Raw genomic sequence first — 55594 nt, 5'->3', positions numbered from 1 at the left:
ACCTGCTGGAGCCGGAGGACCTCGCGATCCGGGACACCGTGCGCGCCTGGGCCGCGGACCGGGTGCTGCCCCATGTCGCCGAGTGGTACGAGAAGGGGGAGCTGCCCGGTGTGCGGGAGCTCGCCCGCGAACTCGGCGCGCTCGGCGCGCTCGGGATGCCGCTGAGCGGATACGGCTGCGCCGGGGCCACCGCCGTCCAGTACGGGCTGGCCTGCCTGGAGCTGGAGGCCGCCGACTCCGGGATCCGGTCCCTGGTCTCCGTGCAGGGCTCGCTCGCCATGTACGCCATCCACCGGTTCGGCAGCGAGGAGCAGAAGCGGACGTGGCTGCCGCGCATGGCCGCCGGCGAGGTGATCGGCTGCTTCGGGCTGACCGAGCCCGACCACGGCTCCGACCCCGCCTCCATGCGGACGTACGCCAAGCGCGACGGCTCCGACTGGGTCCTCGACGGACGCAAGATGTGGATCACCAACGGGTCCGTCGCCGGGGTCGCCGTGGTGTGGGCGCGGACCGACGAGGGGATCCGCGGGTTCGTCGTGCCGGCCGACAGCGCCGGATTCTCCGCGCCGGAGATCAAGCACAAGTGGTCGCTGCGGGCCTCCGTCACCAGCGAGCTGGTGCTCGACGGCGTCCGGCTGCCCGCCGACGCGGTGCTGCCGGGAGCGACCGGGCTGCGCGGGCCGCTCAGCTGTCTCACCCACGCCCGGTACGGGATCGTCTGGGGCGCCATGGGCGCGGCGCGGACCTGCTTCGAGGCCGCCGTCGACTACGCGAGGTCGCGGGAGCAGTTCGGGCGGCCCATCGGGGGTTTCCAGCTGACGCAGGCCAAACTCGCCGACATGGCGGTCGAACTGCACAAGGGGATTCTGCTCGCCCACCACCTGGGGCGGCGTATGGATGCCGGCCGCCTGCGTCCCGAGCAGGTCAGCTTCGGCAAGCTGAACAACGTCCGGGAGGCCATCGACATCTGCCGTACGGCCCGGACCGTCCTCGGTGCCAACGGAATCTCGCTCGAATATCCCGTGATGCGGCACGCGACCAACCTCGAATCGGTGCTCACCTACGAGGGCACCGTCGAAATGCACCAGCTGGTGCTGGGCAAGGCGCTCACCGGAATCGACGCTTTCCGGTAGCGGGCCCGCCGGGGGGGCGGGGCCGGTGAGCGGCCCTGCCTCAGCTCTGGTTGAAGAAGCCGTCCGTCCGGTGCGCGGCCGGTTCCCCGCTGACGATCTCCGTGTCGGCCGGGCTCAGCAGGAACACGCGGGTGGACACGCGCTCGATGGAACCGCGCAGGCCGAAGATCAGCCCGGCCGCGAAGTCGACCACGCGCTTGGCGTCGGCGGGCTCCATGGCCGTGAGGTTCATGATGACCGGGACCCCCTCCCGGAAGAGTTCGCCGATGGCGCGCGCGTCCCGGAAACTGTCCGGGGTGACCGTGCCGATGCGGCGGCCCCTCTCCTCGGCTACGTCCGAGGCCACCTTGACCCGCGGATCGGTGACCCAGGCGTCCCCGGGCTCGGTCCCGTCGGAGTAGTCGTCGTCGTAGTAACGCTCGTCTTCGTTGTCGTCGACGAGGCCAAGCCAGGCACTTGCCTTGCGTACCGATCCCATGGACGCCTCCTCTCACAGCGGTCTTTCGTGCTTTCCGCATCCCTATGGTCATCCATGATGCGGACGGTGCGCCAAGTAGATAGACGCCGCGCGGGGGGTTTGTGACGGTACTGGTGCACGACCAATCCGTCGAGAGTCCGTGTTTCCCAAGGGTCGTTGCACAAACGGCTGCTGACTGTGAGTGAAATACGATTTCTCTCGGCGTACGGGTGACGGGCGGAGCGTACGGGTGAACGGAGCGGCCGGCCCGACCGCCGGACCGGTCGGTTCACGACCGGTCCGCCCGCGTCACGACGGGCCACGCCGGAGTGTCCCGCCGCGTCCTGACGCAGGATCAGAAAGGTGACCTCGGGCCCGGGGAAGGGCCGTGCCCCCGGGAGGAAGGCGCGCCCCGTCCGTCACGTACGGTGAGAGGCGCGGCGTGCGTCGGACCGTCCCCCGGGACCCGCCCCGGCCGGGACACCGGGCCGTGGCGCCGGCGGGGACGGACCGCGCCCGGTGCGGAGGCGCCCGCTGGGCAGCTCGTCGAGGAGCCGCGCGCCCCTGGACACCGTGGGGGACCGGGAAGCCGGTGCGGGTCCGCCGGCCGTCCGGCCCGGCGGACCCGTTCGCGTACGGGGACCGCGGTGTCCCCGCCGGGGCCGCGGCGGCCGGACCGTCGCCGCGGCCCCCGTTGACGGGGCCTCAGTCCTTGACCTCCGGAGGCGAGATCCGCGACTCGTCGATCGCCGAGGCCGTCGTCCCCCACTTCCTGAGGATCCTGTCGTACGTCCCGTCGGCGATGAGTTCGTCCACCGCCGCCCGGAAGGCGGGGGTCAGCTTCGATCCCTTCTCGAAGGCGAAACCGACGTCCAGGCGGTGGAACTCGTTGAGGAACTTCAGGCCCGGCTGGTGGGCGACGGCGTAGCGCAGGCCGTTGATGGTGGACATCACGACATCGCTGCGGCCCTGCTGGAGGGAGGACCAGAGCGCACCGTTCTCGTTGTACGTCTGCACCCGGTACTCCTCCTCGCCGGCGTCCCCGCACACGTGCCGGTTCTCCTCCAGCGTGGCCTCGAAGGTGGTGCCCGCGCCGGTCGCCACGTCCAGGCCGCACAGCTGCTTCAGGTCGGTGACCCCGGACAGCTCGCTGTCCTCGCGGGCGGCGAAGCCCTGGCCGTCGTTGATGTAGGTGACGAAGTCGATGGTCCTGCGCCGTTCGTCGGTCACGCCGAAGTTGCCGGCTCCGACGTCGTACTTGCCGCTGTCCAGGGCCGGCAGGATCGCCTCGAAGGAGGCCGTCTCGGTCTTCAGCCGGATGCCGAGCACCTTGGCCACGGCCTGTACGAAGTCCACGTCCTGGCCGGCCAGGGTCTTGCCGTCGGCCAGGTAGGCGGTGCCGGGCGGGGTGCCGCTGATGCTGGCGGCGACGGTGAGGGCGGTGGTGCCGGGGGGCAGCAGCCGGGCGGCGGCCTCGTCCTCGCGGACGCCGGAGACGACGTCCGCGGTGGGGACGGCGTCGGCCCCGGCCGCCGCGTTCGCCGTGTCGTCCGTGCCCGAGCCGCACGCGGTGAGCAGCAGTGCGGCCGAGGTGATCAGGGCGAAGGGGACGAGGTGGCGGGGGCGGGCGTGCGTGGGCGTACGCATGGGAGGGCGGTCTCCTGGAAGCAGAAAGGAAGGGAGGCGCGAGGGGAGGGGTGCGCGTGTGAAGGCGGAGAAAGGCGACGGGGAGAACGCCGGAGGCCCCCGCCCGGATCAGGGCGTCGGGGCGCGCAGGGGGGTCAGCTCAACAGGAAGAGGACCACACGCGACCGAAGTCGATGTGGGAGCGCGTGACCAGCCACTGCTGCGGATGCATGGGCCAAGTGCAACAGGCATCCGGTTCCGCGTCAACCGAGCCGAGACGTACGGCTCACAGTACGGACAGCCTTGACAGCGGGCGGAAACGCCCCCGTAGTCTCGAAGGGCGGCCCTGCTGAGGGGCTCGGCCGCGCCGGCGCCGTACGGCGCCGTCCCGTGTGAAGGCACCCGCCGTGTCCGACCGACCCGATGTCACGGAGCCTTCACATGCCCTCCGACACCCTCGCCCAGGCCGCCGCACCGGAGACACCGCGGAAGGCGGACTCCCCGCGGATCGTCCCCCGGCGCCGCTACGGCCAGTGGACGGCCGCCGCCGCCGTCCTCGCCCTGCTCGCCCTCGCCGTCACCTCCGTGCTGCGCAACGAGGCGTTCCAGTGGGGTGTCGTCGCCGACTACTTCACCTCGGCCGCCGTGCTGCGCGGCCTGTGGCTCACGCTCTGGCTGACCGCGGTGGTGATGGTGCTGGGCTTCGCCCTGGGCACCCTGCTCGCGGCGGCCCGGCTGTCCGCCAACCCCGTGCTGAGGAGCGTCAGCTGGGGATACGTCTGGCTGTTCCGCTCGATCCCGATCCTGGTGCAGCTGCTGCTGTGGTTCAACATCGGTGCGCTGTACCCGCGCATCCTCGGCGTCAGGACCGTCGACCTGCTCGGCCCGGTCGCCGTCGCGGTCATCGGCCTGACCCTGCACGAGGCCGCGTACGCCGCCGAGGTGGTGCGCGGCGGCGTCCTCTCCGTGGACCGCGGGCAGATCGAGGCCGCGCAGGCGCTCGGCCTGAGCCGCCGGCGCCGCTGGTGGCGGATCGTGCTGCCGCAGGCGATGCGCTCCATCGTGCCGCCGGCCGGGAACATGCTGATCGGCACCCTCAAGGGCACCTCCATCGTCAGCGTCATCGCGGTGCAGGACCTGCTGTACTCGACGCAGCTCGTCTACCACCGCACCTACCAGGTCGTCCCCCTGCTGATGGTGGCGACCGTCTGGTACACCGTGGTCACCTCCGTGCTCAGCGCCGGCCAGTTCTACGTCGAGAGGCACTACGCCCGCGGCACGGAGCGCACCCGATGACCAGACGGTCCCTGGTGATCGTCGGCGCCGGGCCGCGGGGGACCGGCCTGCTGGAGCGCGTCGCCGCCAACGCGCCCGAGCTGTACGCCGGTCCGGGCCTGGACATCCACCTCGTCGACCCCTACCCGCCGGGCCCCGGCCGCGTCTGGCGCACGGCGCAGTCGCCGCTGCTGTGGATGAACTCGCACGCCGAGGACATCACGATGTTCACCGACGAGACGGTGGACCTGGCCGGCCCCGTGCGCCCGGGCCCCACCCTGCACGAGTGGGCCGGCATCGACGGCTCCGCCTTCGCCGGCCGGCGGCTGCAGGGCGCCTACCTGCGCTGGGTGTACGACCGCGCCGTGGCCGCCCTGCCCCCGGACGCCACCGTCCACCACCACCCGCGGCGGGCCCTGCGGGTCGACGGACCCCGCGAGGGCCGCCAGCGGGTGTGGCTGGAGGGCCGCCCGCGCCCGCTCCTCGCCGACGCCGTGGTGCTCACGCTCGGCCATCTCGACGCGGAACCCGACGACGAGCAGCGGGAACTGGCCCGGTACGCCCGTGAGCACGGCCTGGTGCACATCCCGCCGGACTTCACCGCCGACACCGACCTGTCCGGGCTGCGACCCGGCGAGCCGGTCCTCGTGCGCGGCTTCGGGCTCGCCTTCGTCGACCTGATGGTGCTGCTGACGGAGGGCCGCGGCGGACGCCACGACGGGGACGCCTACGTCCCGTCGGGGCGGGAGCCGGTGCTGTACGTCGGCTCCCGGCGCGGGGTGCCGTACCACTCGAAGATCGGCTACGGCCTCGACGGCGAACGGCCGCCGCTGCCCCGGTTCCTCGGGCCGGCCGAGGTGGAGGCGCTGCTCGCCCGGCCCGGGGGCTTCGACTTCCGGCGGGACGTGTGGCCGCTGGTGGCGAAGGAGCTGGGCTTCGCCCACTACCACCGCCTGTTCACGGCCCACCCGCGGCGGACGCGCATCGCCTGGAGCACCTTCGAGGAGAAGTACGCCGCCGCCGGGCCGGCCGAGCGCGCGGCCCTGGTCGAGTCCGCCGTGCCCGATCCCGCCGACCGCTTCGACCCGGCCGCCCTCGACCGTCCGCTGGCCGGGGTGCGGTACGGCTCCCACGCGGAGCTCCAGGAGGGGATGCGGGCCTACATCGAGCACGACCTGCGGCGGCGGCACGACCCGCGGCACAGCCCCGACCTCGCCGTCTTCCTCGCCCTGCTCTCCGTCTACGGCCAGCTGGTCCGGCTCGGGGACGTCGGCCCCTGGTGGCACGGCTTCTTCAGCCACCTCGCCTCCGGGCCGCCCGGTCCCCGGCTGCGGCAGATGCTCGCGCTGTCCCGGGCGGGGGTGCTGCGGTTTCTCGGCGCCGGCATGACCGTCACCGCCGGGCACGGGGTGTTCCGGGCGTCCGGCGCCACCGTGCCCGGCGCCCGCGTCGAGGCCCGGGCGCTGGTCGAGGCGCGGCTGCCGCACCCCACCGTCGAGCGGACCCGGGACGCGCTGCTGCGTGAGCTGCACGCCGACGGGGCCGCCGTGACCCGCGACGGGCTGCTGGCCGTCGACCCCGCCGACGGGCGCGTCCTGGACCGGGCCGGACGGCCGCACCCGCGGCGGTTCGCGCTCGGCCCGCACACCGACGCGCGCGGCTCCGGCGCGTTCACCCGGCCGCGCACCGGCGGACCGGCGTTCCGGCAGAACGACGCCACCGCGCGGGCCGCGCTGCTGCTGCTGCGGGAGACGGCCCGCAGGACGGCCGCGTAGCACGGCCGCCGCACGGCCGGTCCGCCGCGCGGCGGCGGACCGCGAAGCAACCGCCACGCAACCGCCACGCAACCACCACCAGGGGACTCCCGCTATGAGCGTCATGGTCGACATCCGGTCCGTCCACAAGAGCTTCGGCTCCCTCGACGTCCTCAAGGGCGTCGACCTCACCGTGCGCACCGGAGAGGTCACCGTGATCCTCGGGCCCTCCGGCTCCGGCAAGTCGACGCTGCTGCGCACCGTCAACCACCTGGAGAAGGCGGACCGCGGCGCGATCACCGTGGACGGCGCGCTGGTCGGCTACCGGCGCTCCGGGGACAGGCTGTACGAGCTGCGCGAGAGCGAGGTGCTCAGGCAGCGCACCCGGATCGGCTTCGTCTTCCAGGACCTCAACCTCTTCCCGCACCTCACGGTGCTGGACAACATCACCGAGGCGCCGGTGTCCGTGCTGAAGCGGCCCCGGAGGCAGGCCGCGGAGCACGCGCGCCTGCTGCTCGACCGGGTGGGGCTCGCCGACAAGGCCGGCGCCTACCCCCGGCAGCTGTCCGGGGGCCAGCAGCAGCGGGTGGCCATCGCGCGGGCGCTCGCCCTGGAACCGAAGCTGCTGCTCTTCGACGAACCGACCTCCGCGCTCGACCCCGAGCTGGTCGGCGAGGTCCTCGACGTCATCAGGGACCTGGCCGCCCGGGGCACCACCATGATCGTCGTCACCCACGAGATCGGGTTCGCCCGCGAGGTCGCCGACACGGTGGTGTTCATGGACGACGGGCGGATCGTCGAGCAGGGCGCCCCCGGTGACGTACTGGACCGCCCGCGGCACGACCGGACGCGGGCCTTCCTCTCCAAGGTGCTCTGAACACGGAAAGGTCTCCCCGATGATCTCCTCGCCCGGCCGGGCGCTGCTGCACCTGGCCGCCGCCGTCGGCCGGCGGCCGGCGCACGACGCCGGCTCCCCCGTCGAGCCGGTCCGGCTCGCCGAACGGGGCGCGCTCGACTTCGTCACGCTCGACGACGGCTTCGCCCGGCCCGGCCCCGACGCGCTCACCGCCCTGGCCCGGGCGGCGTCCGCCACGCACCGGGTCGGCCTGGTGCCCACCGTCCCCCTCACGCACACCGGGCCCTGTCACGTCCGGGCGGCCGCCGCGGCCCTCGACCGGATCGGCCGCGGCCGGGCCGGCTGGCGGATCGAGGCGTCCGCCACCGAGGACGAGGCCCGCCTGCTCGACCTCGGACCCGCCCGGGCGCCGGGACGGGAGGCGGACGGGGACACCGGCGCCGCGGCCGGGCCGCGGGACGGCCGGGTGGACGGCGCCGGGGTCCGGGGCGCGGCCGCCGGCCGGCCCGTCGACCGGGACGAGCCGGACCACGTCGGCTCCGTCTTCCCGGCCGAGGACCCCACGACCGCGCCGCGGCCCTCGCGGGGCCGTCCCGTGCGGGTGGCCGACGCCACCGAGGAACCCGCCCGGCGGGTCGCGGCCCGGTACGCCGACGTGGCCCTGGTCCGGGCCGTGAGCCTCGCGCACGCCGACTCCGTACGGGCCGGACTGCGCGCCGACGCCGCCCGGTCCGGACGCGACCCCGACGGGCTGCGGATCCTCGCGAGCCTCGTCGTGGACCTGGGCGGCGGCGAGCACGCGGCCGAGCCGGGGCACGGCGGGGGCGGCCCCCGGCCCACCCCGCGGGGGCCGCTGTACCGCGGCGGCCCCGTGGACCTCGCGGAGCTGATCGCCGGCTGGCACCGGCGGGGCGTGGTCGACGGCTTCCACATCGTCCCGGCCGAGCCGCACCGTGACCTGGAGCGGTTCGTCAACGGCACCGTGGCCCTGCTGCAGCACCGGGGCCTGTTCCGCACCTTCTACCCGGGCGGCACGCTCCGGGACCACCTGGGCCTGGCCCGGCCCGCCGGCCGCTGTGTCGTGACCGGGGGAACGTCATGACGGCGGGCGGGTCCGGCGGCCGGAAGCCGCTCACCGGGCACCTCCGTCCCGGGCCGCGCGCCGGGGGAGCCGGAAGGCCGCCGGGGCCGGGTGAACCGGGGGAGCCGCGGGAGCAGGCGGGCCGCGGGGGCCGGGAGACCGCGGGATCCGGAAGAGAGGAACCGATCCCGCGACGGACGCGTCCGACGCGTGGCGGCAGCGGCACGAGGACCGCGTGGCGACGGTGTCGGCCCCCACGGGCCGCTCGCGCTGGCCGGCACGTACTGGCTGGAGGACCATCCGGACGGTCGGCTTCCGGCCATCCCCGGAACCTGGACGGCCGACGGCGACGCGGTGCCGCCGGCGGCGGCCGGAGCGGACGGCCCGACCGTGGACGGCCGCCCCTTCGCCGGTGAGCCGGCCTTCACCCCGGCCGGGCGGGAACGCGCGCTCCGGGCGGGCGTCGAGGACGACGGCTCGCCGTGGGCCGTGTTCGCCGACGCCACCGGCGGGAGCAGCAGTTACCGCTTCCGGTTCCCGCGGCCCGCCGCGCCGGACGCCGGGGGCCGCACGACGGTCGACCTCGGCCGCGCCCCTGCTGCCGCCGCGCGCGTTCACCGACCACTTCCTCCGCCCGTTCCCGCCGCCGGGGAACACGCTGGACGTCGCCGTCGAGGCGGGGGAACGCACGCTGCTCTGAGGCAATCTGCGCCGGTTTTCACCCGAACGATGGACAATTCGCACAGGTGGCTCAAAGGTTGACGGCCGAAAGGTGCCCTTGCGCCCGTCGGCGCCGCAGCCGAATACTCCCCCACAGCGCTTGTCAGGGGCACGGCTTGTCCGGAATCCGGACGACCGGGCCCTTCGACTGCGCCTCACGGGCCCACAACCCCACGAGGGCCCCCGACTTCCCCTGTGGAGGAACGAAAAGTGAGGATCAAGCGCACCACCCCCCGCAGCGGCATCACGAGACGGACTCGGCTGATCGCCGTCTCCACCGGCCTCGTGGCCGCAGCAGCGATCGCGGTCCCCAGCGCGAACGCGTCCGACACACCCACCACCTTCAGCTCCGCCGAGCTCAAGAGCGTCAGCGGGTCGGTGCTGAAGGCCGACATCCCGGGCACCGCCTGGGCCGTCGACAGCAAGACCAACCGCGTCCTGGTCACCGTGGACAGCACGGTCTCCAAGGCCGAGATCGCGAAGATCAAGCGCCAGGCCGGGGCGAACGCCGACGCGCTCACCATCAAGCGCACCCCCGGCAAGTTCAACAAGCTGATCCAGGGCGGCGACGCGATCTACTCGAGCAGCGGGCGCTGCTCCCTCGGCTTCAACGTCCAGGCCAGCAACGGCACCCAGTACTTCCTGACGGCCGGTCACTGCACCGCCGGCTCGAGCACCTGGTACTCCAACTCCGCCCGCACCACGGTCATCGGCTCCACCGCCGGCTCCAGCTTCCCGGGCAACGACTACGGCATCGTGCGCTACAGCGGGTCCGTCAGCCGGCCCGGCACCGCCAACGGCGTGGACATCACCCGCGCCGCCACGCCGAGCGTGGGCACCACCGTCATCCGCGACGGCTCCACCACCGGCACCCACAGCGGCCGGGTCACCGCGCTCAACGCGACCGTCAACTACGGCGGCGGCGACGTCGTCTCCGGCCTGATCCAGACCACGGTCTGCGCCGAGCCCGGCGACTCCGGCGGCTCGCTCTACGGCAGCAACGGCGTGGCGTACGGTCTGACCTCCGGCGGCAGCGGCAACTGCACCTCCGGCGGCACGACCTTCTTCCAGCCCGTCACGGAGGCCCTGAGCGCCTACGGCGTCAGCATCTACTAGGCCCACCGGGTCCCAGGTTCACCAACCGGCCGGATACGCCGCGCCCACCGGGCGTTCCGGCCGGCGGCCGACAGCGGTCGAGCCCCCGCACGCGGATGCGTGCGGGGGCTCGACCTCGTCCGGGGGCGCCACCGCCAGGAGCGCCAGGAGCACCCGCGTCGGCCCCCCGGAGCCGTGCCGGCCGCCGCCCGCCCCCGCCCGGGCACGGACCCCGCAAGGGGCGGATCCGGCCAGGGACGGATCGCACGGAGCACCCGCGGACCGCCCGCCCGTGATGCGCGCGGCGCGCATCCGCCCGACGTGACCGGGCGCGGTCGGAAGACGAGGCGCGTGCGCCGCGCCCCGCACGCGCTCCACGCGCGTCCCGTGGTCGACCTTGTGCGCTCCCCGCCGGCCCCGGAACAGTGGAGGGCGTCCGGCCGGCACGGACGCGGCGTTCCCGCGACCCCCGTCGCGTGCCGCCCCCGTGTCCGGACACCTTCCGGTCCATGAGGTTCCCACCCTCTTCCCGGACCGACCCCCCACAGGAGGACGTGAGTTGAAGCACCGGCGCACACCCGGGCAGCGGGCGGTCGTGGCGGGCACGGGCATCGCCGCGCTGCTCGCCGCGGAAGTCACCTTCCGAACCGCGAACGCGAGCGAAGTCCCCGAGGCCCCCGCGCCCGGGACCCTGTCGGTCACGGCGGCCGGGAAGCTCGCCTCGAAGCTCGCCGAGGACCTCGGCGCCGCCGCGGCGGGCACGTACTACGACCCGAAGGCGGGGAAACTCGTCGTCAACGTGCTCGACGAGACCGCCGCCCGGGCCGTCGAGGAGGCGGGGGCCCGGCCCAGACTCGTCGGGAACTCCCTCGCCGACCTGAGGAACGCCCGTACCGCCCTGCGGCGGGAGGCCGCCGTTCCGGGCACTTCCTGGGTGACCGACCCGACCGCCAACAAGGTCGTCGTCACCGCCGACCGCACGGTCTCCGCGGCGGAGTGGGCCAAGCTGGCCGAGGTCGTCGGCGGCCTCGGCGCCGCGGCCGAACTCAAGCGCACCGACGGGGAGTTCAAGCCCTTCATCGCGGGCGGTGACGCCATCACCGGGGGCGGCGGCCGCTGCTCGCTCGGCTTCAACGTGGTCAGGGACGGCGAGCCGTACTTCCTGACCGCCGGTCACTGCACGCGGTCCGCCGCCACCTGGTCGGACTCCGACGGCGACGTCATCGGCCGGACCGAGGCGTCCAGCTTCCCGGGCGACGACTACGGCCTGGTCAGGTACACCGCCGACGTGGACCACCCGAGCGAGGTGAACCTCCACGACGGCTCCGCGCAGGCGATCACCGGCGCGGCCGAGGCCGCCGTCGGGATGCGGGTGACCCGCAGCGGCTCCACCACCGGGGTGCGCTCCGGCACGGTCACCGGGCTGGACGCCACCGTGAACTACGGCAACGGCGACATCGTGAGCGGTCTCATCCGGACCGACGTCTGCGCCGAACCGGGCGACAGCGGCGGCCCCCTCTTCTCCGGCGACGACGCCGTCGGCCTCGCCTCCGGCGGCAGCGGCGACTGCGCCTCGGGCGGGGAGACCTTCTTCCAGCCGGTGACGGAGGCGCTGTCCGCGACGGGCACCCGGATCGGCTGACCCGCGGACCGGACGCGCGTCCCGCCCCCGCGCACAGGGGCGGGATCCGCGCGTGACGGGGACTCGCGCGGGCGGCTTCCGCGCGACCGGGGCCCGCGTGAGGTGGCCGGCTGCCCGTCCGCCGGCCACCCGGTCACCGTCCCCGGCCGTGTTCCCGCCGGGAAGCGACGGCGTTCCGGGACCCGCCCGGCCCGAGCCGCCGGCCCGGCCCGGGCGCATCGTTCAGCGGGCGTGCCGACCGCCGCCCGCCGCGCGCCGGCGCACCGAGGCGAACAGCACCGCCGCACCGAGCGCCAGGGCGGCGGCGCCGCCGGCGGCGAGGTACGGGGTGCCGCCGTCACCGCCGGTCTCGGCGAGGTGCGCCGCGGCACCGGCCGCCTTCGGCTGGTTCGGGGCGGAGCCGTCCGCCGGGACGGCGGCCGAAGCCTCGCCGGTGCCGTCGCCGGTGCCGGTACCGGTACCGCTCGCGGAACCGCCCGTGCGGGCCGCGGGTGTCGTCGGACCGGTCGTCGTGCGGGCGTCGTCGTCGCCGTGGCCGTCGTGCTCGATCGTCGACTTGCCGGTACCGGCCTCGATCTGCTCCTCGGAGGGGGCGGAGGCCGTCGGGGCCGGGGCGGAGCCGCCGCCCGCGGCACCACTGCCGCCGAACGTCACGTCCGAGCAGGAGTAGAACGCCTCCGGGCTGTCCGAGCGCTGCCAGACCGCGTACAGCACGTGCCTGCCGGAGCGCTCGGGGAGCGTACCGGAGAACCTGTAGGAGCCGCCCGAGGCGACCGGGTCGGTGACGGTCGCCACCGGGTCGGCCAGGTCCAGGTCGCCCCAGCCCAGCGGCCGGGACGGGTCGTAGCCGGGCTTGGTCAGATAGACCGTGAAGGTGCCCCTGTGCGGGGCGGTGGCGCGGTACGCGAAGGTGTACGAGCCGCTGCGCACCTCCGTCGCGGGCCAGTCGGCGCGGGCCAGGTCGAGTCCCTTGAACTCCTCGTTGCCCGCGCTGCACAGCTTCCCGTCCGGGATCAGCTCCCGGTGCCGCCCGTCCGCGTCCCCGATGCGGATGCCGTTCCAGTCGTAGAGCGCCTGGGTGCCGCCGGCCGCGACCGCCGCCCGGCACGCGGCCGACGCCGGGCTCTCGGGCCCCTCGGCGTAGCACTGCGAGACCCGGCTGACCGGGTCGCCCATCGATCCGTGCGCGGACGCGGGCGCGGCCGGAGCGGTGAGGGCGAGCGGGACGGCGCCGACGGCGGCTGCGACGGCGGCGGCCCTGCGGTGTGCGGGCATGGGGAACTCCTCGAAGCGGTCACTGGATTGCGTGGGCCGGGACCCTGGAGAGGCCGGAACCCGTGGGGGCGATCAGCAAACTAGCCCCGAAGATCCGTGAAATCGCCTGCCGGGGGCGGCTGCGGGAGATCCTTATGGCCGCGTTAAGGGAGCGCTCAGCCTGCGCTCAGGCAGCCGCCCGCGCGCGGTCGGACGGCCGCCGTCCGCGTACGGGAGGAGGAGGTCCGGCCGGCGCCTCGGCCGCCTCCGTCACCGCGTGCGGCCGTTCCGGTACGCCAGGCGACCGCGCCCCGGCCCGGTCAGCCGTCCGGCCACCAGGTGCGGGCGATGTCCTCGCGGACCTCCGGACGTCCGGCGGGGCGCTCGTCGGCCTCCTCGCGGACCCGGCGGGCGTCCGTCTTCTTCAGGGGTTTGCGGACGGTCACACGGCGCATGGCTGCCTCCTTCTGGATCACCGGGTTCCGCGTTCTCACAGAGGTAGACCCGTTTCGCGGGAGTTCCCCGTCGCCCCGGTTCTACCGGGGCGGCCTTCCCGGTCCGGCTGCCGGCGGCGGGTGTCACCCCGGCGCACGGCGAACGGAAGCGACGGCGCGGCCTCGGCGGACGTGGACCGGGACGCGGCGGCCGCCTGCGACGACGAGCCGGACCGCGGGCTGCGCGACCCGCGGGTTCGCCGGCCCGGGCGGGCCGGCCGCGTGCCCGGCTGCCGGACGACCCGCCGCCGTGGGGGAAGGCCGTGCGCGGCGAGCGGTACGCGGTGGCGGTGGGACGGCGGCACGGCGGAGCGGACCTCAGGCCAGCAGCGCGGCGAAACCGTCGCCGCGGGCCAGCGCCTCCAGCTCGTCGAGCGCCGCCGCCGCGGCGGCCGCCGCGGCGGGATCCGTCCGCGCCAGACCGCTTGCGGCGAACTCGTCCTCGTCCAGCCGCCGTACGTCCGCGCCGTCCGCGGAGCGCCACAGGTCCAGGTCGAGGTCCTCGACGACCAGCTCGGTGTCCAGGAGCGCGGCCGGGCGGGTGATGTCGCAGTACCAGCCCTTGAGGGCGCCGGTGGCGGCGCGGACCTCCTTCACGGCGTACCACCGGTCGCGCCAGTAGTGCTCCGTGAAGACGTCGCCGGCCTCGAAGCGGACGAAGCCGAAGTCGCGGACCGCGTCGCCGGCCCAGGGGGCGCGGACGGTGACGCGGGCGCCGTCGTCGGCCAGCAGTTCGGCCGGATAACGGATCTTCGTGCGGCCCCCCTTGACGAGGACGACCTCCAGGAACCGTGCGCGGTCAGCCGAGTTCACGTACATACCGCACCTCCTTCGCGCAGATCTCGTACCCCAGCCACCTGCTGATCGCGATCATCGGCTCGTTGCCGGTGTCGTCGCCCGTGAACGCCTCCGTGCACCCGGCGGCGCGGGCGCGGTGCAAGGAGTCGTTCCCCTGACGAGCCCGGCCAGGCCCCGGCCGCGGTGGGCGCGGACGGTGCCGGTCATGGAGGTGCACGGTACGGGGGAGTGCGCCCCGGGTGCCTCCGATTTTCGGGCCGGTGCGGGAGAATCGGCCTGTGACCTTGAGGATCCACATCGACGGCGGCGGCACCGCGCCGTACGAGCAGCTGCGGGCGCAGATATCCGAACAGGCGCGGTCGGGGGCGCTGCCGGTGGGGTACCGGCTGCCGACCGTGCGCGGACTGGCCGAGTCACTGGGGCTCGCCGCGAACACGGTCGCCAAGGCCTACCGGGCGCTGGAGGCCGACGGGGTGATCGAGACGCGGGGCCGGCACGGCACGTTCGTGGCCGCCGCCGGTACGGCCGCGGAGCGCGAGCTGGCGGCGGCCGCGCAGGCCTACGCCGAGCGGGCCCGCCGGCTCGGACTCGGGCAGGACGCGGCGCTCGCCGCCGTACGGGACGCCCTGCGGGCGGCGTACGAGGGGTAGGGGGCAGGAGCCCGGCGGGCCGGCGCCCGGAGAGGGGGCGCCCGGCGTCCGGGTCGCCCCCGTCCCCGCCGCCCGCGCCGGGCCCGCGAGGACCGCCGCCGCCCCGTACGGCCGCCCGGACGTCCCGGCGAACGGGCCGCACCCCCGTCGAAGCACTGCCGGAGCGCTCCTACAGGTACAGTCCCGCCTCCGCCCCGCCCCGCGGCTCCGGCAGCGCGGCCGGCGACGTGCCGCGGCGCAGCGCGTACAGTTCCGCCAGGGTCGCGCCCCCGCGGCCGACGCCCTCCTCGCGGCCCAGCCAGTCCACCGCCTCCCGGCGGGTGAGCGGCCCGACCTCGATACGGGCCAGGCAGCGGCCGGGGCGGACCACGGCCGGGTGGAGGCGCTCCAGGTCCTCGTTGGTGGTCACGCCGACCAGGACGTTGCGGCCCTGCCCCAGCAGACCGTCCGTCAGGTTCAGCAGCCGCGACAGCGCCTGGCCGGCGGTGTGCTTGGCCTCGCCGCGGATCAGCTCGTCGCAGTCCTCCAGCAGCAGCAGCCGCCAGCGGCCCTTGCCGGTGGGGTCCTCCTCGCCGATGGCGATGTCCATCAGATAGCCGACGTCGGAGAAGAGCCGCTCGGGGTCGAGGACGCAGTCCACCTGGCACCAGTCCCGCCAGGACCGGGCGAGCGTCCTGAGCGCCGAGGTCTTGCCGGTGCCGGGCGGGCCGTGCAGCAGGAGCAGCCGGCCCGCGATGTCCTCGGGGGTGGTCTTCATCAGGCGGTCCAGCGCGTCCGCGACCGGCGCGGTGTAGTTGGCCCGCACCTCGTCCCAGGTGCCCGCCGCGATCTGCCGGGTCGTGCGGTGCGGGCCGCGGCGCGGCGAGACGTACCAGAAGCCCATGGTGACGTTCTCCGGCTGCGGCTCCGGCTCGTCCGCCGCGCCGTCCGTCGCCTCGCCGAGGACCTTCTCGGCCAGCTCGGCGCTGGTCGCCGTCACCGTGACGTCGGCGCCCCGGTTCCAGCGGGAGACCAGCAGCGTCCAGCCGTCGCCCTCCGCGAGCGTCGCGCTGCGGTCGTCGTCGCGGGCGGCGCGCAGCACGCGGGCGCCGGACGGCAGCAGGGTCGCCCCGGCCCGTACGCGGTCGATGTTCGCCGCGTGCGAGTACGGCTGCTCGCCCGTCGCGAAGCGGCCGAGGAACAGCGCGTCGACGACGTCGGACGGGGAGTCGGAGTCGTCGACGGTGAGCCGGACCGGCAGGGCGTCGTGTGGGTTCGCGGACATGCCGCCATGATCCGGCACGCCGGCGCCGCGCGCACCCGTTTTCCGCGGTGCGCGCGGCGCCCGGGCCGGGTCAGGCACGGGAGCGCAGGAGGCGTCCGCGGGCCTGGCGGGCCCTGCGGACCACGGCATAGCCCTTGGTCAGGGCGCGGTCCCGGGCGAAGGTGCGGGCGATCGCCCGGCCCTCGACCAGCCGCCCGAACTCCTCCGCGCCCGTGCTGCGGCGCACGGTGACCCGGCGCAGGGCGTACGGCCCCTGGCTGCGGCGGGCCAGGTCGTTGCCGACGGCGAGCGCCTGCGCGTACCCCGTCTCGCGCACGGCCTGCCGCACCCGGCGGCTGGAGTAGCCGTACGGGTAGGCGAACGAGGCCGGCACGGTGCCCAGCTGGTCCGAGACGATCTCCTTGCACAGGATCAGCTCGGAGCGCAGCCGGCCGTCGTCGAGCTGGTCGAGCTGCGGATGGGTGTGGCTGTGTCCGCCGATCTCGACGCCCGCGCCGGCCAGTTCGCGGACCTGGTCCCAGTCGAGCATGGTGTCCAGGCCGCCCCCGGTGTCGTAGGGGCCCCGCAGCCAGCCGGTCGAGACGAACAGCGTGGCCGGGAAGCCGTGCTTGGCGAGCACGGGCAGGGCGTGCCGGTGCACGCCCTCGTAGCCGTCGTCGAAGGTGATCAGCACCGGCCGGGGCGGCAGCGGGCGGCCGGAGCGCCAGCGGGCCGCGAGCTCGGCCGTGCTGACGGGCGTGCGGCCGCGGTCCGCGAGGACCGCCATCTGCTCGGCGAACGCCTCCGGGGTCACCGACAGGGCGCGGGTGGCCTCGTTCGGGTCGGTCGCGACCGCGTGGTACATGAGGATCGGCACGGGCGTGTCAGCCATGCGCGCTCCCCGCCGCCCCGTGCGTCCGCCCCGGACGCCCCGTCCCGACCGGCGCCGCCGGGAACGCGGCGCCGCCGCGGCGCGCCCGGATGCTGCCCACCAGGTACCCGCCCGCCGCCGTGACCACCCCGGCGACGATCGCGCCCGCCCGGCCCGCGCCGCCCGGCCGGGCCAGCAGGGCGTCCCGCAGGCCGCGCGCCACTCCGGCCGGCAGGACGCGCGTGGTGTACCGCCGTTCGGACTCGAGCCCCTTGCCGACGCCGACACTGCGCGCCACCAGCGCCTTCGACAGGCCCTCGGCGTAGGTGCGGGTGCGGAAGTAGCCGAAGCGCTCGCGCGCCTCGGGCACCCGGTGGTGGATCACCGCCCGGTCGTCGATGAGCAGCACCGCGTCGGGCCGGGCCCGGCTGAGCCGGATGCACAGCTCGGTCTCCTCGCAGCCCAGCGGGCGTTTGTCGCCGTCGCGTCCGATGCCGGTGGCGAAGCCGCCCGCCGCGTCGAACGCGCTGCGCCGGAACGAGGCGTTCCCGCCGAGCACGTTGCGCACGCGCACCCGGCCCGGCGGCAGGCCGCGGTACGTGCAGCCCACCACCCAGTCGAACTCCTCGGGGAACCAGGCGGGCCGGCGTCCCGACGCCCAGATCGGCACCGTACGCCCGCCCACCGCCATGACGCGCGGGTCCTCGTACCCCTCGGCGAAGTGCTTCAGCCAGTCCCGCTCGGCCACGGCGTCGTCGTCGAGGAAGGCGACGACCTCGCCGCGCGAGGCGGCGATGCCGGTGTTGCGGCCGGCGGACAGGCCGCGGGGACCGGCGTTGGCGAGCACCCGTACGTCCCCGGCGTCCTTGTACTGCCGGGTCAGGCGGTCCCGCAGCGGCTCGTTGTGGTCGACGACCAGCAGCGTCTCCAGAGCCGGGCGGGACTGCGCCCGCACCGAGGAGACCGCGGCGAGGATGTCCTCCCAGCGGTCCTCGGTGTAGACGCAGATCACGACGGAGATGTCCGGACCGCTCAAGACGCCTTCCCCCGGACCGTGTCGAGCAGGGGGGAGTGGGTGCGCGAACGGCTGCGCAGGGCGCGGCGGTTGGAACGCTCCTGGAGGATCACTCTGAGCACCCGCAGTCCGTCCCGCACGGCCCGCAGATTGCTGGTGCCGTGGATGCGCAGGTACTCGTGGCTGGGGATCTCCTGCACCCTCAGCCCGGCCTTGACGACCCGGATGTTCATCAGGGTCTCGACCTCGAAGCCGGTGCAGTCGAGGTCGATCTTGTCCAGGCAGTGCCGCCAGAACGCGTTGTAGCCGTAGCAGAGGTCGGTGTAGCGGGCGCCGAACTTGCGGTTGACGACCGCGCACAGGACGCGGTTGCCGAGCCGGCGGATGAAGGTCATGTCGTCGGTGCCGCCGCCGTTGGCGAAGCGGGAGCCCTTGGCGAAGTCCGCGCCCGAGACCAGGGCGGAGACGTAGCTGACGATCTCCTGGCCGTCGGCGGAGCCGTCCGCGTCGACCATCACGATGATGTCGCCGGTGCACGCCTGGAAACCGGTGATCAGCGCGTCCCCCTTGCCCTTGCCGCGCTGCTCGACGACCTTGACGTCCGGCCACAGCTCCCGGGCGACCTCGACGGTGTTGTCGGTGGAGTTGCCGTCCACGAGGACGACCTCGTGGATCCAGTCGGGCAGCGTCTTGAAGACGTACGGGAGATTCTCCGCCTCGTTCATGGCGGGAATCACCACGCTCACCGGCGGCGCGATGGCCAGGTGCGAGGAGATGGGCCGGTAGGCGCCGGCGGTGGACGGGTCGTGGCCCGTACTCGCCGGGCGCAGGACTGAGCTCATGAGTCTGGATCCCTCTCGTCCGGTGGGCCGCCCGCCCCCGGGCGGCCCGGCTTCGTGTCCGGTTCGAAAGGGGGGTTGTTCTCACCCTGGGCACGACGGGACGCAGTTCCGTCTCTGCCGGGTGAGCTGGCAAAGCAGGCCGGCCGCGGAAAACGGCAGCCGACCGCGCGGCACGACTCGGTCACAGTTGTGGTCACCGAGCACGGCACCCCCCTACCGCGCCCCGCCCGGGCCGTCGCGGTCCTTGAGCCCTCCCCAGAGCCGCTGACTGACGACCGGTGCGGGTGAGATGTATGACGATATTGACGATTGAAGCAGTATGGCAAGGCGTGGAAAGAGACGTCAGGTTTTCGCCGGTTCGCCCCTTCGGAAACGGTTCTCCCGGAATCGCGGGCTCCTTGCGGCCGGCTTGACGTGTATGGCCTGCATGGAAACCTTTGCCCCCCGAAGCGCCGGATGCCGGGCTTCAATCTGTCGCAGCCCCGGGGAGGGCGTCAAGATGCCCTGGAAGCACGCGCCGGTCGCCGTGCGCCCCCCCGCACGACCGTGCCCCGGAGGTGCAAGTGACCTCCGGGGCACGGGTTCAGGATCTGCGTGCTCGCGGGGTCACGGCACGATCTTCAGCAGCCGGTTGGGCGAGCCGGTGCCCGCGCTGGTGACCTTGCCGGTGGTCGCGCCGCTCACCAGGGCCGAGGCGACCTGTGCCGGGGTGGCCGAGGTGTGGTTCGCCAGGTAGACGGCGGCCGCTCCGGCGACGTGCGGGGTCGCCATCGACGTGCCGGAGATGGTGCTGGTCGCGGTGTCGCTGGTGTGCCAGCCGGCCGTGATCGAGGAGCCGGGCGCGAAGATGTCCAGGACCGAGCCGTAGTTGGAGTAGCTGGCCCTGGCGTCGGTGCTGGTGGTGGCGCCGACGGTGATCGCCTCGGTGACCCGGGCCGGGGAGGAGGAGGAAGCGGTGGTGTTGCTGTTGCCGGCGGCGACCGCGTAGGTCACGCCGCTGGCGATGGAGTTGCGGACCGCGGTGTCCAGGGTGGTGGACACGCCGCCGCCGAGCGACATGTTGGCGATCGACGGGCCGGAGTGGTTCCGGGTCACCCAGTCGATGCCGGCGATCACCCCCGCCGTGGTGCCGGAACCGCTGTTGTTCAGCACCCGGACCGCCACGATCTTCGCCTTCTTGGCGACGCCGTAGGTCGAGCCCGCGACCGTCGTGGCCACGTGGGTGCCGTGGCCGTTGCCGTCGGAGGCGGTGGTGTCGCCGTCGACGGCGTCGTAGCCGTAGGAGGCCCGGCCGCTGATCTGCTGGTGGGTGATGCGCACACCGGTGTCGATGACGTACACCGTCACGCCGCTGCCCGCGCTGTCCGGGTAGGTGTAGGTGCCGGAGAGCGGCAGGGAGGTCTGGTCGACGCGGTCCAGGCCCCAGGGGGCGTTGGACTGCGTGGTGTCCGCGAGCTGCACGCGCTGGTCCTGCTCGACGGAGGCCACGGCGGGGTCGGCGGCCAGCCGCTTGGCCTCGGTGGCGGAGAGGGTGGCGGTGTAGCCGTTCAGCGCCGCGCCGAACGTCTTCCGCACCGTGCCGCCGTAGCTCTTGACGAGGTTCTTGCCGGTCGCCGAGGACGCCTTGAGGCCGGCGCTCTTCTTGAGCGTGACGATGTAGCTGTCCTTGACCGCCGTGGGGGAGCCGGCGGCGAGCACCGTGCCCTCGGCCGGGGCGGCGTGGGCGGGAAGGGCGGTGAGGGCGCCCGTGAGGGCGGCGGTGACCAGGCCGGTTATCGCGGCGAGACGGATTCTGTTGCTCCGCGGGTGTGCCATTGCGGGGGAGTCCTCCTCCGGGCGACGCGCGTCTGGGTGGGGCGCGCGTGAAGTGGGGGATGCGCGCGGGATCGCGCACACGGCCGGGGTGGCGCGTTCCGCCCCGGGCCGCAGTAAAGAGTCGTCCATTCGCGCGCCGGGCAGAAGAGGGTTGAGCACCCGTCAACAGATCTGTCATGAACACGTAATAAAAACAGCGGTCGGCGCCCGTGCGGATCCGGGAACGGACGGAAAAGTCTTGGCATGGACACTTCCTGTCAACACGCGTAGCTGCTACGACGGTTGTGGCAGAGATCCTGCTCAAGGGAGGTTCCATGAGACGTTCCCGGCTTACCGGTTTCCTCGGCTCGCTCCTTCTGGCCGCCGCCACCGCTCTGGCCGGCGCCGCGACGGCGCAGGCGTCCCAACCCGCCGCGGCGGGCGGCTACGTGGCGCTCGGAGACTCCTACTCCTCCGGAGTGGGCGCGGGCGGCTACATCAGCTCCAGCGGCGACTGCAAGCGCAGCACGAGGGCCCACCCCTATCTGTGGGCCGCCGCCCACTCGCCCTCGTCGTTCGACTTCACCGCGTGCTCCGGTGCCCGAACGGGTGATGTCCTCGCCGGTCAGCTCGGTCCGCTCAGCACCGCGACGAGCCTGGTCTCCCTCAGCGTCGGCGGCAACGACGCCGGATTCGCCGACGTCATGACGACCTGTGTGCTCCAGTCCGACAGCACCTGCCTGTCGCGCATCTCCACCGCCCGGGCGTACGTCGACTCGACGCTGCCCGGACAGCTCGACAACGTCTACTCGGCGATCCGCTCCAAGGCGCCCAACGCCCACGTGGTCGTCCTCGGCTACCCGCGCTTCTACCAGCTCGGCACGTCCTGCCTCGGTCTCTCCGAGACCAAGCGGAAGGCGATCAACGACGCGGCCGACCATCTGAACACCGCGATCGCCCAGCGCGCCGCCCGGCACGGCTTCACGTTCGGCGACGTGCGCACCACCTTCGCCGGGCACGAGATCTGCTCCGGCAGTTCGTGGCTGCACAGCGTCAACTGGCTGAACGTCGGCGAGTCGTACCACCCCACCGCGGCCGGCCAGTCGGGCGGCTACCTGCCGGTCCTCGACAGGGCGGCCTGACCGCCCAGGGGGCGGGCGAGGCGGAAGCGGAGGCCCCGCCCGACGGAGTCTCCGCCGCGCGCCACCGTGCGGGACGCCGGCGCGGACCCGGCCCGCACCGGCGCGCGGACCTCCAGCCGGCCGTGTCCCGGCGCGTTCCGCCGGCCTCGCGCCCGCGGCCCCGGCGTCCGGGCGGCCGGGACGCCTGCACGGCCGGGACGCCCGAGGCCGCGACGCCGGAGCGGTCGACTCCGCGGTGGCGGGGCGCGGTGGCCGCCCCGGGCGGACGCGCCGGTTCGTCGGGCGGGCGCGTGCACCCGCCGTGGCTCACGCGCCCCGACGCGCGGCCGCGCTCCTTCGGACTCCTCGACGGCGGCACGCCCCCGGCGGCGTCCGGCCCGCACCGGTCCGCGACGTCACTCGCCGTAACCGCCGGGCCCGGCGAGGGGCCGTTGCGGCCCACCGATCGGACGGTTGTCCAACTCGCCCTGAAAAAGGGTGTATTCGGGGAGTGATCGTCAACCCCCTTGCGGGGAACGTTCATCGTGTGACCGTGATACATGCGTGCCCCAGGGGGGCGATAGGGTTACTCTGCCCGGGCCGGGTGGACTCGTACGGGTGGGGAGTGACATGGATCAGATAACAGTGCGCAACAGGGCCAGGGTCCCTGCGATCACCTGCGGGAGCAGCGCGACCAGCTCGCGCCTCGATCGCCACCTCTCGGTGCTGGCGGGCCCCGCCGTCCCGCGACGGGAGACGGTCGAGGCGACCTCGCTGATGCTCGAGCTGACCGCGCGGGGCACCGCACCCGACCGCAGCGGCCGGAACGCTCGGGTCCGCCGGGTCTCGCTCTTCGCGCCGCTGCGCCGGCTGCGCCGTTCGCTGTTCGGCGGCAACTGAGGCCCGCGCCCCGGCAGTCACACCGTCCCGGCACGGCGCCGCGGCTCGTCGTCCGTCATCCCCACGGCACGCAGCGGCGCTCCGGTGTGCTCCCGAGCGCGGGCGCTCCCCCCGGTCGGTGCCTCGTTCCCCGCCCGGCACCGAGGGCTTCCCGCTGTCCGTGCCTGCCGATCCGGCAGGCCGCGTGTCCGTCCGGTGGTCACCGCTCCCGCGACGACGACCTCGGCGTACGCCCCCCCCCGACGAGCGCCTTGAGCCGGGCGGCGAACCGGTGTGCGCGATCCGGCCCCGGTCCATCAGGACGATGTCGTCGGCGAGCCGGCCGGCCCCCTCCAGGTACTCCGTGCTGAGCAGCACGGTCGTGCCCTCGGCGGCCAGGGCGCGCACCGGACCCGTGCGCTGACGCACCGCCATCCGCGGACGGCGGCGTTCGCGCGGGACGCGGGGCCGATCGATCCGGGGGCGGTGCCGGAGCGGGCGCCGCGCGGGTGCTCGACGCGTTCGGCCCCGGAAGGCGGGAGGCTCCCGCCTCAGAGCAGCGCCAGCTGGCCCTCCGGCCCCTCCTCGCGTCCCTCCAGTACCGAGGCGGGCCGGCGCGCCGCGTCCGGCACCGGGAGCACGCCCGCCTCGCGCAGCTCGGCCGCCGTGACCGGGTCCGGCGCGGTCAGCTCCCGCTGCCGCGGGCGCAGTTCGGCGAGCAGCGCCAGGACCGTGATCAGTTCCAGCAGCTCCGACGTCCAGGTCTGCGGCCAGACGGCCGGGCGGATCGCGGCCAGGGTGCCCGGTTCGGCCGGCGCCGTGCGGACCGCGAACCACTGCTCCAGGACGCGGCCCTGGGCCGCCTCGAAGTCCCACGCCTCGGGCGGCACGGGGGAGATGCGGCCCTCGTCGAGGAACAGCGCTTCCTCGTCCCGGTCGTAGCGCAGGGTCAGGGGCCGGGAGGGCAGCGGGGCGCGGACGTACGGGCGGCGGCCGCCGGGGAGCCGGGGGCGCTCGCCGGCGCGCCGCATCAGCCACAGCATCCGGCGGCCCACCGCCACGCCCCGCGCCCACGCGTCGGCGTCCCCGGTGAGCGGGACGGCGCGGCCGGGGCCCGCCGTCGCCGTGATCCAGGCCAGGACGTCCAGCGGGGCGGGACGGGTGCCGAGCCGGGCGCCCAGGTGCTCCAGCAGGCCGGGCGCCAGGTTGGGTTCCGCGCCGCCGGGGCGGCGGTACAGGGGGCGGACGCGGCCGGTGCGCAGGAGGGGCAGCAGGGAGGTCGCGAGCAGCGCCGGGCCGGGGGCGTCGCTCTCCACGGCGAATATCTGGTGCTCGTCCGCCACCCGCCACAGCTCGGGCCGGGCCGCGTCGATCAGCCGGTGGTCGGGGATCAGCCACTGCTCGTCGAAGGGGGCGCGCAGCACCCGCACCGGCTCCGGGCAGGGGCCCGCGGCGCGGACCAGCCGCTCGGTGCCGCCGGTCCGGCCCGGCAGCTGCCCGACCGCCGTGTGCAGCGTCCGGGAGCGCGTCGGCTGCAGCAGCGCCTCGCGGTCCGGCCCCTCGGCCTTCACCAGCGCGTCCCAACGGGCCTTCAGGGACGCCGCGTCGGGGGCCGCCGGCCAGCCCCGGCCGAGTCGCGGCGGTGCGACGGACCACGGCATGAGGTCCGCCAGCAGCGGAGCGTCGTCGTGCGTCACGCTGGGCATCGTACGGCCTGTCGAGGACCGGCGGGTCAGCCGGCGTCCAGGGTCACCGTGAAGGAGAAGCGGTCCCCCCGGTAGTGGATGACGGCCACGTCCAGGGGACGTCCGTCGGCGTCGTAGGTCACGCCCGTGTAGTGCAGGATCGGGCTGAGCAGCGGCACATGGAGCAGCCGCGCCGTCTCCGGGTCGGCGAGCCGGGCCTGGACGGTGTCCGTGATCCGGCCGATGCGCGCGCCCACGACGTCCCGCAGCACCTTGGTCATCGGCCAGCGCACCAGGTCCGCCGGGTCGATGCGGGCGGCCAGCTCGGGACGGACGTAGTTGCGGGCGTGGTTGGTCGGCTCGCCCGTCCGCTCGTCCCCGCGCAGCCGGTGGTACGCCGCCACCTCCGTCAGGTCCGGGAAGTGCTCGGCGAGTTCCCCGGGCACCGGCGCCGTACCGTGCTCCAGCAGCTCGGTCGTCATGCCGGACTGCTGGGCCACGATCGCGTCCACCGAGCCGAGCAGCCGCACCGGGGCGCCGCGCCGCGCCCGCGGCTCGATGAACGTGCCCCGCCGGCGGTGGCGGCTGATCAGCCCCTCGCCCTCCAGCTCCTTCAGCGCCTGCCGCATGGTCAGCACGCTCACCCCGTAGTGCTCCGCCAGTTGCTCCTCGGTGGGCAGCCGCAGCGGGTCCCGGGGCGAGCGGCCGAGGATCGAGGCGCGCAGCGACTGCGACACCTGGTACCACAGCGGCAGCTTGCGGTTCAGGACGATCGAGTCCGGGGCGAAGGAGGTCACGGCTGCCATCCGTACCGGTCGGGGACGGTCAGTGCAAGGGGCCGAAGTGGCGCTCGAGGCCCCGCCACACCTCGTCGTAGTCCCGTTGCAGGTGCTCGGCCCGCGCCGCCTGCGCGGTCAGCGTCACCGGCCAGCGGGTCTCGAACATGAACGCCAGCCCGTCGTCGACCTTCTGCGGCTCCAGGGCGGCGGCGCTCGCCCGCTCGAAGGTCTCCCGGTCCGGCCCGTGCGCCGACATCATGTTGTGCAGCGAGCCGCCGCCGGGCACGAAGCCCTCGGCCTTGGCGTCGTAGGCGCCCTCGATCAGCCCCATGTACTCGCTCATCACGTTCCGGTGGAAGTACGGCGGCCGGAAGGTGTCCTCGCCCACCAGCCAGCGCGGCGCGAAGACGACGAAGTCGACGCCCGCGAGTCCGGGGGTGTCGGACGGGGAGGTCAGCACCGTGAAGATCGACGGGTCCGGGTGGTCGTAGCTGATGGTGCCGAGCACATTGAAACGGCGCAGGTCGTAGACGTACGGCACATGGTTGCCGTGCCAGGCGACCACGTCGAGGGGCGAGTGGTCGTAGACGGCCGTCCACAGGTTGCCGCAGAACTTGTTCACCACCTCCACCGGGCCCTCGACGTCCTCGTACGCGGCGACCGGCGCCCGGAAGTCGCGGGGGTTGGCGAGCCCGTTGGCGCCGATCGGGCCGAGGTCGGGGAGGCGGAAGGGGGCGCCGTAGTTCTCGCACACGTAACCGCGGGCCGAGGCGTCCAGCAGCTCCACGCGGAAGCGGACCCCGCGGGGGATCAGCGCCACGTGGCCCGGCTCCGCGTGCAGCAGCCCGAACTCCGTGCGCAGCAGCAGCCCGCCGCGCTCGGGGACGATCAGCAGTTCGCCGTCGGCGTCGCCGAAGACGCGCTCCATGGAGGCGTTGGCGTGGTACAGGTGCACGGCCAGGCCGGCGCGCCGCGTGACGTCGCCGTTGCCGCCCAGGGTCCACAGGCCGGCCAGGAAGTCGGTGCCCTCGGCGGGCTCGGGCAGCGGGTTCCAGCGCAGGCGGTTGGGGTCGGGCACCGTCTCGGTGAAGGGCGCGGTGCGGAGCGTTCCGTTGCCGGTGCGGGTGAACGCCGGGTGCGCGGCCGAGGGGCGGATGCGGTACAGCCACGAGCGGCGGTTGTGCGCCCTCGGCTCGGTGAACGCCGTGCCGCTGAGCTGCTCCGGGTACAGCCCGAGGGGGGCCCGCTGCGGCGAGTTGCGGCCCACGGGCAGGGCGCCCGGCACGGCCTCGGAGCTGTGCTCGTTGCCGAACCCGGAGAGATAGGCCAGCCCTTCGGCGGTCTTCCGCGCGTCCCCGCTCATGATCGCTGCTCCCTTGCCGCGCCCGATTCCTGTGCAACACCGTAGGATTGCGTTTTCCCGGGCGCAAGAGGGGGACGCGGACCGCTCCGGTCCTCCGGTGGGGGGCGCGGCGCACCTCTCCGCGCGGGAGCCGAAGCCGCAATCGGGCCCGGGGCGCGGGAGGCGAGGGGACGAGTGGGGCGGGCATCCGTCCCCGTGCCAGGAGGCACAGTTCCCCGGACCGCGGCGGAGGGGCATCATGAAGCCCGTGCCCCACGCGACATCGCTACGCCGCGCGCCCGTGCAGCGGCGCAGCGCCGAACGGCTGAGCAGGATCCTCGACGCCTGCGCCGACCTCCTGGACGAGGTCGGTTACGACGCCCTGAGCACCCGGGCCGTGGCCCTGCGCGCCGGCGTCCCCATCGGTTCCGTCTACCGTTTCTTCGGCAACAAGCGGCAGATGGCCGACGCGCTCGCCCAGCGCAACCTGGAGCGCTACTCCGAACGCGTCGCCGCGCGGCTGGCGGAGCGGACCGGGGACGGCGGCTGGCGCGCGGCCCTCGACGCCGTGCTCGACGAGTACCTGGCCATGAAGCGCACCGCGCCCGGCTTCTGCCTCGTCGACTTCGGCAACCAGATCCCGGTCGGCGCCCGCCGCGCCGAACCCAACCACCGGGTCGCCGAGCGCCTGACGCGGCTGCTCTGCGGCCACCTCGGCCGCGAACCCGACGAGGACCTGCACCGCGCCCTCCTGGTCGCCGTGGAGACCGCCGACGCCCTCGTCCACCTGGCCTTCCGGGTCGCGCCGGGGGGCGACGACAAGGTCGTGGAAGAGGCGCGGCAGCTGCTGCGGGCCTATCTGGCGCGGGTGCTGGACTGAGCGGCCGGGCCTCCCGGCCCGGTCCGATCCGGTGCGGACCGGTGTCCGCCGAGCGGGGGCGCCGGGCCGGAGCCGGCCTCGGCGCACGCTCCGACGGCTCGTCCGCGGCGCCGCGGTCCGCCGCGGGCGCCCGAGCTCGCCCGGGGGCGCCGCGCTGGCCGAAAAACCCACCGCGCTGACCTGAGTAAAGCTGTGACCAGCAGTTTTGCGCTTATTGCTCGCACGTCAACGTCTTGTTAACACTGCTTGACGGCACCTAACGTCATCGCACCGCCGGCCCTGGTGGGATGTTCAAGGGCGAACGTTAGGTATCCACTCATGCTGACCATCCTCGGCTTCGCCATGATCGCGACCTTCCTGGTCCTGATCATGGCGAAGAAGATGTCGCCGATCGCGGCACTCGTGCTGATCCCCGCGCTGTTCTGCGTGTTCGTCGGCAAGGGCGCCCATCTCGGCGACTACGTCATCGACGGCGTGTCCAGCCTCGCCCCCACCGCGGCGATGCTCATGTTCGCGATCGTCTACTTCGGTGTGATGATCGACGTCGGCCTCTTCGACCCGATCGTCCGCGGCATCCTCCGGTTCTGCAAGGCCGACCCGATGCGGATCGTGGTGGGCACGGCCCTCCTCGCCGCGATCGTCTCGCTCGACGGCGACGGCTCGACCACCTTCATGATCACCGTCTCGGCGATGTACCCGCTGTACAAGCGCCTGAAGATGAGCCTGGTCGTGCTGACCGGTGTCGCCGCCATGGCCAACGGCGTGATGAACACCCTGCCCTGGGGCGGCCCGACCGCCCGCGCCGCCACCGCGCTGAAGCTGGACGCCGGCGACATCTTCGTGCCCATGATCCCGGCGCTCGCCACGGGCCTGCTCTTCGTCCTCCTCCTCTCCTACGTCCTCGGCGTGCGCGAGCGCAGGCGGCTCGGCGTGCTGACGCTGGACGAGGTGCTGGTGGAGGAGAGGCGGAAGGAAGCGGAGCCGGAGACGGAGACCGTCCTGGTGGCCGCCGGCGCCGGCAAGGGGAGCGCGGGCGCGGGCGGCGCCGGCCCCGCCACCGGGGAGTCCGGCACGGGCGCGGCCGAGGACGAGGACGACTTCCCGGGGCTCGACCCGGACCGCCCCACCCTGCGTCCCCGGCTGTACTGGTTCAACGCGCTGCTCACGGTGGCCCTGCTCACCGCCATGATCATGGAGGTGCTGCCGATCCCGGTGCTGTTCCTGCTCGGCGCCGCGCTCGCGCTGACCGTCAACTTCCCGCACATCCCGGACCAGAAGGCCCGCCTCGCCGCCCACGCCGACAACGTCCTCAACGTCTCCGGCATGGTCTTCGCCGCCGCCGTCTTCACCGGCGTCCTGCAGGGCACCGGCATGGTCGACCACATGGCGCGGTGGCTGGTGGACGTCATCCCCGACGGCATGGGCCCGCACATGGCCCTCGTCACCGGCCTGCTGAGCCTGCCGCTGACGTACTTCATGTCCAACGACGGCTTCTACTTCGGCATCCTGCCGGTCCTCGCCGAGGCGGGCGCCGCGCACGGGGTGTCGCCGGTGGAGATCGCCCGCGCCTCCATCGTCGGCCAGCCGCTGCACATGTCCAGCCCGCTCGTCCCGGCCGTCTACGTGCTGGTCGGCATGGCGAAGGTCGAGTTCGGCGACCACACCCGGTTCGTCGTGAAGTGGGCCGCCCTGACGTGCCTGGTCGTTCTCGGCGCGGGCATCCTGTTCGGCATCGTCTGACCTTCGACCGACGTCCCGGGAGGACACGACCATGAGGCCCGGTGGGAACCGAGGCTGGCTGCTCCGTCTGGTCATCGCCTTCGGCTTCGCTCAGGCGGCGGTGTCGATGGCCCGGCCCGCCGTCTCCTACCGGGCCCTCGCGCTCGGCGCGGACGAGCGGGCGGTCGGCGTGATCGCGGGCGTGTACGCGCTGCTGCCGCTGTTCGCCGCCGTACCGCTCGGCCGCCGCACCGACCACGGGCGGTGCGCGCCCCTGCTGCCGGCCGGCGTGGTCCTCATCTCCGGCGGCTGCGCGCTGAGCGGCGCGGCCGGCTCCCTGTGGGCCATGGCCCTGTGGAGCGGGGTGATGGGCCTCGGCCACCTCTGCTTCGTGATCGGCGCCCAGTCGCTGGTCGCCCGCCAGTCCGCGCCGCACGAACAGGACCGCAACTTCGGCCACTTCACCATCGGCGCCTCGCTCGGCCAGCTCGTCGGTCCCGTCGCCGCGGGCGCGCTCATCGGCGGCCACGACATGGCGGGCAGCAGCGCGCTCGCCCTGCTCGCGGCGGGCGCGGGCGCGGCGGTCGCGCTCACCTCCCTGTGGCGCATCGAGCACCGCCGCGCGGCGCCCGCGTCCCCCGCGAACCGGGGCGGGCGCGTCCCCGTCCACCGCATCCTGCGCGCCCGGGGCGTGCCCGCCGGCATCCTCATCAGCCTGTCGGTGCTGTCCGCGACGGACATCCTCACCGCCTACCTGCCGGTCGTCGGCGAGCACCGGGGCATCGCCCCCTCGGTCATCGGCGTCCTGCTCAGCCTGCGCGCGGCGGCCACCATCGCCTGCCGGCTGGTGCTCACCCCGCTGCTGCGGCTGCTCGGCCGGACGGCGCTGCTCACCGTGACCTGTCTGCTGGGGGCGCTGCTGTGCGCCGGCATCGCGCTGCCGGTGCCGGTGTGGGGGCTCGGCGCGATGCTGGCCGCCCTCGGCTTCTGCCTCGGCGTCGGGCAGCCGCTGTCCATGACGACGGTCGTCCAGGCGGCTCCCGACGGCGCCCGCTCCACCGCCCTCGCCCTGCGCCTGACCGGCAACCGCCTCGGCCAGGTCGCCGCGCCCGCCGCCGCGGGCCTGGTGGCGGGCGTCGCGGGCGTGGCGGCCCCGTTCGTGATGCTGGGCGCGCTGCTGCTGCTGTCGTCGGGGGTCGCCCTGCGTTCCCCGGCGAGGCCGGCGGAGGCGGCGGAGGGCGGCCGGGCCCCGTCGGGCGACGCCGCGCCGCCCGTCCGCTGAAGCGCACCGCGGGCCGGGCCGGCCCCGGGTCCAGAATCCGATCGTCCGCTTTCTCACCGGCTGGACCGGAGCGTCCGATCCCGCCCGGCGTCTTCCCCCCGCCGCGCACATTCCGTTAACTTCCGTGACTCATACGCCTCATGCGACCGGCACGAGGCGTACCGCCACGGACACACCAGCGCTTCAGTGAGCCCCCGGGGGCATCTGCCATGACACGCGCCATCTCGCTGCACGACGTCAGCAAGACCTACGCACGCGGCCTTCGCGTGGTGGACCGGCTGTCGCTGGACATCGCGCCCGGCGAGTTCCTCGTCCTGCTCGGTCCCTCCGGCTGCGGCAAGTCCACCGTGCTCAGAATGATCGCCGGCCTGGAGGAGATCACCGAGGGCGAGCTGCGGCTCGACGGCGAGTACGCCAACGACCTGCTCCCCGCCGAGCGCCGCATGGCGATGGTTTTCCAGAACTTCGCCCTGTACCCCAACATGACCGGCCGGGACAACATCGGCTTCCCGCTGCGCGTCGAGGCGCCGCACGCCGACCCGCGCCCCCGCGTGGACGCCACCGCCCGCATGCTGGGCATCCAGGACCTCCTCGACCGCTTCCCGGGCCAGCTCTCCGGCGGCGAACGCCAGCGCGTCGCCATGGGCCGCGCCATCGCCCGCCACCCGTCCGCCTTCCTGATGGACGAGCCGCTGTCCAACCTGGACGCCAAGCTGCGCAACCACTTACGGGCCGAGATCTCCCGGCTCACCCGGGAACTGGGCGTCACCACGGTGTACGTCACCCACGACCAGGGCGAGGCCATGTCGCTCGGCGACCGGGTCGCCGTGCTGCGCGGCGGCGTGCTCCAGCAGGTCGGCACCCCCCGCTCGGTGTACGCGCTGCCGCGCAACGTCTTCGTCGCCGCGTTCGTCGGCACCCCGCGCATCAACCTGCTGCGCGGCGTGGTCCGCGCGCCGCTCGACGGGGCGATGACCATCAGCCTGGGCAAGCAGTACCTGCGGCTGCCCGAACCGCTGTCCCGGGACCACCAGCTGCTCCGCGTCCAGCAGGGCCGCGAGGTCATCGTCGGCCTGCGCTCGGAGGCCGTCCGCATCGCCCGGCCGGAGTCCGCCCGCCCGGGCGAGGTGCTGATCACCGGCCTGGTGGAGCACGTCGAGTTCCAGGGGCACGAGGTCCTCGTCCACTTCGACACCGGTTCCCGGCCCGCGGTCGTGCCCGAGCTGGAGGCCCCGCGCCCCGTCCCCGGGCCGCCCCGGCGCCGCCGACGGCAGGGCACGGTGCTGGACCGGCTGCGGGAGCGGGCGGACTCGCTGCGCGCCGGGCCGGTGGTGGTCCTGGACCGTCCCGCGGACGCGGACGCCCGGTCCGCCCCGCCCGAGGGCCGCCTCCCCGGCGACCTCGTCGTCCGCACCTCCCCCGACCTCGACCTCCGGCACGGCATGCAGGTCCCGCTGCTCGTCGACCTCGCCCACCTGTTCGTCTTCGACCACGACGGCGAACGGATCTGCCCCGCCCCGGCGCGCCTGCCCGACCTGGAGGAGTGAACCGGTCCCCGCGGGCGCGGTTCCCTCTGGCGCATGAAAACTAACGCCGCTAGTTTATGACGCGGACGACGACGCCCGCCCGGGAGGAAGCGCGATGAAGCCACACGACGGCCTGTACCTCGACGGTGCCTGGCGCCCCGCCGCCGGCCGGGACGTGATCGAGGTCGTGAACCCGGCCGACGAGCAGGTGATCGGCCAGGTGCCCGCGGGCACCGCCGAGGACGTCGACGCCGCGGTACGGGCCGCCCGCGCCGCCCTGCCGGGCTGGTCCGCGACCCCGCCCGCCGAACGGGCCGCGCGCCTGGCCGCCCTGCGGGACGTCCTCGCCGCCCGCGCGGACGAGTTCGCCGAGACCGTCACCGCCGAACTCGGCGCGCCCCCGAAGCTCGCGCAGACCGTCCACGTGGGCGCGCCCATCGCGGTCGCGGGCTCGTACGCCGAACTGGCGGCGACGTACGCCTTCGAGGAGCGGATCGGCAACTCGGCCGTCCACCACGAGCCGATCGGCGTGGTCGGCGCCATCACGCCCTGGAACTACCCGCTCCACCAGGTCGTCGCCAAGGTCGCCCCGGCGCTGGCGGCCGGCTGCACCCTCGTCCTCAAACCCGCCGAGGACACCCCGCTCACCGCCCGGCTGTTCGCCGGGGCGGTGCACGAGGCCGGCGTCCCGGCCGGGGTGTTCAACCTGGTCACCGGCCTCGGCCCGGTCGCGGGCCAGGCCCTCGTCGAGCACCCGGGCGTCGACCTGGTCTCCTTCACCGGCTCCACCGCCGTCGGCCGGCGCATCGGCGCCGTCGCGGGCGCCGCCGTGAAGAAGGTCGCCCTGGAACTGGGCGGCAAGTCCGCCAACGTGATCCTGCCCGGCGCCGACCTGGCCCGGGCGGTCAACGTCGGCGTCGCCAATGTCATGTCCAACTCCGGCCAGACGTGCAGCGCCTGGACGCGGATGCTGGTGCACCGGGACCGGTACGACGAGGCGGTGGAGCTCGCCGCGACGGCCGCCGCCAAGTACGGCGACCGCATCGGCCCGCTGGTCAGCGCCAGGCAGCGCGAGCGGGTGACCGGCTACATCGAGAAGGGCGTCGCCGAGGGCGCCCGCCTGGTCGCCGGCGGCCCCGAGGCCCCCCGCGAGCGCGGCTACTACGTCTCCCCGACCGTCTTCGCCGACGTCACCCCGCAGATGAGCATCGCCCAGGAGGAGATCTTCGGGCCGGTCCTGTCGATCCTGAGGTACGAGGACGAGGAGGACGCCCTGCGGATCGCCAACGGCACGGTCTACGGCCTGGCCGGCGCCGTCTGGGCCGGGGACGAGGCGACGGCGGTGGCCTTCGCCCGCCGCATGGAGACCGGACAGGTCGACATCAACGGCGGCCGCTTCAACCCGCTGGCGCCCTTCGGCGGGTACAAGCAGTCGGGCGTGGGCCGCGAACTGGGCGTGCACGGCCTGACCGAGTACCTCCAGACCAAGTCCCTCCAGTTCTAGGAGAAGTGCCCGCATGGCTGTCCGCGCCGCCGTCCTGCCCGCCGTCGGCTCCCCGCTGGAGATCACCGGGATCGACCTGCCCGATCCCGGCCCCGGCCAGGTCCGCATCCGGCTCGCCGCCGCCGGGGTCTGCCACTCCGACCTGTCCCTGTCCGACGGCACCATGCGCCTGCCGGTCCCCGCCGTCCTCGGCCACGAGGGCGCCGGCACGGTCGTCGCCGTCGGCGAGGGCGTCACCCACGTCGCGCCCGGCGCCGGCGTGGTCCTCAACTGGGCCCCGTCCTGCGGCGCCTGCCACGCCTGCGGCCTCGGCGAGGTCTGGCTGTGCGCCAACGCCCTGAACGGCGCCGCCGGGGTCCACGCCCGCCGCGCGGACGACGGCACCGATCTGCACCCCGGCCTGAACGTCGCCGCGTTCGCCGAGGAGACGGTGGTGCCCGCGTCCTGCGTCCTGCCCGCCCCCGAGGGCGTCCCGCTCACCGACGCCGCCCTGCTCGGCTGCGCGGTCCTCACCGGCTACGGCGCCGTCCACCACGCGGCGCGGGTCCGGCCGGGCGAGACGGTCGCCGTGTTCGGCGTCGGCGGCGTGGGCCTGGCGGCCCTGCAGGCCGCCCGGATCGCGGGCGCGTCGCGGATCGTCGCCGTCGACGTCTCCCCGCAGAAGGAGGAACTGGCCCGCGCCGCGGGCGCCACCGACTACCTCCTCGCCTCCGACACCACGGCCCGCGAGATCCGCGCCCTCACCGGCAGGCAGGGCGTCGACGCGGCCGTGGAGTGCGTCGGCCGCGCGGTCACCATCCGCACGGCCTGGGACTCCACCCGGCGCGGCGGCCGGACGACGGTCGTCGGCATCGGCGGCAAGGACCAGCAGGTCACCTTCAACGCGCTGGAGATCTTCCACTGGGGCCGGACCCTGTCCGGCTGCGTCTACGGCAACTGCGACCCCGCGCGGGACCTCCCGGTCCTCGCCGGCCACGTCCGCGCCGGCCGCCTCGACCTCGCCGCCCTGGTGACCGAGCGGATCACCCTGGACGGCATCCCGGCCGCCTTCGACGCCATGCTGACCGGCAAGGGCGGCCGGGCGCTGGTGGTGTTCTAGGGCCGGCGCCCCTCGGCCGCGGCCGGCGCGGTCGCCGCCCGCCGCCTCCGCCGCGCCCGGGCCGCGCCGCCCGCCGGGCCGTTCCCGCCCGGCGCCGGCGCCGGCGCCGGTCACCGGGGCGCGGCCGCGCGGGGGCACCCTCGCTCCCTGCCCGGGGCGCCGCGCGACGAACGCGGCGGTCAGCCGGTCATGGACCACCGCCCCCTGTCCGGGAGGCCGCCGGAGGCGACGGGCACCTCGCCGGCCGGCGCCGGCGCGCTCGCGGGCGCCGGCCGGGCGGGTGCCCTAAACGGCCCGCCTCACCTGCTCGTACTGGCGCGCCAGCCCGTCCAGCAGCGCCGTCAGGCCGGTCTCGAAGGCCCGCTCGTCGATCTTCTCCTGCTGCTCGGCTAGCAGGTGGGCCTGCCCGAGGTGCGGGTAGTCGGCGGGGTCGTAGGCGCTCGCGTCGTCCACGAAGCCCCCGGCGAAGGAGCCGAGCGCGGAGCCCATGATGAAGTACCGCATCAGCGCGCCGATCGACGTGGCCTGGGCCGGCGGCCAGCCCGCGTCGACCATCGCGCCGTAGACCGCGTCCGCGAGGCGCAGCGCGGCCGGGCGGCGGCCGGGGCCGCGGGCCAGCACCGGAACGATGTTCGGGTGGTCGCGCAGGGCGGCCCGGTAGGAGACGGCCCAGTCGTGCAGCGCGGTCCGCCAGTCCCGGCCGTCCTCGAACATCGACAGATCGACCTGGGCGCTCACCGAGTCGGCGACCGCCTCCAGGATCTCGTCCTTGGTGCGGAAGTGGTTGTAGAGCGAGGGTCCGCTGACGCCCAGCTCCGCGGCGAGCCGGCGGGTGGAGACGGCCGCGAGGCCCTCCGCGTCCACCAGCGCACGCGCCGTCTCCACGATGCGGTCGGTGCTGAGCAGGGGCTTGCGCGGTCGGGCCATGGCGCACATAGTAGGGCTGCCACCAGAAACTAGCAGTGCTAATTTAAATGTACGGCTTTCAAGAGCCGTGATCCGAGGGGTGACCCGTTGTGAACCTGGAGCTCAGCGAGGAGCAGACCGCCGTCCGGCAGCTCGCCCGGGACTTCGTGGAGCGGGAGATCGCCCCCCACGCCGCCGCCTGGGACCGGGCCGAGGAGGTCGACCGGGGGATCGTGAAGAAGCTGGGCGAGGTCGGCTTCCTGGGGCTGACCGTCGACGAGGAGTACGGCGGCTCGGGCGGTGACCACCTCGCGTACTGCCTGGTGACGGAGGAGCTCGGCCGCGGCGACTCGTCGGTGCGCGGGATCGTGTCCGTCTCGCTCGGCCTGGTCGCCAAGACCGTCGCCGCCTGGGGCAGCGAGGAGCAGAAGCGGCGGTGGCTGCCGGGCCTCGCCTCCGGCGCGTACGTCGGCTGCTTCGGCCTCACCGAGCCCGGCACCGGCTCCGACGCCGGCCGTCTCGCCACGCGCGCGGTCCGCGACGGCGGCGACTACGTCATCAACGGCACCAAGATGTTCATCACCAACGGCACCTGGGCCGACGTCGTGCTGCTCTTCGCCCGCTCCACCGACGCGCCCGGCCACAAGGGCGTCTCCGCCTTCCTGGTCCCGGCCGGCACCCCCGGACTGACCCGCCGCACCGTCCACGGCAAGCTCGGCCTGCGCGGCCAGGCCACCGCCGAGCTGGTGTTCCAGGACGTGCGGGTGCCCGCCTCGGCGCTGCTCGGCGAGGAGGGCAGGGGCTTCTCCGTCGCCATGTCGGCGCTGGCGAAGGGGCGGATGTCGGTCGCGGCGGGCTGCGTCGGCATCGCCCAGGCGGCACTGGACGCGGCGGTCGCCTACGCCGGGGAGCGCGAGCAGTTCGGCAAGAGCATCGCCCACCACCAGCTGGTGCAGGAGCTGATCAGCGACATGGCCGTCGACGTGGACGCGGCCCGGCTGCTCACCTGGCGGGTCGCCGACCTGATCGACCGCGGGCGGCCCTTCGCCGTCGAGTCCTCCAAGGCCAAGCTCTTCGCCTCCGAGGCGGCCGTCCGCGCCGCCAACAACGCCCTGCAGGTCTTCGGCGGCTACGGCTACATCGACGAGTACCCGGTGGGCAAGCTGCTGCGCGACGCCCGCGTCATGACCCTCTACGAGGGCACCAGCCAGATCCAGAAGCTGGTCATCGGCCGCGCGCTGACGGGCGTCTCGGCCTTCTGAGCGCGTCCGCGCGGACGCGTCCTTCTGAGTACGTTCCTGAGTATCCCGGCGGATGCGGCGCGGGCCGGGTCCGCCGACCCTGGTCGCCATGAGCGACACACCGGTCAAGCAGCAGAGCACGGCCGCCTTCTACGGGCAGGCCGTCGCGTCCTTCGCGGTCGCCCTGGCCGCCACCGCGGTCGGCATCTTCAGCCTCCGGGCCGACGCCTGGGTGCGGGGCTTCCTCGGCATCGCCGTCCTCTATCTGGTCACCTCCGCCTTCACCCTGGCCAAGGTCGTCCGGGACCGCCAGGAGGCCGGGCAGATCATCAGCCGGGTCGACCAGGCGCGGCTGGAGAAGCTGCTCGCCGAACACGACCCCTTCGCGGAGCGGTGACCCGTGGCGCACCCCGCCGAACGGGCCGGCTAAGCGCCCGCTCAGCTTCGGCGGTATGGTGGTGTCCCTGTCGGTGAGAAGGGGCGAGCGAGCGATGAGTACGGCGCAGGAGACGGCCGACGGCGAGACCGAGCCGTGGGGCGAGGTCACCCCGGACGCGGCCCGGCGGCTGCTGGTGGCCGCGGTGGAGGCCTTCGCCGAGCGCGGCTACCACGCGACGACGACCCGCGACATCGCGGGCCGCGCCGGCATGAGTCCGGCCGCGCTCTACATCCACTTCAGGACCAAGGAGGAACTGCTCCACCGCATCAGCAGGATCGGCCACGACAAGGCCCTCGGCATCCTGCGCACGGCGGCCCGCGGCGAGGGGAGCGCGACCGAGCGGCTCGCCGACGCGGTCAGCTCCTTCGTCCGCTGGCACGCCGGGCGGCGCACCACGGCGCGCGTGGTGCAGTACGAACTGGACGCCCTCGGTCCCGAGGCCCGCGCCGAGATCGTCGCGCTGCGCCGCCAGGTCGACGCCGAGGTGCGCGGGATCGTCGAGGACGGCGTGGCCTCGGGCGAGTTCGACGTGCGCGACGTGCCGGGCACCACCCTCGCGATCCTCTCGCTCTGCGTCGACGTCGCCCGCTGGTTCAACGTGGACGGACCCCGTACCCCCGAGGAGGTCGGCGAGCTGTACGCCGACCTCGTGCTGCGGATGGTCGGGGCCGGGTGAGCGGCGCGCCCCGGAAGCGGGCGGCCTACAGGTAGTAACGCGAGACGGACTCGGCGACGCACACCGGCTTCTCGCCGCCCTCGCGCTCCACCGTGAAGGCGACGGACACCTGGACGCCGCCCGTGACGTCCTGGACGCCGGTGATCCGCGCGGTGGCGCGCAGCCGGGAGCCCACCGGGACGGGGGCGGGGAAGCGGACCTTTTCGGTGCCGTAGTTGACGCCCATCTTCACGCCCTCGACGCGGATCAGCTGCGGTCCGAAGAGCGGGAGCAGCGACAGGGTCAGATAGCCGTGCGCGATGGTCGTGCCGAACGGGCCCGCGGCGGCCTTCTCCGGGTCCACGTGGATCCACTGGTGGTCACCGGTCGCCTCGGCGAACAGGTCGATCCGCTTCTGGTCGATCTCCAGCCAGTCGGTGTACCCCAGCTGCTCGCCCACCGCGGCCCTCAGGTCGTCGGCGGATGTGAAGATCCTCGGCTCTGCCATGTCCCGGCCTCCCGCGTCGCAAGGTCCGCTTAGTCTAAGCGACTGCTTAGCATGGTCGGCCGGAAGGCCCCTGTCAACGGACCGGTCCGGCGGCGGGAGTGGGTAGGGTTCGAGGAGTGCCCCAGATTCCCGAGAAGATCCACGAACTCACGGTCGGTCAGCTGGCCGCACGCAGCGGCGCCGCCGTCTCCGCCCTGCACTTCTACGAGTCCAAGGGCCTGATCCGCAGCCGCCGCACCTCGGGCAACCAGCGCCGCTTCAGCCGCGACACACTGCGCCGGGTCGCCTTCATCCGGGCCGCCCAGCGGGTCGGCATCCCGCTGGCCACGATCCGCGCCGCGCTCGCCGAACTGCCCGAGGAGCGCACGCCCACCCGGGAGGACTGGGCCCGGCTCTCCGAGAAGTGGCGGTCCGAGCTGGAGGAGCGCATCAGACAGCTGAACCGGCTGCGCGACCATCTCACCGACTGCATCGGCTGCGGCTGCCTGTCCCTGGACACCTGCGTCCTGTCCAACCCGGACGACGTCTTCGGCGAACGCCTCACCGGCTCCCGCCTGATGGCGGAGCAGGGCGGAGCCCGCCCGGGAACCCGCCGCCGGCGCGAGCGGCCGCAGCCGGCGGCCGAGTGCCGCGACGGGGAGAGGCCGGAGCCGCGGGCCGGGTACCGAGGCTGAGGGAGCCGCGGCCGCGCGCCGCGTACCGCGCACGAGGGGACCGGCGCGCCGGGGCGGGACCGGGTGCCGGGGCGCGCCGCGCCCCGGGCTCAGCCCTCCCGCGCCGACCGCCACTGGACCAGCGCGGCGGCGACCAGCTCGGCGTTCGACCTCGCCCGGCGGCCGTCCGGGAGGAACAGCGTGTCCTCCAGGCCCGCGCGGGTCGCCAGCCCCAGCCGGCCGGCCAGCCGCAGCACCGGCCAGGCGCCGCCGTCCTCGCCGTGCAGCAGCACCGGGCGAGGAGGACGCCCCCCTGCTCGGGCGGAGCCGGCGGCCGGGGCCGGGGGGAGCTGCACGCCGAGGCCGGACAGCAGGGCGCGGGCCGAGTCCGGGGCGCCGTCCGGATCGGTCTCCGTCACCTCCGCGAGCACGCGGAGCACCTTCGGGCCGAGCGGCGAGCGCGCGAACCGGTCCGCCCCGTCCGTCCCGGACCAGAGGCCGGCCTCCACGCCCACGCCCCGCTCGAGCAGCGCGGCGGCCACCCGCTCGGCGCCCGGCTCGTGCCAGTTGACCGAGGCGTGGTCGGGCAGCACGGTCCAGCTCCGTATCCGGGCCACGCGGGCGGCCGGGTCCGGCTCGGCCCAGGCGCCCGTGGTCACGCCGACCGGCACCGGCACCCGTGCCCGTATCGCCCCGACCGTCGCCGCGACCACGCGGGGCGACAGACTGTCCCGGCCGCACGGGGTCTTGGGATGGACATGGACGTCCGTGGCCCCGGCCGCCACGGCCCCGGCCGCCACGGCCCCGGCCGCCACGGCCTCGGCCGCCGAGCCGGCCAGCTCCTCCGGCGAGAGCGGCACCGCCGCGCCGTCGGCGGCCCCCCGGGACCCGTTGAGACACACCTGCACCATGCCCCGATGGTGCCAGGCGCCGCGGACACGCCCGCGGCGGACAGCGCCGGGGGTGCGGCGTACCCGCCGCACCCCCGGCGCGCGACGGCCCGCCGGCCCCGGTCAGGCCGACACCAACTGCCGTTCCCGCCTCGTCCCGGCCAGCGCCTGCGGGGTGAGCACGGGACGCGGCACCAGGATCCCGCAGTCCGTGCAGACCGGGCCCGCCGAGGGCTCGTGGTCCAGGCCGTACCGCCACACGAGCCGGTCCCCGGCGCACACCGGGCAGGCCGAGCCCGGTTCGCGCTCCAGCGCGGCGATCAGCCGGCGCAGCACCTCGGCCAGCGGTTCACGGGGATGGACCGCCGGATCGTCGCACCACGCCACGCCGAAGCCGCCCCAGGTCAGCCGGTGCCAGTCGTCCACGCTGCCCGGCCTGCGCAGCCCGTCGTGCTTCTCCTTCCTGCGCCGCTCGGCGAACGCGACCTCGTAGGCCAGCCAGACCGAACGCGCCTCCTCCAGCTCGTCCAGCGCGGCCACCAGCCGCGCCGGATCGGGTGACCTGTCCTCCGGATCGAAACCCCATCGGGAGCACAGGTGGTCCCAGGTGGCCCTGTGCCCGTAAGGGGCGAACCGTTCAAGGCACTTGCGCAGCGAGTAGCGCCGCAGCGCCAGGTCGCACCGCGGATCGCGGACCTGTCTTGCCAGACTCCGGAAACCGGCCATCGCCCTGCACCTCCGTCACACCTGCACCTGTCATTCCGGTCACTTCGGCGTCGTCGTACGGACGTCGCCGAATAGACGTGTCGACACGCGAATCGGCTCCATCCGATTTCCGATGGCCCCCATAAGCCGGCCGAAGTGGTTCGCGCGTCGACTGCCGTGGCCCGTGTGCCTGTTGTGCTGACTCCCCAAACTGACGCATGTTCATCTTCGGTCCCGGGCGCGCCGGCGGTGACGTCCGGCCCGCCCCGCAGGGGGAGCCGTCGTGTCACGGCGCGCCCCACGCACCGCCCTCGACAGACCGAGAACTCCCCGCGCAATCTCCGGGTTCCTGAAGACCGCCGCACTATGCGCGCCGACGGCCGGTCTTTTGCCGCCGTTCCGCCCGGCGGCGGCGGCCGGGCCGGACGCGGCCGGGGCGCCGCCGGCCGCGCGGGCCGCGGCCGCGGCGGCGAACGACCACTGCGGCGGGCGGTGTTCCGCCGTCCTGCCGCCCCGGCGAGGACGGCAACGCCGCCCTCGCCCGGATCCTCCACCAGACCTTCGGCACCCGGCCCGCGCGCACCGGGGACCGGCCCGGCCCCTGCGCGGACCTCGCCACGGGCCGCACCGGGCTCGCCGACGACGGGATCAGCGCCTTCCTCGACGACGCCTGCTTCGGCGTCCCCGCCGACCGGGTCGCCTCCCCCTCGGGCCCGCCGGCCGCGGCGGCGCGACCGTCGTCCGCGACGACAGGACCGGGGTGCCGCGCGGCACCGGGACCACGCGCCACGGCACGGAGTCCGGCGCCGGCGCGCGGCGGCCCGGGACCGGCTGCGGCCGATGGACGTCGTCCGCCACGCCGGCCGCGGACGGCCGGCCTCCTGCGCGGGCGGCGCACCCGCCGGCCGGGGCCCGCAACGGCGGTTCCGGCGCGACGCCCCCTACCCCGAGGCCGAGCCGCAGGCCCGGATCGACGGCGCCGCCGCCCCGCTCACCGGTACAGGAGGTACTCCGCGCGCAGCCTCCGGAACGCCGCCAGTTCCTCCTGCCAGGCCCCCGTCACCTCGTCGGTGTCCGCCCCGGCGTCGATCATCGTGCGCACGCGCGCGGAGCCGGTCAGCCTGTCGATCCAGTGGTCCGGCCGCCAGGCGAAACCGCTCCACGTCCTCCGGGCGGTCACCAGGAGCGCGATCCCGGTGCGCACGGGATCGAACGCGGCCCGGTCGTGCACGTGGAGCTGCACACCGCCGACGACCTTCCCCTGGAACTTGGAGAACGTGGGCGTGAAGTACGCCTCCCGGAAGCGCACCCCCGGCAGCCCCAGCCCGTTCACCGCCGCCGCCCACCGCCCGTCCAGGCCCTCCGCGCCGAGCAGTTCGAAGGGGCGCGTGGTGCCGCGCCCCTCCGACAGGTTCGTCCCCTCGAACAGGCACGTCCCGGAGTACACCAGGGCCGTGTCGGGCGTCGGCATGTTCGCGCTCGGCGGCACCCAGGGCAGCCCGGAGGCGTCGTGGAAGTCCGACCGCCGCCAGCCCGCCATCCGCACGGTCTCCAGCTCCACCGGCGCGGCCAGGAACTCCCCGTTGAACAGCCGCGCCAGCTCCGCGACCGTCATGCCGTGCGCCTGCGCGATCGGCTGCCGTCCCACGAAGGTCGCGAACTCCTTGTGCAGCACCGGCCCCAGGGCGGCCCGGCCGGTCACCGGGTTCGGCCGGTCCAGGACCACGAACCGCTTGCCGGCGAGCTGCGCCGCCTCCATGCAGTCGTACAGCGTCCAGATGTAGGTGTAGAACCGCGCGCCCACGTCCTGGATGTCGAAGACGACGGTGTCCACGCCGGACTTCGTGAAGACGTCGGCGAGCGCCCGGCCGCTCGTGAGGTACGTGTCGTAGACGGGCAGTCCGGTCGCCGGGTCCTCGTGGCTGCCCTCGGAGCCGCCCGCCTGCGCGGTGCCGCGGAAACCGTGCTCGGGGCCGAAGACGGCGACCAGGTCGACCCGGTCGTCGGCGTGCATGACGTCGACGATGTGCCGTACGTCCCTGGTGACGCCCGTCGGGTTGGTGACGACGCCGACCCTTTGGCCGTCGAGCGGGGCGTAGCCGGCGGCGGCGAGGCGCTCGAACCCGGTGCGCAGGCGCCCGCCGCGCTCCGCCGCGGCGGCCGGCGGCGCCGCGGGGAGCGTCGCGGCCGCCGCCGTCGCCGTGAGCAGGGTCCGTCTGGGCACGCGCATGGGTGACCTCCTCGACCGGGGACCTCGGCAGGAGCACGCTATGCGCTCCGGCCGGTGGGTGGGAACAGGTGAGGACCGTCCGGGGCGGGACGCGCCCGCGCGGCGGAACCGCACCGGTGCCCGGCGCCGGCTTCGCGGCCGCCCTTCCCCACGCCATACCGACCGGTTAGTCTGACGCTTCAGCAGAGCCGCAGCCGAAGGAGACCGAGGGTGGAATCCGTCGAGGGAGCCGGGATCGTCGTCACGGGGGCCGGGGGCGGCATCGGGGCCGCGCTGGCCCGCCGCTTCGCCGCCGAGGGGGCCCGGGTCGTCGTCAACGACCGGGACGCGGACCGGGCCGAGGCCGTCGCCCGCGAGATCGGCGGCATCGCGGTCCCGGGCGACGCCTCCGGGATCGTCGCCGAGGCCCGCGCGGCGCTCGGCGGCACGGTCGACGTCTACTGCGCCAACGCGGGCGCCGCCTTCGAGGGCGGCGACGCGGGCGGGCCGCTCGACGAACGGGCCTGGTCCCTGTCCTGGGAGGTCAACGTCATGGCGCACGTCCGCGCGGCCCACGAACTGCTCCCGGCCTGGCTGGAGCGCGGCAGCGGCCGCTTCGTCGCCACCGTCTCCGCCGCCGGCCTGCTCACCATGATCGGCGCCGCCCCCTACAGCGTCACCAAGCACGGCGCGTACGCCTTCGCCGAGTGGCTGTCGCTGACGTACCGTCACCGCGGGCTGAAGGTGCACGCCGTCTGCCCGCAGGGAGTGCGCACCGACATGCTGGCCGCCAGCGGCAGCGCGGGCGACCTGGTGCTCCGGCCCACCGCGATCGAGCCGGAGCAGGTCGCGGACGCCCTCTTCCGGGGCATCGAGGAGGACCGCTTCCTGATCCTGCCGCACCCCGAGGTCGCCGAGTACTACCGGGCCCGGGCCGGCGACCCCGACCGCTGGCTGGCCGGCATGAACCGCCTCCAGCAGCAGTGGGAGGCGGCCCGGTGACCGCCTCCCGCTACGCGGCCAAGCCCTGGCTGGCCCTGCTGAACGACGCCCAGAAGGCCCCCGTCAGTCCCGCGGACTCACTGGTGCACGCCCTGCGCCGGGCCGCCGCCACCACGCCCGAGCGCACCTTCCTCGCCTACTTCGACGGCCGCATCGGCTACCGCGAGGCGGACGAGCTGAGCGACTCCGTCGCCGGCCACCTCGCCGCCCGTGGCCTGGAGCGCGGCGACCGGGTGGCGATCCTGCTGCAGAACTCCCCGCACTTCGTGCTCGCCGTGCTCGGCGCCTGGAAGGCGGGCGCGGTCGTCGTCCCGGTCAACCCCATGTACAAGTCGGGGGAGGTCGGCCACGTCCTGCGGGACGGCGAGGTCGCGGCGCTGATCTGCTCCGACCGCGCCTGGGAGGGGTATCTGCGGGACACGGTGGCCGACTCGCCGGTGCGGATCGTGCTCACCGGCTGCGAGCTGGACTTCCAGACCCGCTCCGACGCGCGCGTGCTGGCCTTCGAACGGCTCCCGCGGGCCGCCGACGCCGACGACCTCACCGCCGTGGCCCGCGCGGGCCACCGGGCGCCCGAGGGCCGCGACCCCGGCCCGGCCGACATCGCCCTGATCAGCTACACCTCGGGCACCAGCGGCGCCCCCAAGGGCGCCACCAACACGCACGGCAACATCATGTACAACGCCGAGCGGCAGCGGACCGGGCTCGCCCTGCCCGAGGCGCCGGTCTACTTCGCCCTGGCGCCCCTGTTCCACATCACCGGCCTGGTCTGCCAGTTCGGGGCCTGCCTGAACAGCGCGGGCACGCTCGTGCTGGCGTACCGCTTCGAGGCGGGCGTGGTCCTCGACGCGTTCGCCGAACACCGGCCGCACTACACGGTCGGCCCGTCGACCGCCTTCATGGCGCTGGCCGCCCACCCGTCCGTCTCCCGCGACCACTTCTCGTCCTTCGCGAACATCTCCTCCGGCGGCGCCCCGCTGCCGCCCGCCCTGGTGGAGAGGTTCCGGGCGGGCTTCGGGCCGTACATCCGCAACGGCTACGGGCTGACCGAGTGCACCGCCCCGTGCGCTTCCGTCCCGCCCCACCTGGAGGCCCCCGTCGACCCGGCCTCCGGCACGCTCGCCGTCGGCGTGCCCGGCCCCGACACGGTCGTGCGGATCGTCGACGACCGGGGCGCGGAGGTGCCCTTCGGGGAGCAGGGCGAGATCGTCGTGCGGGGCCCGCAGGTCGTGCCCGGCTACTGGCGGCGTCCGGACGCCACCGCGCAGACCTTCCCCGGGGGCGAACTGCGCACCGGCGACATCGGCTTCATGGACGAACAGGGCTGGCTGTACGTCGTCGACCGCAAGAAGGACATGATCAACGCGTCCGGTTTCAAGGTGTGGCCGCGCGAGGTCGAGGACGTGCTGCACACGCACCCGGCGGTGCGCGAGGCGGCCGTCGTCGGGGTGCCCGACGGGTACCGCGGGGAGACCGTCAGGGCCTACGTCAGCCTGCGCCCGGGCGCCGAGGCGGACCCGGGTGAACTCGCCGCGTACTGCAAGGAGAGACTGGCCGCCTACAAGTACCCCCGGCAGGTGGAGATCCTGCCCGACTTGCCGAAGACGGCGAGTGGGAAGATCCTCCGTCGGGAACTGCGTTCCCAGGCGCAGGAAAGCCGGTAGAACCACGGAGAGGCAGGTGGCGGCAGTGCCCAGGACCACGGACGGAGACGGCGCTCCCGTGCCGCAGCGGCTCCTGGCCGCCGCCACCCGGCTCTTCGCCGAGCAGGGCTACGACCGCACCTCGGTGCAGGAGATCGTCGAGGCGGCCGGCGTCACCAAGGGGGCGCTGTACCACTACTTCGGCTCCAAGGACGACCTGCTGCACGAGGTGTACGCGCGCGTGCTGCGCGTCCAGCAGGAGCGCCTGGACGCCGTCGCGCAGGCCGACGAGCCGGTCGAGAAGCGGCTGCGGGCCGCGGCCGCGGACGTCGTGGTGACCACCATCGAGAACCTCGACGACGCGATGATCTTCTGGCGGTCCATGCACCACCTCAGCCCGGAGAAGAACAAGCAGGTCCGCGCCGAGCGCCGGCGCTACCACGAGCGCTTCCGCGCGCTCGTCGAGGAGGGCCAGGAGGCGGGCGTCTTCTCCCGGGCGACCCCGGCCGACCTGGTGGTCGACTACCACTTCGGCTCCGTCCACCACCTGTCGACCTGGTACCGCCCCGACGGCCCGCTCACCCCGCGGCAGGTCGCCGACCACCTGGCGGACCTGCTGCTGCGGGCGCTGCGGCCGTGACACGCACGGGGCGGGGCGACCGCGCCGGCGGTCGCCCCGCCCCGTCCTCTCACAGGTACTTCTTCAGCTCCCGCCGCGCCAGCGACCGCTGGTGCACCTCGTCCGGGCCGTCGGCGATCATCAGCGTCCGGGCCCCGGCGTACAGCTCGGCCAGCGGGAAGTCCTGGCTGACGCCGCCCGCGCCGTACAGCTGGATCGCCCGGTCGATGATGCCGACCACCGTGCGGGGCGTGGCGATCTTGATGGCCTGGATCTCCGTGTGGGCGCCCCGGTTGCCGACGGTGTCCATCATCCAGGCCGTCTTCAGCACCAGCAGCCGCAACTGCTCCACGGCGACCCGCGCGTCCGCGATCCAGTTGTGCACGACGCCCTGCTGGGCCAGCGCCTTGCCGAAGGCGGTGCGGGAGGCCGCCCGCCGGCACATCAGCTCGATCGCCCGCTCGGCCATGCCGATCAGCCGCATGCAGTGGTGGATCCGGCCCGGACCCAGCCGGGCCTGGGCGATGGCGAAGCCGCCGCCCTCCTCGCCGATCAGGTTCGACACCGGCACGCGCACGTGGTCGAAGACCACCTCGGCGTGGCCGCCGTGCCAGTGGTCCTCGTAGCCGAACACCTGCATCGCCCGCCTGACGGTGACGCCGGGGGTGTCGCGCGGGACCAGCACCATGGACTGCTGGCGGCGGATGTCGGCCCCGTCCGGGTCCGTCTTGCCCATCACGATGAAGATCCTGCAGTCCGGGTTCATCGCCCCGGAGATGTACCACTTGCGGCCCGTGACGACGTACTCGTCGCCGTCCCGCTCGATGCGCGTGGTGATGTTGGTGGCGTCCGAGGAGGCCACCTCCGGCTCGGTCATCGCGAACGCCGAGCGGATCTCCCCGGCCAGCAGGGGTTCCAGCCACTGCTTCTTCTGCCGTTCGTCCCCGAACTGGGCGAGCACCTCCATGTTCCCGGTGTCCGGCGCCGCGCAGTTCGTCGCGGTGGGCGCGAGCTGCGGGGAGCGGCCGGTGATCTCGGCCAGCGGCGCGTACTGGAGGTTGGTCAGCCCGGCCCCGTGCTCGGCGTCGGGCAGGAACAGGTTCCACAGGCCCTGCCTGCGGGCCTCGGCCTTCAGCTCCCCGACGACCGGCGGGGTGTCCCAGGGGGAGGCCAGCCGGGCGCGCTGCTCGTGGGCCACCCGCTCGGCCGGGTAGACGTACTCGTCCATGAAGGCGAGCAGCTTGGCGCGCAGTTCCTCGGTGCGCGCGTCGAACGCGAAGTCCATGGCGGTCAGCCCTCCTGAAGGCCGTGGTGCAGGGTGGTCAGGCCGTGCTCGATGAAGACGGGGACCAGATCGCCGATGCGGTCGAAGCCGCGGCCGACCGTCTGGCCGAGGGTGTAGCGGTAGTGGATGCCCTCCAGGATCACGGCGAGCTTGAACCAGGCGAACGCCGTGTACCAGGACACCGCGGAGACGTCGCGTCCCGAGCGCGCGGCGTACCGCTCGATCAGCTCGGCGGGCGACGGGTGCCCGGGGGCCTCGGCGGTGGTGGAGACGGGGGAGCCGGGCATGCCGAGCGGCCGGCTGTACATCACCAGCAGCCCCAGGTCGGTCAGCGGGTCGCCGAGCGTCGACATCTCCCAGTCGAGGATCGCCTTGATCCGGCCGTCCGCGCCGATCAGCACGTTGTCCAGGCGGTAGTCGCCGTGCACGACGGCCGGGGCGGGGGAGCGGGGCAGCTCCCGCCCGAGCGCCGCGTGCAGCTCGTCGATGCCGGCCAGCTCGCGGTTGCGGGAGGCGTCCAGCTGCTTGCCCCAGCGGCGCAGCTGCCGGTCCAGGAAGCCCTCGGGGCGGCCGAAGTCGGCGAGGCCCACCTCGGCGGGGTCCACCGCGTGCAGCCCGACGAGCGTGTCCACCAGGTTCAGCACGGCGTCCCGGGTGCGGTCCGGGCCCAGCGGGGCGAGCTGCCCGGCCGTGCGGTAGGGCGTGCCCTCGACGAACTCCATGACGTAGAAGGGCGCGCCCAGCACCTCCTCGTCCCGGCACAGCAGCACCGGGCGCGGCACCGGCACGTCCGTCGGGTGCAGCGCGCTGATCACCCGGTGCTCGCGCCTCATGTCGTGCGCGGTGGCCAGGACGTGGCCGAGCGGGGGGCGCCTGACGACCCACTTCGAGGCGCCGTCGGAGACCGCGTACGTGAGGTTCGACCGTCCGCCCTCGATCAGCCGGCCGGACAGGGGGCCGGTGACCAGGCCGGGCCGCTCGCGGTCCAGCAGGCCGCGCAGCCGGTCGAGATCGAGTCCGGGCGGGTGGTCGGGGCTCATCGTCGCTCCTACGGGCAGGTGAACGGGACCCGACCATGATGCCGACCGGTCGGTATGCCGTCCAGGGGGACGGGGGAGGTGATCCGGGCCACGATAGGACGGGGCGGGGCGGCGGGGCGACGTGGAGGCGCCGGCGGGCGCCGCGGGCCCGTCGCCACACGAACGGCGCGCGTCGGGCTCCTCGGGTTGCGGGGCGTCCGGACGGCTTGGAGGGTCGGAGCCATGAAGGCGATCAGCTACGCGCGGTACGGCGGTCCCGAGGTGCTCGAGTACGGGGAGGTCCGCGAGCCGAAGGTCGGCCCCGACACGGTGCTGGTGAAGGTGCGGGCCGCGGCCGTCAACCCCGTCGACTGGAAGTGCCGCGAGGGGTACCTCGACGGCGTCCTCGACCCCGTCTTCCCGGTGGTCCCCGGCTGGGACGTCTCCGGGGTCGTGGTGCGGCCCGGCGTCGCCGTCGCCGAGTTCGGCGCCGGGGACGAGGTCATCGGCTACGTGCGCGAGGACTTCCTGTCCCGGGGCACCTTCGCCGAGTACGTGGCGGCGCCCCTGCGCGCCCTCGCGCGCAAGCCCCGCACCCTCTCCTTCGAGGAGGCGGCGGGGCTGCCGCTGGCGGGGCTCACCGCCTACCAGGTGCTGGTGAAGGTGCTCCAGGTGAAGCGGGGCGAGACCGTCCTCGTGCACGCGGCGGCGGGCGGGGTCGGCTCGATCGCCGTGCAGCTGGCCCGGCACCTGGGCGCCCGGGTCATCGGCACGGCGAGCGAGCGCAACCACGACCACGTGCGCGGGCTGGGCGGGGAGCCGGTGGCGTACGGCGAGGGGCTGGCCGAGCGGGTGCGCGGGCTGGCGCCGGAGGGGATGGACGCGGTGTTCGACACCGTGGGCGGGGACGCGCTGACGGTGTCGGCGAACCTGCTGGCCCCCGAGGGGCGCCTGGTGTCGGTCACCGACACGGACGTCGTCGACTACGGCGGCCGCTACTACTTCGTGCGGCCCGACCCCGAGGACCTGGGGCGGTTGTCCGCCCTGGCGGACCAGGGGGTGCTGTCGGTGCACGTGTCGGAGACGTTTCCGCTGGAGCGCGCGGCGGACGCGCACCGGCTGAGCCAGGAGGGACGGACGCGGGGAAAGATCGTGGTGACGGTGGGCGGGTAGGCGCACGGGCGGCGAGGCGGCGCGGGACCTCACAGGAGGAGGGCCGCCCCGCACCCCGCCATCGCCATCGCGCACAGGGCCGCGGCCGCGGCGTGCCGGAAGGCCAGCGGGGGAGGGCCGCCGGGCCCGGCGAGGGCCCGGATGCGGCGGTGGGCGACGCGCAGGAAGCCCAGCCAGAGCGCGCAGCACAGGGCCGCGGCGAGGACGCCGGCGCAGGAGGCCCCGCCGTGCAGCGCGGTGCGCACGGCGAGCACGGCGACGACGGTGCCGGACAGGGTGGTGCGGCGCCAGGCGAGCCGGGTGCGCTCGGGCTGCAGACCGGGGTCGCGGGGCTCGGCCGCCGGGTCGGTCATCCGCCCCACCCGGCGAGGACGACGACGACCATGGCGAGGGCCACGAGGGCCACGACGAGGCCGAGCAGGGCCGGGAAGCGGGAGACCGGGAGGTCCTCGCCGCGGCGCATCGCGCGTTCGCAGCGGATCCAGTGGCTGACCGCGCGCAGGGAGCACAGCACGCCGGCCGCGAGCAGCGCCAGCGCGAGGCCGACGCGCCAGGCCCGGGCGAGGCCGGGCAGGAACTGGTCCACCGCGAAACCGCCGCCGATCAGGGCGAGCGCGGTGCGCACCCAGGCCAGGAAGGTGCGCTCGTTCGCCAGCGAGAAGCGGTAGTCGGGGGTGCTGCCCTCCTGGCGGATCTGCTGCGGCGCGAACCAGAGCCGGACGTTCCGTGCGAATTCGATCACGAGCAGGACCCTACGTCTGCGGTGGCCCGCGCGGGCGGGGCGGGGGTGCGGGTGCGCGTCCGCGGTGGTCCGCGGGCCGGGTGGGGCGTGCGTCGCGTGCCGGCGGCGGCCTGCGCGGCTTCAGGCGCGCCTGCGGCGGGGTGGCGGACCGGGGCCGCGCCGGGTGTCCGTCCCCGGTCCGGCGACGCCGGTCAGCGGCGTCCGGCCCGGTGGCTCCTCAGCCGCTCGTACGCCGCCAGGCCGTCCGGTACCCACTCCCACCGCGGCAGCCGGCGTTCCAGTTCGGGCTCGGGCAGGAAGGCGTGCCAGGCCACCTCCTCGGGCTGGGGGCGGACGGGAAGGTCGCAGCGGACCTCGTACACCGCCGACCACCAGGTCCGGCCCGGGCCGCCCTCGTAGAGGAACGTGAAGAGGTGCCCGGGGCGCGGCAGGCCCGTCACCCCCAGTTCCTCCTCGGCCTCCCGCAGGGCCGCGTCGTCGTAGGACTCGCCCGCGCCGACCACACCGCCGACGAACATGTCGTACAGGGAGGGGAAGACCAGCTTGGTCGGGGTGCGGCGGTGCACGAAGACGCGGTCGGCGGCGTCCCGGACCTGGACGAAGACGCAGCGGTGCCGCAGCCCCCTGGCGTAGACCTCGCCGCGCGGGGACCGCCCGACGACCCGGTCGTGCTCGTCGACGACGTCGAGGATCTCATCAGCAGCGCTCATACGCCCATCAAAGCAGGGAGCCCGACCGGATTTCGCCGCACCGACGGTGGAGGCAACACCAAGTGCCGCATGGAAAACGGGACTTGACGCGTGTAACGCACGGACGGCCCTTGACGCCGAACATTGGCTCCGGGTTTGCTGTGCGTGATCAGTTGATGGCAGACCGGCAACCGACGCCAGACCGCGTCGCGTGAGGAAGTCCCGCGGTGTCCCCACCCCCGCCTCCCCTCGGCCGCGGACGCAGACGCGCGGCCCGGACGTTCGACGAGGCCCTCGACGACGCCGAACTCGTCGCCGCGCGGGCCGCCCTGGCGCAGGGGCGGTGGCACACCGCCCGCTCGCTGCTCGTCCGCACCGCGGACGACTGGGACCGCCGGGGCCACCGGATCACCGTCCTCGCCGGGGAGCCCTACAGCGCGGCCTGGGCCCGCGAGTGGCTGCTCGCCGAGCCCGACTCCGCCGACGCCACCGCGCTGCTCGCCCTGGCCCGGGTCCGGCGCGCCCTGCGCGGCAAGGAGAAGCCGGCGCGCGCCCGCGAGGCCTGCCGTGACGCCGCCGCGCTCGCGCCCGCCGACCCGACCCCGTGGCTCGGCCTGCTGATGCTGGAGCGCGCCCTCGGCGCGGAGGAGGACGTGGTCCGGATCTTCGACGAGGTCCGCGTCCGGTACGCCGACCACCACCACGCCCACCACCTGGTGGTCGCCCGGCTCGCCGAGCGCCGCGCCGACGCGGGCGCCGACCCGCTGCACGAGGTGTACGACTTCGCCGGCTGGGCCGTCGAACAGGCGCCCGCCGACTCGCCCCTGGCGGTCCTGCCGGTCGTCGCGCACGCCGAGCGCTACCGCGTCCTGGCCGCCGCCGGGCACGAGCCCGCCGACCCGGCCGCCTCCGGGCACTGGGCCGGCCGCCGCGCCCGGCTGGTGATGAAGGCCGCCTTCGACTGGTGGCTGGAGTGGGAGCACGAAGGCCACCCGCGCCGGCTGATCGACCTCAACTACCTGGCGCACGCCAAGGTCTGCGAGGGACGGGGCGCCGAGGCCGCCGCCCTGTTCCACCGGATCGGCGACCACGCCACGCCCGCACCGTGGTCGTACCCCGGCCGCGACCCGTACACCGCCTTCCGCGCCGCACGCGACAGCGCGCTCGGCACGGCCTGACGCCCCGACCCGATGCGAACGAAGGACACCCCTCACATGACCACGGGCAGTTCCCGCGCGAGCGGATCCGCCGACGCCGGCATCAACACCTACCTCGGGCAGGAGCGCGCCCTGCGCGCCGACCGCCTCGGCACGCGGGGCCTGCTGCTCTCCGTGCTCGCCGCGACCGCCCCGCTCATGGTGGTCGCCGGTGTCATGCCCACCACATACGCGGTGATGGGCATCGTCGGCCAGCCGCTGCTCTTCGTGATGCTCGGCGTGGTGCTGGTCCTGTTCAGCCTCGGATACGCCGAGATGAGCCGGCACGTCCACAACGCGGGCGCCTTCTACGCCTACATCTCCCGCGGCCTGGGCGGCACCGCGGGCGCGGGCGCCGCCCTGGTCGCGCTCGTCGCCTACAACGCCCTCCAGGTCGGCATCTACGGCATCCTCGGCTTCGAGGTCTCCGGGCTGTTCGCCACCTACGCCGGCATCGAGGTCGCCTGGTGGGCGCCGGCGCTGGCGGCCGTGCTCGCGGTGGGCGCGCTGGGCTGGCTGAAGATCGACGTCAACGCGCGCGTGCTCGGGGTGCTGCTGGCCGTCGAGGTGCTGCTGGTCGTCGTCTTCGACGTCGCCGCCGTCGCCGACCCCGGCGCGGAGGGGCTGTCGCTGCGCGCGTTCGACCCGGGCACGCTGGCCGGCGCCGGCGTGGGCACCGCGCTGTGCTTCTGCATCGCCGCCTTCCTCGGCTTCGAGCAGGCGCCCGTGTACGCGGAGGAGACCAGCCGCCCGCACGTGCTGGTGCCGCGCGTGATGTTCCTCGCGGTCGCCGGCGTCGCCGTCTTCTTCGCGCTCAGCAGCTGGGCCGTGACCGTCGCCACCGGGCCGGCGCAGGTCGTGGACACCGCGCGGCGGGAGAGCGCGGGGCTGCTGTTCACCCTCACCGAGGCCCGGCTCGGCGGCACCTTCACCGACGTCCTGCACGTCCTGTTCGTGACCGGCATGTTCGCGGCCCTGCTCAGCTTCCACAACGTCGTCGCCCGCTACGCCTTCGCCATGGGCCGGGAGGGGCTGCTGCCCGCCGTCTTCGGCCGCACCAACGACACCAGCGGCGCCCCCGGCACCGGCTCGCTGCTGCAGACCGCCGTGGCCGCGGTGACCGTCGTCGGCTTCGCGGTCACCGACGACAAGCCGGCCGGGGACCCGACCGCGCCCGTGCTGCACCTGTTCACCTGGGGCGGCAACATCGGCGCGCTCGGCGTGATCGTGCTGATGGCGGCGGCCTCCCTGTCCGTCGTCGTCTTCTTCGTCCGCCGCGGCGCCGCGGGCGCCCAGGCCTGGCGGCTGGCGACCTCCGCGCTGGCGGGCCTCGCCCTGCTGGTGATCGCCGGCTGCACGGTGCGGGACTTCGACGTGCTGGTCGGCGCCGGCCCCGGCTCCGCCCTGAGCTGGGTGCTGCCCGGCATCATCGGCCTGGCCGCGGCCGTCGGCCTGGCGCAGGGCCTGGTGCTGCGCGCCCGCGCCCCCGAGCGGCACGCCCGCATCGGGCTCGGCAACGAGGCGTTCCAGCTGGAGAAGGCGGCGTCGTCGTAGTGGCGCGGAGCCTGGCGCCCGGGCGGGGGGCGACCCCCGCGGAGCACCGCCGCGAGCGGGCCCCCCGCTCCGAGTCCGTGCCCGCGCGCCCCGGCCGTCCGGCGTCGTCGGGGACCGCCCGCCCGTACGCGGACGGCGCCGCCGGCGGGGGCCCGGCGATCCGGTCCGCGCCCCGCCCCCGCGCGGGGACGGACGGCCGCGCGGACCGGCTCGGCGGGGACGGACCCGGTGACCGGTCCCGGCCGGGACCGGTCACCGGGTCCGTGGGCCGCCGACGCCGAGGAGGAGGAAGGGGCGGGCCCGTCCCCGCCGTACCCCTAGATCACGAGGGACAGCAGCAGGACCACCCCGCCCGCGACCACGGAGATGATGCACTCCATCACCGACCAGGTCTTCAGGTTCTGGCCGACGCTGAGCCCGAAGTACTCCTTGACCAGCCAGAACCCGGCGTCGTTGACATGGCTCAGGAAGAGCGAGCCGGCGCCGATGGCCAGCACCAGCAGGGCGGTGTGCGTGGTGGACATGTCGGCCGCGAGCGGGGCGACCAGGCCGGCCGCCGAGACGGTCGCCACGGTCGCCGAGCCGGTCGCGAGCCGGATCGCCACCGCGATCAGCCAGGCCAGCAGCAGCGCCGGGATCGACCAGTCCTCGGAGATGTCCAGGATCATCCGGCCCACACCGGAGTCGATCAGCGTCTGCTTGAAGCCGCCGCCCGCGCCGACGATCAGCAGGATGCCCGCGATGGGCCCGAGGCTCTTCTCGACGAGCGGCGAGATCCGCTCCTTGGAGTACCCGGCGGGCCGCAGCAGCGTGAAGATGCCGAGGAGCACGGCGGCGAGCAGGGCGATCATCGGGGCGCCGACGACGTCGAAGACGCGCTGCACCGGGCTCTCCGGGTCGTCCACGACGATGTCGACCAGCGCCTTGGCGAGCATCAGGACGACCGGCAGCAGGACCGTGATCAGCGTGGCGCCGAAGCCGGGGCGCCGCTCCAGCTCGTCGGAGGCGCGCTGCGGGATCATCCGCTCGGGGGCGGACACGTCCACCCAGCGCGCCGCGACCTTGGAGAACACCGGACCGGCGATGATCACCGTCGGGATCGCGACGAGCACGCCCAGCGCCAGCGTCACGCCGAGGTCGGCCTTGACCGCGTCGATCGCGACCAGCGGGCCGGGGTGCGGCGGGACCAGGCCGTGCATCACCGACAGGCCCGCGAGCGCCGGGATGCCGATGCGCATCAGCGAGTAGTTGCCGCGCTTGGCGACCATCAGCACCACCGGGATCAGCAGCACGATGCCGACCTCGAAGAACAGCGGCAGACCGATCACCGAGGCGATCAGCACCATCGCCCACGGCATGGACCGGCCGCCCGCCTTCTCCAGGATGGTGTCGACGATCTGGTCGGCCCCGCCGGAGTCGGCGAGCATCTTGCCGAGGATCGCGCCGAGGGCGATCAGCACGCCCACGCCCGCGACCGTGGAGCCGAGACCGCCGCTGAAGCTGGTGAGGACCTTGTCGAGCGGTGCCCCGGCGAACGCGCCGAGGGCCAGTGACCCGATGGTCAGCGCCAGGAAGGCGTGCAGCTTGAACTTGGTGATGAGCAGGACGATGACGGCGATGCCCGCCAGCACGGCCACGCCCAGCTGGGCGTGGCCGGCCGAGGTGATGGGCTCGGCGGTGTCCGCTGCCAGCATCTCGACGCTGAGTCTGGTCACGGTGGTGTTTCCTTGCGGTGACGGAGAGAAAGGGGGAGAGCAGGGGCGGCCTGCTGCGCCGGGGGCCTACCGGATCGGCTCGGGGAGCGAGCCGAGGGCGTTCGCCGCCCGCTCGGTGATCTCCTCCGGGCTGCCCGTGACGTCCACGGCGACCCCCGCCTCGTCCGCCTCCAGGGGCTGGAGCGTGGCGAACTGGGAGTCGAGCAGGGCCGTGGGCATGAAGTGCCCCTGCCGGTGCGACATCCGGTCCTCGATCAGCGCGCGGTCGCCCGTGAGGTGCACGAAGACCACGCCGGGCGCGGCGGCCCGCAGCCGGTCGCGGTACGACCGCTTCA

At 74.5% G+C, this 55594-nt stretch carries 51 protein-coding genes and 2 pseudogenes (2 of these 53 only partly in view); 27 read left to right on the top strand and 26 right to left on the bottom strand.

Going from position 1 to position 55594, the window contains the following annotated elements; genetic code table 11:
• Positions 1–1133 carry the 3' portion of an acyl-CoA dehydrogenase family protein gene (locus ACIBAI_RS20020; protein ID WP_399035986.1) on the top strand. It extends 58 nt beyond the left edge of the window, so 1133 of the gene's 1191 nt are visible here — the last part of the coding sequence; its start codon lies off the left edge, out of view; the stop codon is at positions 1131–1133.
• A gap of 40 nt (positions 1134–1173) precedes the next feature.
• Here the strand turns inward: ACIBAI_RS20020 and ACIBAI_RS20015 are convergent, their stop codons facing one another.
• Together ACIBAI_RS20015 and ACIBAI_RS20010 are read right to left on the bottom strand one after the other, a co-directional pair.
• Positions 1174–1611 (bottom strand): cell division protein SepF, encoded by a 438-nt coding sequence (locus ACIBAI_RS20015; protein WP_344603469.1) that lies wholly within the window; start codon positions 1609–1611, stop codon positions 1174–1176.
• A 684-nt stretch (positions 1612–2295) separates the two neighbouring features.
• Entirely contained in the window at positions 2296–3237 is a 942-nt protein-coding gene (locus ACIBAI_RS20010; RefSeq protein ID WP_399035983.1) for an ABC transporter substrate-binding protein, read from the bottom strand.
• Positions 3238–3657: 420 nt separating this feature from the next.
• Between ACIBAI_RS20010 and ACIBAI_RS20005 the strand changes: the two genes are divergently transcribed.
• The 7 genes and pseudogenes from ACIBAI_RS20005 to ACIBAI_RS19975 all read left to right on the top strand — a co-directional run bounded on the left by ACIBAI_RS20005 (position 3658) and on the right by ACIBAI_RS19975 (position 11639).
• The gene (locus ACIBAI_RS20005) at positions 3658–4512 is read left to right on the top strand and encodes an amino acid ABC transporter permease (protein ID WP_399035981.1); all 855 of its coding nucleotides are present in this window, start codon (positions 3658–3660) and stop codon (positions 4510–4512) included.
• Positions 4509–6266: an FAD/NAD(P)-binding protein gene (locus ACIBAI_RS20000; protein ID WP_399035979.1), complete on the top strand. Its 1758-nt coding sequence runs from the start codon at positions 4509–4511 to the stop codon at positions 6264–6266. Before ACIBAI_RS20005 ends, ACIBAI_RS20000 begins: the two co-directional genes overlap by 4 nt.
• A gap of 94 nt (positions 6267–6360) precedes the next feature.
• Positions 6361–7122, top strand: a complete 762-nt coding sequence (locus tag ACIBAI_RS19995) for an amino acid ABC transporter ATP-binding protein (RefSeq protein ID WP_399035977.1) — start codon at positions 6361–6363, stop codon at positions 7120–7122.
• 19 nt (positions 7123–7141) lie between these two features.
• Entirely contained in the window at positions 7142–8203 is a 1062-nt protein-coding gene (locus ACIBAI_RS19990; protein WP_399035975.1) for an LLM class flavin-dependent oxidoreductase, read from the top strand.
• Positions 8204–8348: 145 nt separating this feature from the next.
• Positions 8349–8882, top strand: a pseudogene (locus tag ACIBAI_RS19985) (DUF1684 domain-containing protein).
• Between the two features lie 230 nt (positions 8883–9112).
• On the top strand, positions 9113–10018 hold the full coding sequence (locus tag ACIBAI_RS19980) for a S1 family peptidase (RefSeq protein ID WP_399035973.1): 906 nt from the start codon (positions 9113–9115) through the stop codon (positions 10016–10018).
• A 538-nt stretch (positions 10019–10556) separates the two neighbouring features.
• Entirely contained in the window at positions 10557–11639 is a 1083-nt protein-coding gene (locus tag ACIBAI_RS19975; RefSeq protein WP_399035972.1) for a S1 family peptidase, read from the top strand.
• A 222-nt stretch (positions 11640–11861) separates the two neighbouring features.
• Here ACIBAI_RS19975 and ACIBAI_RS19970 read toward each other — a convergent pair whose 3' ends face one another.
• From ACIBAI_RS19970 to ACIBAI_RS19955, 4 genes and pseudogenes are all read right to left on the bottom strand, one after another.
• Positions 11862–12914: a lytic polysaccharide monooxygenase gene (locus ACIBAI_RS19970; RefSeq protein WP_399035970.1), complete on the bottom strand. Its 1053-nt coding sequence runs from the start codon at positions 12912–12914 to the stop codon at positions 11862–11864.
• Positions 12915–13213: 299 nt separating this feature from the next.
• Positions 13214–13348, bottom strand: a complete 135-nt coding sequence (locus ACIBAI_RS19965) for a hypothetical protein (RefSeq protein WP_344603450.1) — start codon at positions 13346–13348, stop codon at positions 13214–13216.
• Between the two features lie 357 nt (positions 13349–13705).
• Entirely contained in the window at positions 13706–14206 is a 501-nt protein-coding gene (locus ACIBAI_RS19960; RefSeq protein WP_399035967.1) for a DUF402 domain-containing protein, read from the bottom strand.
• A pseudogene (locus tag ACIBAI_RS19955) lies at positions 14187–14398 on the bottom strand (GNAT family N-acetyltransferase); the annotation flags it as partial. The gene ACIBAI_RS19960 and the pseudogene ACIBAI_RS19955, both read right to left, overlap by 20 nt.
• A 65-nt stretch (positions 14399–14463) precedes the next feature.
• Here ACIBAI_RS19955 and ACIBAI_RS19950 point away from each other — a divergent pair.
• On the top strand, positions 14464–14835 hold the full coding sequence (locus ACIBAI_RS19950; RefSeq protein ID WP_399035966.1) for a GntR family transcriptional regulator: 372 nt from the start codon (positions 14464–14466) through the stop codon (positions 14833–14835).
• Between the two features lie 169 nt (positions 14836–15004).
• Here ACIBAI_RS19950 and ACIBAI_RS19945 read toward each other — a convergent pair whose 3' ends face one another.
• The 5 genes from ACIBAI_RS19945 to ACIBAI_RS19925 all read right to left on the bottom strand — a co-directional run bounded on the left by ACIBAI_RS19945 (position 15005) and on the right by ACIBAI_RS19925 (position 20621).
• Positions 15005–16099 carry a DUF5925 domain-containing protein gene (locus tag ACIBAI_RS19945; protein ID WP_344603444.1) on the bottom strand — a complete coding sequence of 365 codons (1095 nt, stop codon included), beginning with the start codon at positions 16097–16099 and terminating at the stop codon, positions 15005–15007.
• A 70-nt stretch (positions 16100–16169) separates the two neighbouring features.
• Positions 16170–16970: a polysaccharide deacetylase family protein gene (locus tag ACIBAI_RS19940; protein WP_399035964.1), complete on the bottom strand. Its 801-nt coding sequence runs from the start codon at positions 16968–16970 to the stop codon at positions 16170–16172.
• Positions 16963–17985: a glycosyltransferase family 2 protein gene (locus tag ACIBAI_RS19935; protein WP_399035962.1), complete on the bottom strand. Its 1023-nt coding sequence runs from the start codon at positions 17983–17985 to the stop codon at positions 16963–16965. The genes ACIBAI_RS19940 and ACIBAI_RS19935 overlap by 8 nt, the downstream gene beginning before the upstream one ends.
• A complete protein-coding gene (locus ACIBAI_RS19930; protein ID WP_399035960.1) occupies positions 17982–18806 on the bottom strand; it encodes a glycosyltransferase family 2 protein in 825 nt (274 codons plus the stop codon). The genes ACIBAI_RS19935 and ACIBAI_RS19930 overlap by 4 nt, the downstream gene beginning before the upstream one ends.
• Positions 18807–19412: 606 nt before the next feature.
• Positions 19413–20621, bottom strand: a complete 1209-nt coding sequence (locus tag ACIBAI_RS19925; protein WP_399035958.1) for a S8 family peptidase — start codon at positions 20619–20621, stop codon at positions 19413–19415.
• A 314-nt stretch (positions 20622–20935) separates the two neighbouring features.
• Here ACIBAI_RS19925 and ACIBAI_RS19920 point away from each other — a divergent pair, with 314 nt between their 5' ends.
• Both ACIBAI_RS19920 and ACIBAI_RS19915 read left to right on the top strand, forming a co-directional pair.
• Positions 20936–21742 carry an SGNH/GDSL hydrolase family protein gene (locus tag ACIBAI_RS19920; protein WP_399035957.1) on the top strand — a complete coding sequence of 269 codons (807 nt, stop codon included), beginning with the start codon at positions 20936–20938 and terminating at the stop codon, positions 21740–21742.
• A 609-nt stretch (positions 21743–22351) separates the two neighbouring features.
• Entirely contained in the window at positions 22352–22621 is a 270-nt protein-coding gene (locus ACIBAI_RS19915; RefSeq protein WP_399035955.1) for a hypothetical protein, read from the top strand.
• Between the two features lie 530 nt (positions 22622–23151).
• On the opposite strand, the gene ACIBAI_RS19910 is transcribed toward ACIBAI_RS19915, so the two are convergent.
• Genes ACIBAI_RS19910 through hmgA form a run of 3 tightly spaced genes read right to left on the bottom strand, consistent with a single transcriptional unit; the run spans position 23152 to position 26427 of the window.
• Positions 23152–24306, bottom strand: coding sequence for a type ISP restriction/modification enzyme (locus ACIBAI_RS19910; RefSeq protein WP_399035953.1), 1155 nt, complete (start codon positions 24304–24306; stop codon positions 23152–23154).
• Between the two features lie 26 nt (positions 24307–24332).
• Positions 24333–25082: a GntR family transcriptional regulator gene (locus ACIBAI_RS19905; protein ID WP_399035951.1), complete on the bottom strand. Its 750-nt coding sequence runs from the start codon at positions 25080–25082 to the stop codon at positions 24333–24335.
• 28 nt (positions 25083–25110) lie between these two features.
• On the bottom strand, positions 25111–26427 hold the full coding sequence (gene hmgA, locus ACIBAI_RS19900; RefSeq protein WP_399035948.1) for a homogentisate 1,2-dioxygenase: 1317 nt from the start codon (positions 26425–26427) through the stop codon (positions 25111–25113).
• A gap of 238 nt (positions 26428–26665) precedes the next feature.
• Between hmgA and ACIBAI_RS19895 the strand changes: the two genes are divergently transcribed.
• The 6 genes from ACIBAI_RS19895 (at position 26666) to ACIBAI_RS19870 (ending at position 34416) form a co-directional block, all read left to right on the top strand.
• Positions 26666–27286, top strand: coding sequence for a TetR family transcriptional regulator (locus ACIBAI_RS19895; RefSeq protein ID WP_399035946.1), 621 nt, complete (start codon positions 26666–26668; stop codon positions 27284–27286).
• Positions 27287–27568: 282 nt separating this feature from the next.
• The gene (locus ACIBAI_RS19890; RefSeq protein WP_399035944.1) at positions 27569–29026 is read left to right on the top strand and encodes a CitMHS family transporter; all 1458 of its coding nucleotides are present in this window, start codon (positions 27569–27571) and stop codon (positions 29024–29026) included.
• Between the two features lie 31 nt (positions 29027–29057).
• Positions 29058–30287 (top strand): MFS transporter, encoded by a 1230-nt coding sequence (locus ACIBAI_RS19885; RefSeq protein WP_399035942.1) that lies wholly within the window; start codon positions 29058–29060, stop codon positions 30285–30287.
• A gap of 209 nt (positions 30288–30496) precedes the next feature.
• Positions 30497–31834, top strand: coding sequence for an ABC transporter ATP-binding protein (locus ACIBAI_RS19880; RefSeq protein ID WP_399035940.1), 1338 nt, complete (start codon positions 30497–30499; stop codon positions 31832–31834).
• Positions 31835–31928: 94 nt separating this feature from the next.
• On the top strand, positions 31929–33317 hold the full coding sequence (locus ACIBAI_RS19875) for an aldehyde dehydrogenase family protein (protein WP_399035939.1): 1389 nt from the start codon (positions 31929–31931) through the stop codon (positions 33315–33317).
• 13 nt (positions 33318–33330) lie between these two features.
• Entirely contained in the window at positions 33331–34416 is a 1086-nt protein-coding gene (locus ACIBAI_RS19870; protein ID WP_399035937.1) for a Zn-dependent alcohol dehydrogenase, read from the top strand.
• 285 nt (positions 34417–34701) lie between these two features.
• Here the strand turns inward: ACIBAI_RS19870 and ACIBAI_RS19865 are convergent, their stop codons facing one another.
• Positions 34702–35343, bottom strand: a complete 642-nt coding sequence (locus ACIBAI_RS19865) for a TetR/AcrR family transcriptional regulator (RefSeq protein ID WP_344603406.1) — start codon at positions 35341–35343, stop codon at positions 34702–34704.
• An 89-nt stretch (positions 35344–35432) separates the two neighbouring features.
• Here ACIBAI_RS19865 and ACIBAI_RS19860 point away from each other — a divergent pair, with 89 nt between their 5' ends.
• The 3 genes from ACIBAI_RS19860 (at position 35433) to ACIBAI_RS19850 (ending at position 37678) form a co-directional block, all read left to right on the top strand.
• Positions 35433–36584, top strand: coding sequence for an acyl-CoA dehydrogenase family protein (locus ACIBAI_RS19860; RefSeq protein WP_399035935.1), 1152 nt, complete (start codon positions 35433–35435; stop codon positions 36582–36584).
• A gap of 88 nt (positions 36585–36672) precedes the next feature.
• A complete protein-coding gene (locus ACIBAI_RS19855; RefSeq protein ID WP_344603402.1) occupies positions 36673–36960 on the top strand; it encodes a YiaA/YiaB family inner membrane protein in 288 nt (95 codons plus the stop codon).
• A gap of 94 nt (positions 36961–37054) precedes the next feature.
• Complete coding sequence (locus ACIBAI_RS19850) at positions 37055–37678, top strand: TetR/AcrR family transcriptional regulator (protein ID WP_399035933.1); 624 nt, start codon at positions 37055–37057, stop codon at positions 37676–37678.
• Positions 37679–37703: 25 nt separating this feature from the next.
• Here the strand turns inward: ACIBAI_RS19850 and ACIBAI_RS19845 are convergent, their stop codons facing one another.
• Positions 37704–38165: a MaoC family dehydratase gene (locus tag ACIBAI_RS19845; protein ID WP_399035931.1), complete on the bottom strand. Its 462-nt coding sequence runs from the start codon at positions 38163–38165 to the stop codon at positions 37704–37706.
• A gap of 116 nt (positions 38166–38281) precedes the next feature.
• On the opposite strand from ACIBAI_RS19845, the gene soxR reads away from it, so the two are divergent.
• On the top strand, positions 38282–38839 hold the full coding sequence (soxR, locus tag ACIBAI_RS19840) for a redox-sensitive transcriptional activator SoxR (RefSeq protein ID WP_399035929.1): 558 nt from the start codon (positions 38282–38284) through the stop codon (positions 38837–38839).
• 89 nt (positions 38840–38928) lie between these two features.
• On the opposite strand, the gene ACIBAI_RS19835 is transcribed toward soxR, so the two are convergent.
• The 3 genes from ACIBAI_RS19835 to ACIBAI_RS19825 form a co-directional block, all read right to left on the bottom strand.
• Complete coding sequence (locus ACIBAI_RS19835; RefSeq protein WP_399035927.1) at positions 38929–39729, bottom strand: 3-keto-5-aminohexanoate cleavage protein; 801 nt, start codon at positions 39727–39729, stop codon at positions 38929–38931.
• Positions 39730–39831: 102 nt separating this feature from the next.
• Entirely contained in the window at positions 39832–40434 is a 603-nt protein-coding gene (locus ACIBAI_RS19830) for a hypothetical protein (protein WP_344603391.1), read from the bottom strand.
• A 970-nt stretch (positions 40435–41404) separates the two neighbouring features.
• On the bottom strand, positions 41405–42643 hold the full coding sequence (locus tag ACIBAI_RS19825; protein WP_399035925.1) for an exo-beta-N-acetylmuramidase NamZ domain-containing protein: 1239 nt from the start codon (positions 42641–42643) through the stop codon (positions 41405–41407).
• A gap of 210 nt (positions 42644–42853) precedes the next feature.
• Between ACIBAI_RS19825 and ACIBAI_RS19820 the strand changes: the two genes are divergently transcribed.
• The 3 genes from ACIBAI_RS19820 to ACIBAI_RS19810 are packed head-to-tail and all read left to right on the top strand — an operon-like array spanning position 42854 to position 45907.
• Positions 42854–43624 (top strand): SDR family oxidoreductase, encoded by a 771-nt coding sequence (locus ACIBAI_RS19820; RefSeq protein ID WP_399035923.1) that lies wholly within the window; start codon positions 42854–42856, stop codon positions 43622–43624.
• Positions 43621–45288 (top strand): class I adenylate-forming enzyme family protein, encoded by a 1668-nt coding sequence (locus ACIBAI_RS19815; protein WP_399035922.1) that lies wholly within the window; start codon positions 43621–43623, stop codon positions 45286–45288. Before ACIBAI_RS19820 ends, ACIBAI_RS19815 begins: the two co-directional genes overlap by 4 nt.
• Positions 45289–45313: 25 nt before the next feature.
• Positions 45314–45907, top strand: a complete 594-nt coding sequence (locus tag ACIBAI_RS19810) for a TetR/AcrR family transcriptional regulator (protein ID WP_344603385.1) — start codon at positions 45314–45316, stop codon at positions 45905–45907.
• A gap of 49 nt (positions 45908–45956) precedes the next feature.
• On the opposite strand, the gene ACIBAI_RS19805 is transcribed toward ACIBAI_RS19810, so the two are convergent.
• Positions 45957–47171, bottom strand: a complete 1215-nt coding sequence (locus ACIBAI_RS19805; protein ID WP_399035920.1) for an acyl-CoA dehydrogenase family protein — start codon at positions 47169–47171, stop codon at positions 45957–45959.
• A 5-nt stretch (positions 47172–47176) separates the two neighbouring features.
• Entirely contained in the window at positions 47177–48211 is a 1035-nt protein-coding gene (locus ACIBAI_RS19800; protein WP_399035918.1) for a phosphotransferase family protein, read from the bottom strand.
• Positions 48212–48433: 222 nt separating this feature from the next.
• On the opposite strand from ACIBAI_RS19800, the gene ACIBAI_RS19795 reads away from it, so the two are divergent.
• Positions 48434–49363, top strand: coding sequence for an NADP-dependent oxidoreductase (locus tag ACIBAI_RS19795; protein ID WP_399035917.1), 930 nt, complete (start codon positions 48434–48436; stop codon positions 49361–49363).
• Positions 49364–49392: 29 nt separating this feature from the next.
• Here ACIBAI_RS19795 and ACIBAI_RS19790 read toward each other — a convergent pair whose 3' ends face one another.
• From ACIBAI_RS19790 to ACIBAI_RS19780, 3 genes are all read right to left on the bottom strand, one after another.
• Positions 49393–49716 (bottom strand): DUF202 domain-containing protein, encoded by a 324-nt coding sequence (locus ACIBAI_RS19790; protein ID WP_399035915.1) that lies wholly within the window; start codon positions 49714–49716, stop codon positions 49393–49395.
• Positions 49713–50105 (bottom strand): YidH family protein, encoded by a 393-nt coding sequence (locus tag ACIBAI_RS19785; protein WP_399035914.1) that lies wholly within the window; start codon positions 50103–50105, stop codon positions 49713–49715. Before ACIBAI_RS19785 ends, ACIBAI_RS19790 begins: the two co-directional genes overlap by 4 nt.
• 191 nt (positions 50106–50296) lie before the next feature.
• Entirely contained in the window at positions 50297–50815 is a 519-nt protein-coding gene (locus tag ACIBAI_RS19780; RefSeq protein ID WP_399035913.1) for an NUDIX hydrolase, read from the bottom strand.
• A 206-nt stretch (positions 50816–51021) separates the two neighbouring features.
• Between ACIBAI_RS19780 and ACIBAI_RS19775 the strand changes: the two genes are divergently transcribed.
• Together ACIBAI_RS19775 and ACIBAI_RS19770 are read left to right on the top strand one after the other, a co-directional pair.
• A complete protein-coding gene (locus ACIBAI_RS19775) occupies positions 51022–51972 on the top strand; it encodes a hypothetical protein (RefSeq protein WP_399035910.1) in 951 nt (316 codons plus the stop codon).
• A gap of 36 nt (positions 51973–52008) precedes the next feature.
• On the top strand, positions 52009–53544 hold the full coding sequence (locus tag ACIBAI_RS19770) for an APC family permease (protein ID WP_399035908.1): 1536 nt from the start codon (positions 52009–52011) through the stop codon (positions 53542–53544).
• A gap of 317 nt (positions 53545–53861) precedes the next feature.
• Here the strand turns inward: ACIBAI_RS19770 and ACIBAI_RS19765 are convergent, their stop codons facing one another.
• Both ACIBAI_RS19765 and ACIBAI_RS19760 read right to left on the bottom strand, forming a co-directional pair.
• On the bottom strand, positions 53862–55259 hold the full coding sequence (locus ACIBAI_RS19765) for a GntP family permease (protein WP_399035906.1): 1398 nt from the start codon (positions 55257–55259) through the stop codon (positions 53862–53864).
• Positions 55260–55325: 66 nt separating this feature from the next.
• Positions 55326–55594, bottom strand: partial view of a gluconokinase gene (locus tag ACIBAI_RS19760; protein ID WP_399035903.1) — the 3' portion only. The gene runs 250 nt beyond the window's last position; the window shows 269 of its 519 coding nt (coding positions 251–519); the start codon falls outside the window, past its right edge; it ends in the stop codon at positions 55326–55328.

The organism is Streptomyces sp. NPDC051041 (assembly GCF_044456065.1).
GTDB classification, from domain to species: domain Bacteria; phylum Actinomycetota; class Actinomycetes; order Streptomycetales; family Streptomycetaceae; genus Streptomyces; species Streptomyces glaucus.
The sequence above is the reverse complement of the archived record's forward strand: the minus strand, read 5'-3'. Positions and strand labels throughout refer to the sequence as shown.

Bases quoted from the DNA above. Each gene is read 5' to 3' on its own strand.
- ACIBAI_RS20015 (WP_344603469.1), bottom strand. From the start codon at position 1,611: ATGGGATCGGTACGCAAGGCAAGTGCCTGGCTTGGCCTCGTCGACGAC.
- ACIBAI_RS20010 (WP_399035983.1), bottom strand. From the start codon at position 3,237: ATGCGTACGCCCACGCACGCCCGCCCCCGCCACCTCGTCCCCTTCGCC.
- ACIBAI_RS20005 (WP_399035981.1), top strand. From the start codon at position 3,658: ATGCCCTCCGACACCCTCGCCCAGGCCGCCGCACCGGAGACACCGCGG.
- ACIBAI_RS20000 (WP_399035979.1), top strand. From the start codon at position 4,509: ATGACCAGACGGTCCCTGGTGATCGTCGGCGCCGGGCCGCGGGGGACC.
- ACIBAI_RS19995 (WP_399035977.1), top strand. From the start codon at position 6,361: ATGAGCGTCATGGTCGACATCCGGTCCGTCCACAAGAGCTTCGGCTCC.
- ACIBAI_RS19990 (WP_399035975.1), top strand. From the start codon at position 7,142: ATGATCTCCTCGCCCGGCCGGGCGCTGCTGCACCTGGCCGCCGCCGTC.
- ACIBAI_RS19970 (WP_399035970.1), bottom strand. From the start codon at position 12,914: ATGCCCGCACACCGCAGGGCCGCCGCCGTCGCAGCCGCCGTCGGCGCC.
- ACIBAI_RS19965 (WP_344603450.1), bottom strand. From the start codon at position 13,348: ATGCGCCGTGTGACCGTCCGCAAACCCCTGAAGAAGACGGACGCCCGC.
- ACIBAI_RS19960 (WP_399035967.1), bottom strand. From the start codon at position 14,206: ATGTACGTGAACTCGGCTGACCGCGCACGGTTCCTGGAGGTCGTCCTC.
- ACIBAI_RS19945 (WP_344603444.1), bottom strand. From the start codon at position 16,099: ATGTCCGCGAACCCACACGACGCCCTGCCGGTCCGGCTCACCGTCGAC.
- ACIBAI_RS19940 (WP_399035964.1), bottom strand. From the start codon at position 16,970: ATGGCTGACACGCCCGTGCCGATCCTCATGTACCACGCGGTCGCGACC.
- ACIBAI_RS19930 (WP_399035960.1), bottom strand. From the start codon at position 18,806: ATGAGCTCAGTCCTGCGCCCGGCGAGTACGGGCCACGACCCGTCCACC.
- ACIBAI_RS19925 (WP_399035958.1), bottom strand. From the start codon at position 20,621: ATGGCACACCCGCGGAGCAACAGAATCCGTCTCGCCGCGATAACCGGC.
- ACIBAI_RS19920 (WP_399035957.1), top strand. From the start codon at position 20,936: ATGAGACGTTCCCGGCTTACCGGTTTCCTCGGCTCGCTCCTTCTGGCC.
- ACIBAI_RS19915 (WP_399035955.1), top strand. From the start codon at position 22,352: ATGGATCAGATAACAGTGCGCAACAGGGCCAGGGTCCCTGCGATCACC.
- ACIBAI_RS19910 (WP_399035953.1), bottom strand. From the start codon at position 24,306: ATGCCCAGCGTGACGCACGACGACGCTCCGCTGCTGGCGGACCTCATG.
- hmgA (WP_399035948.1), bottom strand. From the start codon at position 26,427: ATGAGCGGGGACGCGCGGAAGACCGCCGAAGGGCTGGCCTATCTCTCC.
- ACIBAI_RS19895 (WP_399035946.1), top strand. From the start codon at position 26,666: ATGAAGCCCGTGCCCCACGCGACATCGCTACGCCGCGCGCCCGTGCAG.
- ACIBAI_RS19885 (WP_399035942.1), top strand. From the start codon at position 29,058: ATGAGGCCCGGTGGGAACCGAGGCTGGCTGCTCCGTCTGGTCATCGCC.
- ACIBAI_RS19880 (WP_399035940.1), top strand. From the start codon at position 30,497: ATGACACGCGCCATCTCGCTGCACGACGTCAGCAAGACCTACGCACGC.
- ACIBAI_RS19875 (WP_399035939.1), top strand. From the start codon at position 31,929: ATGAAGCCACACGACGGCCTGTACCTCGACGGTGCCTGGCGCCCCGCC.
- ACIBAI_RS19870 (WP_399035937.1), top strand. From the start codon at position 33,331: ATGGCTGTCCGCGCCGCCGTCCTGCCCGCCGTCGGCTCCCCGCTGGAG.
- ACIBAI_RS19865 (WP_344603406.1), bottom strand. From the start codon at position 35,343: ATGGCCCGACCGCGCAAGCCCCTGCTCAGCACCGACCGCATCGTGGAG.
- ACIBAI_RS19855 (WP_344603402.1), top strand. From the start codon at position 36,673: ATGAGCGACACACCGGTCAAGCAGCAGAGCACGGCCGCCTTCTACGGG.
- ACIBAI_RS19850 (WP_399035933.1), top strand. From the start codon at position 37,055: ATGAGTACGGCGCAGGAGACGGCCGACGGCGAGACCGAGCCGTGGGGC.
- ACIBAI_RS19845 (WP_399035931.1), bottom strand. From the start codon at position 38,165: ATGGCAGAGCCGAGGATCTTCACATCCGCCGACGACCTGAGGGCCGCG.
- ACIBAI_RS19835 (WP_399035927.1), bottom strand. From the start codon at position 39,729: ATGGTGCAGGTGTGTCTCAACGGGTCCCGGGGGGCCGCCGACGGCGCG.
- ACIBAI_RS19830 (WP_344603391.1), bottom strand. From the start codon at position 40,434: ATGGCCGGTTTCCGGAGTCTGGCAAGACAGGTCCGCGATCCGCGGTGC.
- ACIBAI_RS19825 (WP_399035925.1), bottom strand. From the start codon at position 42,643: ATGCGCGTGCCCAGACGGACCCTGCTCACGGCGACGGCGGCGGCCGCG.
- ACIBAI_RS19805 (WP_399035920.1), bottom strand. From the start codon at position 47,171: ATGGACTTCGCGTTCGACGCGCGCACCGAGGAACTGCGCGCCAAGCTG.
- ACIBAI_RS19800 (WP_399035918.1), bottom strand. From the start codon at position 48,211: ATGAGCCCCGACCACCCGCCCGGACTCGATCTCGACCGGCTGCGCGGC.
- ACIBAI_RS19795 (WP_399035917.1), top strand. From the start codon at position 48,434: ATGAAGGCGATCAGCTACGCGCGGTACGGCGGTCCCGAGGTGCTCGAG.
- ACIBAI_RS19790 (WP_399035915.1), bottom strand. From the start codon at position 49,716: ATGACCGACCCGGCGGCCGAGCCCCGCGACCCCGGTCTGCAGCCCGAG.
- ACIBAI_RS19780 (WP_399035913.1), bottom strand. From the start codon at position 50,815: ATGAGCGCTGCTGATGAGATCCTCGACGTCGTCGACGAGCACGACCGG.
- ACIBAI_RS19770 (WP_399035908.1), top strand. From the start codon at position 52,009: ATGACCACGGGCAGTTCCCGCGCGAGCGGATCCGCCGACGCCGGCATC.